This window comes from Limimaricola cinnabarinus (genome assembly GCF_002723615.1).
Lineage (GTDB): Bacteria > Pseudomonadota > Alphaproteobacteria > Rhodobacterales > Rhodobacteraceae > Limimaricola > Limimaricola cinnabarinus_B.
In genome coordinates this window covers 12,837-54,993 of sequence record NZ_KZ304970.1, presented here as the reverse complement: position 1 = coordinate 54,993, position 42,157 = coordinate 12,837, and the positions used below count along the sequence as shown (strand labels likewise).

The window sequence follows — 42,157 nt, the reverse complement described above, 5'->3', positions numbered from 1 at the left end:
GGGCACCGGGCCAATGCCGGTCATCACCTCGCGTTCCGGCAGGTGACCATGACGGACCAAGCGCGCCCGCCCATCCTCGAGCGTGTCCTTGGAAAACGCGGCCATGAGCGCAGCCAGCTCGGCCTGGATAGCTTGCTCGATCAGCTTGCGCGCGCCCTCACGGATGACATCGGTGAATGCGTCGGAGCCAAATCCCGATGGATCAGGCAGCTGTGCAATGGTATTCTCTCGCATGTGGCATATCCCTTTCTCGGCTGAGAACTGACGGCGTCTGAACACCGCCATGATATGCCGCCCCTCAGGGCATCACCAACTTTCGCGCGTTTCTCGTTGGTGACCTACACCAGCCCGTTCCTGCTGCTCTTCGTGGCGGGGATCGGTCTCGCGCTGGCTTGGCGGCGGTTCGACTTCGCGCCGCTGATCGGCTGCCTGCCGCTGGGCATCGTGCTGCTGGTGCTGGCGGCACTGAAGCTGGTGCCCGCGGGCTGGGTCGTGCCTCTGTTCTACGTCTCGGCCATTCTGACGGTGGTCGGCACGCTTGGGGCGGAGCGGCGGTTCGTGGGGCGTGGCCTGCCACTGTTCGGCCAGATCGGCGACGCCAGCTACTCGATCTACCTGTCGCACACGCTCGTGCTCATCCCCCTCGTGACGGTGCTGCGCAAGCTGTTGCTGCAGGGCTGGGCACAGTTCCTCGTGGCCTCAACGATCGCGGTCGTGGTCTGCGCGGTGATTGGCATATGGATCTACCGACTGGTCGAGAGGCCGATGCTGAAGGCGATGCGCCGCCGCTTCGACCGACCCGTGGCCAAAAGGCCCACGCCTGAGATCGCCACGGCGCAGAGCGGGGTGTGAAACCGAGGCGCGGGGGCGCCCCCGCGCTCCCCCGCGCTTTAGTTCCGCGCGTAGACATCCTCGTAGCGCACGATGTCGTCTTCGCCGACATAGGCGCCGGTCTGCACCTCGATCAGCACCATTGGCACCTTGCCGGGGTTCTCCATCCGGTGGACCGCGCCGAGCGGGACATAGACCGACTGGTTTTCGGTCACGAGCTTCACCTCGTCGTCGATGGTGACCCGGGCCGTGCCCTCGACCACGATCCAGTGCTCGGAGCGGTGGTGATGGCTTTGCAGCGACAGCGCGGCGCCGGGATGCACCATGATCCGCTTCACTTGGAAGCGGCCACCGATGACGAGGCTTTCGAACCAACCCCAGGGGCGGTGATCCTTGGGGAATGCGGTGGCCTGCGGGGACTGTTTGGCCTTGAGCGCCTCGACCGCCTTCTTCACGTCCTGCGCGCGGGACATGTCGGCCACCAGCACCGCGTCGTTCATGGCGATCGCCATGACGTTCTCGAGCCCGATGCCGACGATCTCCAACCGGTCGCTCTCGGAACGTAAGAGAGTGTCGCGGCAGTCGATCGCAGTGGCGCCTTGGGAGGTGACGACGCCGCTCTCGTCGGGGCCGCTCTCGCGCCAAACCGCGTCCCAGCCGCCCAGATCGGACCATTCGCCCGAGAAGGGCACGACCGAGAGGTTCGGCGCCTTTTCCATCACCGCGTAGTCGATCGAGATATCGGGCGCGGTCGCCCAAGAGGCCGGGTCGAGCCGCAAAAAGCCCAGATCGGTTTTCGCCTGCGCCAGCGCCGCTTCGACGGGCCCGAGGATCTCGGGCCCGTGCTCGCGGAACGCCGCGACCATGTCGGCGGCGCGGGCCATGAAGATACCAGCGTTCCACAGGAAGTTGCCCGAGGCCAGCATGTCCTCGGCGCGGCCCAGATCGGGCTTCTCGACGAAGCGGGTGAGCGGCTGCGGCGCGCCGTCGTCGACCGGGCCCTCGAGTTCGAGATAGCCGTAGCCAGTCTCGGCATGGGTCGGCGCGATGCCGAAGGTGACGAGGCGGCCTTCGCGCACCGGTCCGAGTCCCTGCGCCACGGCGGCGTAAAAGGACGCGGCGTCGGGGACCACGTGATCGGAGGGCGCGACCAGCATCACCGCCTCGGGATCGCTGGCCACGAGATAGGAGGCGGCCGCGAGGATGGCCGGCGCGGTGTTGCGCCCCTCGGGCTCGATCAGCACCGCGCGGGGATCGATGCCCGCAAGGCCCAGCTGCTCGGTGACGATGAAGCGGAAATCGGCATTGGTCAGAACGAGCGGCGAGGCGAAGCCCAGGTCGCCATCCGGCCCGAGCCCCCGCCCGTGCAGCCGCCGCGCCGAGGCCTGAAACAGCGTCTCCTCGCCCATCAACGGCACGAACTGCTTGGGATAGCTCTTGCGCGAAAGCGGCCACAGACGGGTGCCCGAACCACCGCAGAGAAGGACGGGGGTGATGGTGGTCATGGGATACTCCATTCAAACGCGAACAACGGGGAACCGGCGATCGGACAATTGCAATCCTTCGCCTCCAGCATCACCCATAACCACGAATAAATGGAAGGCCCCGTAACGGGAAAAATGAAACGGCTGCGGCCCCGGGCCGACGCCGATACCTTATGGTTCGCTCGGCCCCGCAGGGGCTTGGCGGAAGAAGGCGTGGCTCCCCCGGAGCGGCGTTGGACATTGGCCGATCAAGGTCGCATCAAGCGGATGTCCGGGGAGAAGACAACGCCATCGTCAATGCCAACAAGCTCGACACCATGGCGCAGGTCTGGCGCAGGCGGTTCCTTACATGGGGCATCCTGATCGCGGTGGTCGGGATACGGATCGTGTTCCCGCTGGCGGTGGTAATCATTGCCGCCGGGATCGGACCGTGGGATGCGATCCGCTTCGCCGCGGCCACGCCTGAGGACTACGCGCGCATCATGGAGGCGGCGCATCTGTCGATCACCGCTTTCGGAGGCACCTTCCTGATAATGGTGGCGCGGGGGTCTTTCATCGACGAGGAAAAGGAGGTCGTGTGGATCGGCGCCTGCGCCGCGCGGCCGGGGTGCAAGGGCTGCAGGTCGGTCTGGTGCTGGTGAGCTTCGGTGTTCGACCCACTCGACACCGGCACCTTCCTGTTCCCGGCGCTGCTGGGGCTTTTGAACTGTCTCGCGCTCGACATGCTGAGCAATTAGCTCGATGCCGATCAAAAGGCTGCGGGCGCCGCGCGGACCGGTGAGCCTAGCGCGTTTCTCTCCCTCGAAGTGCTCGACGCGAGCTTTTCCTTCGACGGGGTGATCGGCACCTTCACGGTGACCAAGAACCTGTTCCTGATTGCCATCGGTCCCGGCATCGGCGCGGTGTATATGCGCTCCATGGCGATCACGCTGATCGAAAAGCGCACGCTGACCGAGTCTCGCTACCCCGAACACGGAGCCTTCTATTCGATCCTCGTGCTGTCGGTGCTGATGCTCGCGCAGGCGATGGTGCATGTGCCCGAGGCGATCGCCGGCTGATCGGCGTGGCGCTGTGGTCGTCGGCCCGGCACAACCGGCTTCGGATGCACCATAGCGCATGGACGTGACTCGGCGGATATAAAAACGGGCTCCCTCATGGGAGCCCGTTTCTCATTCGGTTGCCATGAATTCAGTCGCGGCGCTTGGGGGCCTCGGTGCCGTCCTTGCGGGCCGGCTTGCCCGGACGCGGGCCAGGCTTGGCGCCGGGGGCCGAAGGCGGGGTGAAACGGCGCGAGGTGTCGGCGGCGCCGCGCGATTTCGGCGCGCCCTCGGGCTTGCCCGGCTTGGCGAAAGGCTTCGCGCCCGGCTTGCCACCGGATTTCGGACCGGGCTTCGATCCGGGCTTGGCGAAGGGCTTCGTCCCCGGCTTTCCGGCGGGCTTGCCGCCCCGCTCGGAGACGGCGCCGTCGCGGCTGCGGTCGAAGGGCTTGGCGTCTTTCTTCTTCCAAGGCTTGGCATCGCCCTTATCGGTCGCGCCGTCGTGCTTCTTCCATGGCTTGTCGCCTGCCGGCTTGTCGGCGCGCGGTTTGCGCGGCGGCCGGTCGTCGGAGGGCGCGTGCTCGGGGCGCGGGCCGCGTTCGGGTCGGGGGCCGCGCGACAGGTCGGGCGCCGCGTCGAGCGCGGTCATCTTCAGCCCTTCCTCGGGCGACATGTCGGGGCCGATGGCGCGCAAAAAGCCCGGCACGGCGGCCTCGGCGATCTCGACGAAGGTCTCGGTGTCCTGGATGCGGATCGCGCCGATCGCATCCTTGGAGATGTCGCCGGCGCGGCACAGGAGCGGCAAAAGCCAGCGCGCCTCGGCCCGCTTGTTGCGGCCCGCCGACAGCGAGAACCACTTGCTCGGGCCGAAGCTCTCGGTGGCGCGCTTTTGCGGCTTGGCGTCGGGGGCCTGCAACTCTTCGGGCGCCGAGCGGCGCGAGCGGTAGAGCGCCAGATAGGCCGCGGCGATGGTCTCGGGGGCGTGGCGCTGCAAGAGCTTGGCGGCGAAGACCTTCGCATCCTCGGAGATTTCGGCGTTCCAGACCGGATCGTCGAGCAGTCGCGCCTCGTCGGCGGCGAGGATGTCCTCGGCCGAGGGCGGCACGGTCCAGTCGGCCGAAAGCTTGGCAAAGCCCAGCAGGCGCTCGGCCTTCTTGCGCAGCTTCATCGGCACGATCAGGGCGCTCACGCCCTTGCGGCCCGCGCGGCCGGTCCGGCCTGAGCGGTGCAGCAGCGTCTCGGCGTTCGAGGGCAGCTCGGCATGGATGACCAGCTCCAGATCGGGCAGGTCGATGCCGCGCGCGGCCACATCCGTCGCCACGCAGATCCGGGCGCGACCGTCGCGCATCGCCTGCAGCGCGTGGGTGCGCTCGTTCTGCGTGAGCTCGCCCGAGAGCGAGACGACCGAGAAGCCGCGGTTCGACAGCCGCGCGGTGAGGCGGGCGACGGTGGCGCGGGTGTTGGCGAAGACGATGGCGTTGGTGGCGTCCTGATGGCGCAGCGTGTTGATGATCGCCGCCTCCTCGTCGCCCTGGGCGACCTGCAGCGCCTTGTAGGAGATGTCGGCGTGCTGGCCGCCCTTGGTGGCGACGACGACACGCTCGGCATCCGTCTGGAAATCCTTGGCGAGCTTGGCGATGGCGGGCGGCACCGTGGCCGAGAACAAGAGCGTGCGCCGCGCCTCGGGGCAGGCCGAAAGGATGAATTCGAGGTCCTCGCGGAAGCCTAAGTCGAGCATCTCGTCGGCCTCGTCGAGGACGACGGCGCGGATGTCGCTGAGGTCGATCGCGCCGCGGCGGACGTAATCGGCAAGCCGGCCCGGCGTGGCCACGACGAAATGCGCGCCGCGGTCGAGCGCGCGGCGCTCGTCGCGGATCTCCATGCCGCCGATGGCGGTGGCGAGCCGCGCGCCCGCGCCGCGGTAGAGCCAGTCGAGCTCGCGCATCACCTGTGAGGCCAGCTCGCGCGTCGGCGCGATGGCGAGCGCGAGCGGTGCTGCGGCGCGGGGCAGCTGCCCGCTTTCGTCGAGGATGGTCGGGCCGATGGCGAGGCCGAAGCCCACGGTCTTGCCCGAGCCGGTCTGCGCCGAAACCAGCAGGTCGCGCTCGGCCAGTTCCGGGGCGGTCACCGCCTCCTGCACCGGGGTGAGCGTGTCGTAGCCGCGCGCGTCGAGCGCGTCCCTGAGGGTCTGCATCATATGTAAGAAAGGTCCGTCGATCTGGGGTCGGCCAAAGGCCGGGGGCCGCGCAGCTCGCGCGGTATCAAGCCTTCGGCCATAAACGCATCGCGCCCGACTGTATAGCGCCAATCGCCGCCGCATGCCGGCCATGCGCGGCAACCGGCCTTATCGAGAGACGAAGCAGTCTGCCGAGATGCCCGCGCAGGGCGACGGCTCGGCACGGGCCTGCGCGGCCGCGCCGAGGACTGTGGATTCAATGCTGGTTGCGACACGGGTTCAGGACCGATCGAGCTGGCGGAGTTCCTCGGCAAAGGCCTCGGCCGGTGTCCGGTAGCCGAGACAGCGCCTTGGTGTGACGTTCAGCTGCGCGCCGATCTCGGCCATCGCATGATCCGATGGAGCGACGATGGCCGTATCGCGCGGCAGGTAGCGCCGGGCACGCTTGTTCAGGTTCTCGACCGAGCCCTTCTGCCAAGGCGCTTGCGGAGCGCAAAACCACGCCTCGGTGTCCATCCCCGTTCTCAGGTCGCGCCATCGGTTGAACTCAAGCCCCCGGTCGAAGGTGATCGAGCGCCATGCGGACAAGGGCAGGGGCGACAGCAGGGTGATCAGACGGTTCATCAGCTGCTTCGAGCTACGGTCGTTGTTGCGGAACAGGGCCGCGTAGCGCGTCTTTCGTTCGACCAGTGAGGCCACGTTGGCCTTTCCCAACTCCATGGGCATTGTTGCAGAACACTGGCCCGAGACGCAGTTGCCCCTTTCCCCAATAACGTCATCCCACGCGAACGATTTCGGCGGTGCCGAGGGCTGAGAAGCGGTTCATGAGGGCGATGCGGATGTGGACTTCGGCGGTCTGGCGGTCGGGGTCTCTTGCGGCGATGCGCTCCCCGAACGCTTTGAAGCACCGCATCTTGGCCTCGATGCGGCTGCGGAGATGGTAGCCTGTCCACCGCTTCCAGAAGGCGCGTCCGAAGTGCCGTGTGGCCCGGAGGATGTCGTTGCGGGCCACAGCTGCCGGCCCATCCTCTTTCCATGGTCGTCCGTTCTTGCGGATCGGGATGATCGCCGTGGCTTGGCGCTCGATGATCGCAGTGTGACAGCGGCGCGTGTCGTAAGCGCCGTCGGCGGTCACGGTGCTGATCGGCTCGTCTTCAGGGATCTGATCGAGCAGGTCCGGCAGGACCGGACTGTCGCCGTCACGGCTGGGAGTGAACTCCACGGCGCGGATGTCGGACGTGGCCGTGTCCATGGCCAGGTGGACCTTCCGCCACTGACGACGGCCCTGTGGCCCATGCTTGCGGGCCTGCCATTCGCCATCGCCCAGGAACTTGATCCCGGTGCTGTCCACTAGCAGGTTCAGCGGGCCATCGGCCCGGCGATAGGGGATCTGGACGGCCAAAGTCTTCTGCCGGCGGCACAGCGTCGAGTAGTCCGGCACCGGCCAGTCCAGCCCTGCCATCCGCAGCAAGCTGGACACCATCCCAACCGTCTGCCTCAGCGGCAGCTTGAACAGCACTTTGATCGAGAGACAGAATTGTATCGCGCCTTCGGAGAAGACCGGGGGACGTCCCGGCCGTCCCTCATGTGGCGCGAGCCATGTCATCTCCCGGTCCAGCCAGATCAGCAGAGAGCCGCGCTTGCGCAGCGCGGCGTTATAGGCGGACCAGTTCGTCGTGCGGTAGCGGGCGGGCATGGGCTTCGTCATGTCGCCCATCTAAGCGGCTGATCCGCTGTGTGAACCGTCAGGCGGGGAGTTCTGCAACAACGCTCGTTGCGCTTCCCGTTCGACCGGTCGCTCCGTCATGCCGGTCACGCATGATAGGCCGACCCCTTCGAAGGCACCAACAGGATCGAGGCAGCGCATGAGCCAGACCAACGCCAGGTTGCATTTCTTTCGTCACCGCGATCTCGCGGAATGGTGCCACGTGATCGCGGCCGCGCCGAGCGGCCAGACCTGCGAGGCCCGGCACGCGGCGCTGATCGAGGCGCTCGACATGGCGGACATCACCGGCTCGCACGACATCGAGGCGCTGCGCCGCGCCGCCGATCTTCTGGGCCGCGCCCATACCCGCGGCGATGCCCCGGCGCTGGCGCTGCTGCGCGGCCTGCCGACCGCGCGCCGCCTCGCGCTTGCCGAGGCGGCGGAGACGCGGATCGGCTATCTCTACCTGCAGGAGCCGTCGCTCAACGATGCGCTGGCGGAGGACATGTCGCTGCTGCTGGGCTGCCTTGGCGACCGCATGGCGGGCTGAAGCGCCGCCTCAGTCCCCCCGGAACGACGAAACGGCGGCATCCTCGCGGATGCCGCCGTTTTATCGTCTTGCCCCGCGGGACGCCTTGGTCGGGCGCCGCCCGGGGGGCGGAATGTCTGGCGCTCAGGCGGCGCGGGCCGCGTCGCGGGCGATCTGGGTGATCGCCGAGCGGGAGATGCCCAGATCGGCGAGATCGCGATCGGTCAGCAGGCTCAGCTCGCGCTGCGTCTGGCGATAGACGCGGTTGCGCGCGATGGCGGCCTTGAGCCGGGCGGTGATCGCGATGAGGCCGTTGGCTTCGGTGTTGAAGGTGGTGCTCTGGTCGATGGTAGTGGCGGCCATGTCAGTTGTCCTTGTTTCGGGTCCGTGTCGGCCCAATCCCAGGGCCTGATCGGCGCGGCGCGTATTCGCCGCGTCGTTGACCCCTAACTGGTAGCGATAACGGCGAATGAAAACCCGTCGCCGCCGTAGACCCGCCATGCATGCGCTGCATGGGCTCCGCCGGGGCTCAGCGCCCGGCGGTCCAGTCGAGCACAACCTTGCCCGAGCCGCCGCCGCGCATCGCCTCGAAGCCCGCGACATAATCGTCCACAGGCATCCGGTGGGTGATGACGCCGCGGATATCGAGGCCGTTCTCAAGCATGGCAATCATTTTGTACCAGGTTTCGAAGATCTCGCGCCCGTAGACCCCCTTGATGGTGATCGCCTTGAAGACGATGCGGCTCCAGTCGACCGGGCTCTTGCCCGGCGGGATGCCCAGCATGGCGATCCGCCCGCCCATCACTAGTCGCTCGACCATCTGGTCGAGCGCGCGCTGATTGCCCGACATCTCCAGCCCAATGTCGAAGCCCTGCTTCATGCCGAGGCGCGGCACCACCTCGGCGAGGTCCTCCTCGGCCACGTTGACCGGCACCACGTCGGCGACCTTTGCGGCGAGCGCGAGGCGGTCGGGGTTGATGTCGGTGATGACGACATGGCGCGCGCCGACATGGCGCGCGACGGCCGCCGCCATGATGCCGATCGGCCCCGCGCCGGTGATCAGCACGTCCTCGCCCACGAGGTCGAACGACAGCGCGGTATGCACCGCGTTGCCCAATGGGTCGAGGATCGCGCCGATCTCGTCGTCGATCGCGTCGGGCAGCGGCACCACGTTGAAGGCCGGAAGCCGGAGATATTCGGCAAAGGCGCCCGGCTCGTTGACGCCGATGCCGCGCGTCTCGGGGTCGAGGTGGAACTTGCCCGACCGGCTCTGGCGCGACTGCTTGCCGATCAGGTGCCCCTCGCCCGAACAGCGCTGGCCGATCGAAAGATCGGTCACGTTGCGCCCCAGCTCGACGATCTCGCCCGCGAATTCATGGCCCGTCACCAGCGGCACCGGCACCGCGCCTTGCGCCCACTCGTCCCAGTTCCAGATATGCACGTCGGTGCCGCAGATGCCGGTCTTGTTGACCCGGATCAGCACGTCGTCGGGGCCGATCTCGGGCACCGGCACGGTCTGGCGCCACAGCCCCTCTTCGGGCTTGGCCTTCACGAGCGCGGTCATGCCGTTGGGGCGGCTCATTCGATCACGCCCAGTTCGCGGCCCGCCTTGGCGAAGGCGTCGAGCGCCGCGTCGAGATCCTCTCGGCTGAGCGCCGCGTTCATCTGCGTGCGGATGCGCGCCTTGCCCTTGGGCACGACCGGAAAGAAGAAGGCGGTGACATAGACGCCGAGCTCGTCGAGCCGTGCGGCCATCTTCTGCGCCAGCTTGGCGTCGTGCAGCATGACGGGGATGATCGGGTGCTCGCCGGCCAAGATCTCGAAGCCCAGATCGGTCAGACCCTTGCGCCAGTACTCGGAATTCTCGAAGAGCCGCGCGCGCAGATCGTCGCTCTGCTCGATCAGGTGCAGCGCCTCGAGCCCCGCGGCGCAGACCATCGGCGGCAGCGCGTTGGAAAAGAGATAGGGCCGCGCCCGCTGGCGCAAAAGGTCGATGACGGGCTGCGGCCCGGCGATATAGCCGCCGATCGCGCCGCCAAGCGCCTTGCCCAGCGTGCCGGTCAGCAGGTCGGCCTTGACGCCGAAATGCGCAGGCGTGCCCGCCCCCTTGGGCCCCATGAAGCCGGTGGCGTGGCAGTCATCCACCATCATCAGCGCCTCGTACTTGTCCGCGAGCGCGCGGATCTCGTCGAGCCGGGCGAGGTAGCCATCCATCGAAAACACGCCGTCGGTGGCGATCATCACATGCCGCGCCCCGGCCTCGCGGGCCTCCCGGAGCTTGGCCTCCAGATCCTCCATGTCGGAATTGGCAAAGCGGTAGCGCCTGGCCTTGCACAGGCGGATGCCGTCGATGATCGAGGCGTGGTTGAGCGCGTCCGAGATCACCGCGTCCTCCGGCCCGAGAAGCGGCTCGAACAGCGCGCCATTGGCGTCGAAGCAGGCGGCGAAGAGGATCGTGTCGTCATGGCCGAGATATTCGGCGAGGCGCGTCTCCAGTTTGCGATGCAGGTCCTGCGTGCCGCAGATGAAGCGCACCGAGGCCATGCCGTAGCCGTGCCGGTCGAGCGATGCCTTGGCGGCATGGATCAGGTCGGGGTGATCGGCGAGGCCGAGATAGTTGTTGGCGCACAGGTTGATGACCTCGCGGCCCGACAGGTCCACCCGCCCGCCCTGCGGCGAAGTGATCTCGCGCTCGGTCTTCCACAGCCCCTCCTCGCGGATCTCCGAAAGGCGGCTTTCGATGTCTTGCAGGAAACGGGTCATGGGAGGTCCTTTCGGGGGGGGGCGCGGGCAAGCTCCGAGTCTATGCTCGATGCGGCATCTTGCAAGCTCTGCCGCCACGGCAGGGGTGTTGGGGGGCTTACCGGACGTGTTGCAGGTCGGGCTGCGCCGACATGTCTGCAATGACCGCTCCGGGCCCATATCGTCTGGTCAACGGCGGTTGGGACAAATCATTTGCATGGCCTATTCGGTTCTGCGCAACCTCGTTGATCTGAAGTCAGCCCAAAGGTCCAGAGCCATGGCAAGAGTGAGCAGCGAAAGATTGGCGGCCCATATTGAAGGTGACTTTGTAGTCTTTCTGATAGGCATACGGATCAATAAGCCGTGGAAACTTCATAAATGGTTGCCAGCTATCACCGGCATGCCAAAGATGTTGAAAGAGCTTGATGCCCTCCCTTCGAACGAGACTGGCTTTTTGGGACATACCGGCCTGAGTATGGGCGTGATCGTCCAGTATTGGCGCAGTTTCGATCATCTCGAAGCCTATGCCCGCTCCAGGGAGCATGCGCATTTTCCTGCGTGGAGCGCCTTCAACAACCGCATGAAGAACAGCCGGGACGACGTCGGGATTTGGCACGAGACCTATCAAGTGAAGGCCGGACAATACGAGGCCGTATATTCCGGGATGCCGCCCTTCGGTTTGGGAAAGGCATCCGAGCTTGTTCCTGCTACGGGACGTCGGAGTGAAGCGCGCATGCGCTTGAAAGGGTGACGCGGTCTCGCTGCTCAAACGGCAGCTTCGTCCGCACAGCCGACCATCGAGACAACGCCCTCGAGGAATTGCCCGGCAACTCTCTGACTGCCCCACGCAGCCCCCCTCACCTCTCCCCCTCGAACCGGTAAATCGCCAACCCCCGCTCGCTCTCGTCGATCTCCAGCCTGCGATTGACCGGCGCGTGGGCGCGGCTGGCGCAGTGGGGGCGTTCGCACAGATAGCAGTTGATGCCGATGCCGGTCGGGGTGATCCGGTCGAGGTCGAGCCCCTCGGCATGGGCCAGCCGCGGCGCATAGGCGACGTCGCAGCCCAGCCCGATGGCCAGCCGCGTCGCGGTCTGGCCCAGCGTGCCGCCGTGCCGCGTCACGGTGCGGGCGATGGAGAGATACCACGCGCCGTCGGGCATGGAGATCACTTGCGTCTGCACCCGGTCGGGCGCCTCGAAGGCGGCGTGGATGTTCCACAAGGGGCAGGTGCCGCCGAAGGAGGAAAAGGGAAAGCGTCCGGCGCTGAACCGCTTGGAGATGTTGCCCGCCTGATCGACCCGCACGAAGAAGAAGGGGATGCCGCGCGCGCCCTCGCGCTGCAAGGTGGTCAGCCGGTGCGCCACCTGCTCGTAGCTGGTGCCGAAGCGGTGGCTGAGAAGCTCCACGTCGTAGCGCGCGCTTTCGCAGGCGGCGAGAAAGCGCCCGTAAGGCATCAGCAGCGCCGCGGCGAAGTAGTTGGCCAGCGTCACCCGCGCCAGCGCCAGCGCCGAAGGATCGCTCAGCCCCGAAGCCGCGAGCTCGTCGGCGATCTCCTGCCCGCGCTCCAGCCGCGCCAGCAGCACCGCCATCTGGAAGCGGCGGCTCGATTGGCCCAGGAGCTCCGACAGGCGCAGCTCGCCGCGATGCGCGACATGCTGGCGCAAGCGCCCCGCCATCACCTCGGAGGGCAGGATGCGCACCCGGATGCCATGATCGTGCAGCCGCTCGGTCAGCGCGGTGTGCGGCTCGCTCCGGTGCAGCTTCATCTCCTCGGCCATGGTCTCGGCGGCGCGGTCGAGCGCATCGACATGGTTGCGCCGCTCGAACAGCCAGGCCCGCACCGCCTGCACCGCCCGGCTGCCCTCCTCCAGCACCTCGACCTTGTCGCGATCCGCCAGCGGGTTGCTGTCGGACTGGCGCGACAGGACGAGCTGGCGGTAGCGGTCGTGCAGCCGCACCAGCGCCGCGGCGACGTTCGGCGCGGCCAAAAGCGCCTGTTCGAGCTCGACCCGGCCGATGCTGGCCTCCAGCGCGGGGTCCTTCAGCGCGGCGGCGAGATCGGCGGCGAGCTGCGCGTCGGTCTCGGGCGCAAGTTCGCTCACATTGATGTCGAAGGCCTCGGCCAGCCGCATCAGGAGCTTGGCCGAGGCCGGGCGCTGGTTGCCCTCCATCAGGGTCACGTAGCTCGATGAGACCCCGAGCCGCCCGGCCATCTGCGCCTGCGTCAGGCCGAGTGAGACCCGCAGCGCCTTGAGCCGGGGGCCGATCAGCAGCTTCTCACCGCGGTCGCCCATATCATACCTAACAAAGTTTCAAAGTTATGGCTTACATAACTTACATGATTACCCACTCGCAACAAAATTATGCTGCAACTGCGATATGACCATACTAACCTTACAGACAGAACAGGCGCCACACTCTCCCACCGGCGTCGCCAACAGGAAGGTCACGCAGATGTCTCTCGATCTCGTCCCCGCCCCCGCAGCCCCGAAGCCGGTCCTGCTGCGCGACGTGCCCGGCGCTTCCCGCGTCCTGACCGACGACGCGCTGGCGCTGGCCGCCGAACTTCAGACCCGCTTCGGCCCCAAGATGCAGGCGCTTTCCGTCGCCCGCGAACGGCGTCAGGAGTGCGCCGATGCGGGCCGCATGCCCGACTACCTCGAAGACACGGCCCATATCCGCAAGGGCATGTGGAGCTGCGCCCCCGCGCCCGAAGGCCTGCGCGACCGGCGCGTCGGCCTTGCCACCGCCGCCGAGGCCGGGGCGCTGGCCATGGCCCGCGACAGCGGCGCCACGACGCTGCTCGTCGATCTCGACGAGACCACGGCACCCGGCTTTGCCAATCTCGTCGCCGGCATCGCCGCGCTGACCGAGATGCAGGACGAGGCCACGCCAATGCTGATCCGTCCGCGCCCGCTGGAGCGCGACGAGCCGGCGCTCCTGATCGGCGGGCACCCGGTTTCGGCGGGGCTGTTCGACATGGCGCTCATCGCCACCCATCTCGCCGCACCGCTCGCGGAGCGCGGCATGGGGCCATGGCTGCAACTCGGCGGCATCGACAGCCACCGCGAGGCGCGGCTCTGGGCCGAGATCCTGCGGCTCGTCGAAGAGCGCACGGGGCTCGACACCGGCACGATCCGCGCCGAGGCCTCGATCGAAAGCGTCAATGCGGGCTTCGAGATGGACGAGATCCTGTCGGAGCTGCAGGACCGCGCGCTCGGGCTGACGCTGCGCCGCGCGCCGCTCACCGCCTCCTACCTGCGGCTGATGCGCGCCCATGCCGAGGCGGTCCTGCCCGCAAGGCTCGACCCCGAGGCCGCCTTCCTGGGCACCTGCGCCGCGCGCATGGTCAAGGTCGCGCATCGCCGGGGCACCCATGCCATCGCCGAAGCGCCCGACAGCGCCGATCCGGGCGATCTGCGCCGCCCGCTCGACGAGGGCTGCGACGGGCTCTGGCTCACCGCGCCTGAGCGGATCGACCCCGCCCGCGAGGCCGTCAGCCGCGCCCTGCCGGGGTCCCACCAGATCGGCCGCCCGCGCCAGTATTTCCGCATCAGCCCGGAGATGCTGCTGAAGCCCCATACCGGCCCCGTCACCGAGGCCGGGCTGCGCGGCACGGTCCATGTCGCCATCGGCGCGCTCGCCGCATGGATCGCCGGGCGCGGGCCGGTGCGGATCGACGATGCGCTGCACGGCCTCGCCTCCGCCGATCTGGCCCGCGCGCGGCTCGGCCAATGGCTGGCGCATGGCGCGATGGTCAAGATGGAGGCGGGCGACAGCCGCCGCATGACCGCCGACTGGCTGGCCGAGCTGATCCACGAGGAGATCGTGGCGCTGGTCGAATGGCTCGGCCCGCACAGCTTCCACCGCGGCCGCTACGCCTCTGCCGCGCGGATCGTGCAGGAGGCCGCCTGCGCCACCCCGCAGCCCGACCATGTCGCCCGGCTCGCCGCCCCGCTGCTCGACACGCTCGACTGACCCATGGCGCGGGGGGCGAAAGGCCCCCCGCGCCCCTCCTTCGAACCCCCACCAAGGACCAACACCATGACCGACATGACCCCTCCCGCCCGCAAGAGCTATGCCGAGCGCCGCGCCGCGCTGCAGTCGCGCTTTCCCGACGGCGCCGCCGCGGGCGGCATCGGCATAGACGACATCCTGCAGCTTCAGATGCAGAACACCTACAACACCCATCTCGACATCGCCCGCGACATGGCGAAGGTCATGCGCGCCGACATGGCCGCCTATGACGTCGACCCCGAGCATTTCACCCAGTCCCTGGGCTGCTGGTCGGGCTTTCACGCCCAGCAGATGATCCGCTCGGTCAAGCGCCTGCGCGGCACCACCAAGGGGGCTTACGTCTATCTCTCGGGCTGGATGGTCGCGGGTCTGCGCAACCGCTGGGGCCACCTGCCCGACCAGTCGATGCACGAAAAGACCGCCGTCGCTGATCTCATCGAGGAGATCTACGTCTCGCTGAGGCAGGCCGACGAGGTCGAGCTCAACGACCTGTTCCGCGCGCTCGACAAGGCGCGCGAGGCAGGCGACGCCGAGGCCGAGCGCGAGGCCGTCACCGCGATCGACAGCTTTGAAAGCCATGTCGTCCCGATCGTCGCCGATATCGATGCGGGCTTCGGCAACGAGCACGCGACCTACCTGCTCGCCAAGGAGCTGATCAAGGCGGGCGCCTGCTGCCTGCAGATCGAGAACCAGGTCTCGGATGCCAAGCAATGCGGCCACCAGGACGGCAAGGTCACCGTCCCGCGCGAGGATTTCATCGAAAAGCTGCGCGCCTGCCGCATGGCCTTCGAGGAGCTGGGCGTCACCGAAGGCGTGATCGTCGCGCGCACCGACAGCCTCGGCGCGGGGCTGACCCAGAAGCTCCCGGTGAGCCAGGCCCCCGGCGACCATGCCGCCGAATACCTCAAGTGGATCGAGACCGAGAGCTTCGACGGGCAGCCGACCGAAGGCGAGATCGCCATGTGGCGCGACGGCGGCTGGGCCAAGCCCGCGCGGCTTCCCAACGGTCTCGTGCGCTTCAAGGAGGGCACCGGCCGGGCGCGGGTGATCGAGGATTGCGTGGCCTCGCTCAATGATGGCGGCGCGGACCTGATCTGGATCGAGACCGATACCCCCAACGTCGCCGAGATCGCGGGCATGGTCGAGGAGATCCGCCAAAAGGCGCCCCACGCCAAGCTGGTCTACAACAACTCGCCCTCCTTCAACTGGACGCTGAACCTGCGCAAGCAGGTCCGGGCCGACTGGATCGAGGCCGGCAAGATCGCCGAAGCCGATTACCCGGATGGCACCCAGCTCATGAAGGCCGAGTTCGACGAGACCGATCTGGGCCGCGAGGCCGATGCCCGGCTCAAGCGGTTCCAATACGACATCTCGACCAAGGCGGGCGTGTTCCACAACCTGATCACCCTGCCGACCTTCCACCTTACCGCCAAATCGGTGGACGAGCTGTCGCGCGGCTATTTCGGCGAGGACCGGATGCTGGCCTATGTCGCCACCGTGCAGCGCGAGGAAATCCGCCGCGGCATCTCGGCGGTGAAGCACCAGCACGAGGTCGGCTCGGATCTGGGCGACAGCTTCAAGGTCATGGTCGGCGGCGATCGCGCGCTCAAGGCGGGCGGCCACGCCAACACGATGAACCAGTTCGCGGCCGAATGAGAGCATCCGCCGGTCGGGCCTGACCGGCGGGGCAAGGAGAACCGGGCCGGGGTGCTGCACCCCGGCCCGGTTTTCGTCAGGCGGCGGTGTCGGTGCCCGCCCTGGCCGAACTCTCGGCCAGGGCCGGGGCGGCGGCGCTGGCCTCGTAGGCGGCCCCGGCCCGCGTGGCGCTTTGCAGCGCGATCGGCGCAAGGCCGCCCCCCTCGGAGGCGGCACCGATCGCGGTGACGAGGCTTTGCTGGCGGCTCGTCTCCTGCAACCGGATCGCCGCGGCGCGCGCGGCGGCGACATCCGACATCTCGGCCTCTTCGGGCGCGGTGTCTTCGGCGGTCTTCGGGGCTTGTGTCGCGGCATCGGGCGCGTCTTGCTTCGTGGCCTGCGGCGCGTCTGCGTCGGCCTTGGCAGCCCCCGCTTCGGCCCCTTGCACGGCAGCGGCGGTCGTCCCGGTCACGGCCATGTCCGCGCTGGCGGTCACCGTCTCGGCGCCTTTCACGGCGGCATCGGTCGCCTCGGCCACGGCCGCGCCCGCCTTGGCGGCGACCGCATCGGCGCTTGGAGGGACGGCGGCGGGGTCTGTGGCTGCCTTGGCCGTGGCAAGAACCGCCTTCGCGGCCTCCGGCGCGGCGCTTTTTCGCGCCGCCTCGGAGATCTCGATGCGGATGGCCGGTTCGGCCCTGGATGCCGTTTCGGGCGCCTTGTTCCGATCCGGCGCCGGTTGCTCAGCGCCTTTTCCGGCCTTGGCCTTGTGCGCCTCCATCAGCGCGGAGAACGCGGCCTTCCAGTCGATGCGGGAGCCGGCGGTATTGAAAGAGAGTGGCATGTCGAACCTCTTGTGGGTGCGTGTCCGCTCAAATGAGGCTCGGATTGCGGCAGAATTTCTGCCGCAATGTGCCTATACCAAAGCACTAGTCCTTTTGTTCAGGTCGGAGGGCGCCATGCCCTCCCCAAAAGCCGCGCCGCCGCGGGGCTAGCCGACCCGTTCGAGCAGGCTGACATAGCTCGTCACCGCCGCGCCGCCCATGTTGAACACCCCGGCGAGCCGGGCGTCGGGCACCTGCATGCCGCCCGCCTCGCCCATCAGCTGCATCGCCGCCATCACATGCATCGACACGCCCGTCGCCCCGATCGGGTGGCCCTTGGATTTCAGCCCGCCGGAGGGGTTCACCGGCAGCCGCCCGCCCTTGAGCGTCACGCCCTCCTCGATCACCCGGTGCCCCTGACCGGGGGCGGCAAGGCCCATCGCCTCGTATTCCAGAAGCTCGGCGATGGTGAAGCAGTCATGCGTCTCCACCAGCGACAGGTCGTCGAGCGTCACGCCGCCCTGTTCCAGAGCCTTGGCCCAAGCGCGCTTCGGCCCCTCGAAGGCCAGCACGTCGCGGCGGCTCATGGCGAGGATGTCGTTCACATGCGCCCGCGCCCGCACCGCGATGGCGCGGCGCATCGACTTCGCGGTCTCCTCATCGGCCAGCACCAGCGCCGCCGCCCCGTCGGAGACGAGCGAGCAATCGGTGCGCCGCAAGGGGGCCGCGACATAAGGGTTGCGGTCGGTCACCGCGTTGCAGGCCTCGAAGCCGAGATCCTTGCGCAGATGCGCATAGGGGTTCTCGACGCCGTTGGCGTGGTTCTTGGCGGCGATCCGGGCCAGCGCCTCGGAGCGGTCACCGTACTTCTGGAAATAGCCCTGCGCGATCCGCCCGAAGATGCCCGCGAAGCCGCCCGGCGTGTCGCCCTCCTCGGCGCGCCAGGAGCAGCCCAAGAGGATGTCGCCCACCTCCGCCCCCGGCGTCGCGGTCATCTTTTCGGCCCCGACGACAAGCGCGATGCGCCCCCGCCCCGCGGCGATGAAATCCATCGCACCGTTGAGCGCGGCCGAGCCGGTGGCGCAGGCGTTCTCGTAGCGCGTGGCGGGCGCGTGGCGCAGCCCGTCATGGCCCATCGCCACCAGCGAAGCCTGGAAATCCTGGTCGGAAAAGCCGTTGTTGAACACACCGACAAAGACCCCGTCGACCTCCTCGGCGCCTATGCCCGCATGCTCCAGCGCAGGCCCCGTCACCTCCGCCATCAGCGCCGCGGTATCCGCCGCCGCGCTCTTTCCGAAGACGCTATGCGCCCAGCCCACGATCTGCGCCTCGGCCATGTCATCCCTCCTGCTCGACCCGCCGCGGCTGCGGCTGCCCGCATGCTCGATCACGGCGCAGCGTTTGGCAAGGCTTGCGCGCCGGGGCCGACCAGGCAGGGGGCGGAGCAGCGGTCAGACGAATTCGAGCGCGGAATCGACGATGGCGAGCTTGGTGTTGCGAATGGTCGCGACAGGCACGTCGTCCTGATACAGCTCGACCGACCGGCCGTCGCGCACCAAGCGCACCTCGTCCTCGTCGAAACCGATGAGCTGCACGCCGTCGTTCCGGCGAAGGTCGAAAACCGTATCGTCCTCGCCTTCGACGGCGTAGCGCGTGTCGAAGACGGAGACATCCACCCCCTCCCCGCCATGCAACCTGTCGCGCCCCGTCTCGCCCTCGAGGCGGCCCGTGCCAGACCGAAGAACAACCATCGGGATGGTTTCTCCGGCCGCATCATTGCGGGTCCCGCGACGTCATTTCTTCCGGTGGAGTGGGACAGTTGGCGCCAAACCGACCCGGCGCGATGCCGCTGCGGACGTGTCATGCGCCGTGCCGCGCCGGCGGCCCGCGCGCGCAGCGCGGCGCCCGTGGCGGGGTTCGCAGCAGGAACCACGCGTCATGCGGCGCCCTCCCCCCTATCTGCGACGCATCCCATGCTCCAGTATCGGGCATAAGCCGCACAGGAGTGACCGATGACCGACGCCCCCGCCCCCTCCAAGCTCGCCATGGTGCCCTTCGTCTCCGTCGCGCAGATGATGGAAATGGTGAACACCATCGGGCCCAGACAGATGATGGCCGAGCTGGCCGAGTACATCGAGACCGATTTCCGCCGCTGGGAGCTGTTCGACAAGACGCCGCGCGTGGCGAGCCATTCGCCCGAGGGGGTGATCGAGCTGATGCCGACCTCGGATGGCGAGACCTACGGCTTCAAATACGTCAACGGCCACCCCTCGAACCTGCGCCGCGGGTTCCAGACCGTCACCGCCTTCGGCGTTCTGGCCCGCGTCGACAATGGCTACCCGATTCTCCTGTCGGAAATGACGGTGCTGACCGCGCTGCGCACCGCCGCCACCTCCGCCGTCGCGGCGCGCCATCTCGCGCCCGAGGGAGCGAAGACCCTCGCCCTGATCGGCGCCGGCGCGCAATGCGAATTCCAGGCGCTGGCCTTCCAGGAAATGATCGGCATCGAAAAGGTGCGGATCTACGACATCGACCCGGCGGCGACGCAGAAGGCGGTGGCCAACCTCGCCGATAGCGGACTAGATGTGACCGCCTGCGACAGCGGCGAAGAGGCGGTCGCGGGGGCCGAGATCATCACCACCTGCACCGCCGACAAGCAGTATGCCACGATCCTGACCGACAACATGGTCGGGCGCGGTGTCCACATCAACGCCATCGGCGGCGACTGCCCCGGCAAGACCGAGCTGCATCGCGACATCCTGCTGCGCTCGGACATCTTCGTCGAATACCCCGAGCAGACCCGCATCGAGGGCGAAATCCAGCAGCTCGACCCCGATCATCCCGTGACCGAGCTGTGGGAGGTCATCACCGGCAGGAAAGAGGGCCGGCGCGGCGCCGACCAGATCACCCTGTTCGACAGCGTCGGCTTCGCGACCGAGGATTTCTCGGCGCTGCGCTACGTGCGCGATCAGCTCGACCGCACCGGGCATTATTCGATGCTCGACCTCCTCGCCGACCCGGACGACACGCGCGACCTGTTCGGCATGGTGCGCCGCGCCAAGGGCTAGAACAGATCGAGGAGCGTCACGCCGGTCGGCTCGAAATCGGAAATGTTGCCGGTCACCACCGTCGCCCCGCGCGCCAGCGCGGTGGCGGCGATCATCAGGTCGGCGCCGCCATGGCCGATCCCGGCCGAAAGCCGCCCCCAGATCCGCGCCTCCTCGGCTCCGAAGGGCAGGATGCGGTCGGCGAAGAGCCGCGTGGTCCGGTCGAGCCAGCCGCGCAGATCGGCGGCGAAGCCCGGGTCGCGGCCCTCCTGCCGGGCGATGCCGCGCTCGATCTCGCCCAGCGTGACGGTGCTGAGGAACAGCGCCTCCTCGGGCTGGGCGCGCAGCCATGCCGCCACGGAGGGCGCACGGCCCGCGCGCCGCACCGCCGAGATCACGCTGGTGTCGAGGATATAGATCAAAACGCGACGTCGCGGGGCCGCGCCTGCAGCCGGTCCTCGCCCGCCTCCATGCCGGGAAAATCCAGCAGGTGATCGGCGAAGCTGCCCCGCTCGGCGCCCGCCGCCGCTACCAGCCGCGCGTATTCCGCAGCGGAAAGGACCACGACCGCGGGCTTGCCGCGCCGGGTCACCTCCTGCGGCGCGCCGGCGAGCGCGGCGTCGACCACCGCGCTGAACCGGTTCTTGGCATCCTGAAGACTCCACATGGCCGCCACTCCTGTCTAGATACCTGTCTAGATAGGAGCGACGGGGGCCGCGATCAAGCCCCCTGCCCCCCCCCGGTACCAGCGCACCAGAGCACGGCGGTCCTCATCCGAGATTTCGGTGATGTTGGCGGGCGGCATGGCGTGGCTCACCCCGGCCTGCAGGTAGATTGCGCGCGCGTTCTGGGCCACGTCCTGCGGCGTCTCCAGCACCACGCCCTTGGGCGCCCAGCGGATGCCGTCCCAAACGGGCTCGCGCGCGTGGCACATCGAGCAGCGGCCGATCACGATCTGCTCGGCCTCGTGAAAGCCCTGGGCCTCGGCGAAGCGCGTCTCATAGGCGGTCATGGGCCGCGCCTCGGCCTCCTCGTAGGAGCCCCACATCGGCGCGGTCGAGAGCCAGGCGAGGATCAGGAACAGGATGACCGTGACGCCCCAGGTCCAGTGCGGGCCCGTGCCGGTGGCGTGCATGGTGTTGAAGTAGTGCCGGATCGTCACGCCCATCAGGAACACCAGCGACGCGATGATCCACGAATACTCGGTCCCGAAGGCGAGCGGGTAGTGGTTCGACAGCATCAGGAACACGACCGGCAGCGTCAGGTAGTTGTTGTGGGTCGAGCGCAGCTTGGCGATCTTGCCGTATTTCGGATCGGGCTTGCGGCCCGCCTTGAGGTCGGCCACCACGATGCGCTGGTTGGGCATGATGATCAGGAACACGTTGGCCGTCATGATCGTCGCGGTGAAGGCACCGAGATGCAAAAGCGCGGCGCGCCCGGTGAAGATCTGGTTGTAGCCCCAGCTCATCGCCACCAGCAGCGCGAAGAGAAGCACCATCAGAAGCGTCGGCCGCTCGCCCAGACCCGATTTGCACAGCCGGTCATAGACCAGCCAGCCGATGGTCAGCGAGCCCGCCGAGATCAGGATGCCCTGCCAGACCGCGAGATCGGCCTTGGAGGGATCGATGAGATAAAGCTCCGCCCCGACCCAGTAGACGATCATCAACAGCGCCGCGCCCGAAAGCCATGTCGCGTAGCTCTCCCATTTGAACCATGTCAGATGCTCGGGCATGGCGTCGGGCGCCACGAGAAACTTGCGGATATGGTAGAAGCCGCCGCCATGCACCTGCCATTCCTCGCCATGCGCGCCGGGCGGCAGGTCGGGCGCCTTCCTGAGCCCGAGATCGAGCGCCACGAAATAGAAGCTCGACCCGATCCAGGCGATGGCGGTGATGACATGGAGCCAGCGCACGGCGAAGCCGGCCCAGTCCCACAGGATAGCAAAGTCGTGCATCTCGTCCCCTCGTTCTGCCGAAGGCCAGTCTAGCCAGTGCCGCGCCTCGCCGCCAAGCGGCCAGCGCGCCAAGCAGCTTCAAACGAAACCGGACAATCCTCGACCGGGCACCGATAGAAGGCGGATCAGATGCCGTAATGCGCGCGGTACCAGGCGACGAAGCGCGCCACGCCCTCGTCCAGCGGGGTCTTGGGCAGCGGCCCGATCAACGCCTCCTGCAGCCGCGTGTCGGCCCATGTCGCGGGCACGTCGCCGGGCTGCATCGGCAGCGCGTTGCGCCGCGCGCGGCGGCCCGTCGCCGCCTCGATCGCGGCGATGAAATCGCCGAGCCGCTGCGGCGCGCCGTGGCCGAGGTTGACCACCCGCCAGGGCGCGACCGGGCTCAGGCTGTCCTGGGCGACCGGTTCGCCGCGCGCGCCGGGCGGCGCGGGCGGCGCATCGGCGAGCCGCACCAGACCCTCGACCAGATCCTCGACGAAGGTGAAATCGCGCCGCATGTCGCCGTGATTGTAGACGTCGATCGGCGCGTCATCGAGGATCGCGGCGGTGAACTTGAACAGCGCCATGTCGGGCCGCCCCCATGGCCCGTAGACGGTGAAGAAGCGGAACATGGTCGAGGGGATGCCGTAGAGATGCGCATAGCTGTGCGCCATCGCCTCGCCCGCCTTCTTGGTGGCGGCATAGAACGACATCGGCGCATTGGCACCCATCGCCTCGGCGTAAGGCATCTGCGCCTCGGCGCCATAGACCGATGAGGAGGAGGCGAACATCAGGTGGCGGCAGGGGTGGCGGCGCAGCGCCTCCAGAAGCCTGAAGCTGCCGGTGATGTTGGCGTCGAGATAGGTCTCGGGCGCGTCGATCGAATGGCGCACCCCGGCCTGACCGGCCAGATGCACGACGATCTCGGGGCGCAGCCTTGCGACCAGATCCTCGATCAGCCCCGGCGTCTCGACCCGGCCCTCGGCCTCGGTGAAGCCCGGCCCCGCCAGCCGCGCATGGCGCGCGCGCTTGAGCGCCACGTCGTAGTAATCGGTGAAGGCGTCGAGCCCGGTGACCTGCGCGCCCTCGGCCAGCAGCCGCGCGCAGAAGTGATAGCCCACGAAGCCGGCCGATCCGGTGACGAGGATGCGCGGCGCGCGGGGCACGAAAGGGTCGGACATCTGCGGCGCTCCGGGGGGGGTCGATGGGGCATGTGACGGCGCGTGCGCAGGGCACGGACCCCGCGCCATTACCCCGGCCGGGCCGGGGGATGCAACGCGCGTATCGCTCAACTGTCCTTATGCCCTGCCGTGCCAGTCTCGCGCCGACCCAACCGCATGAGGACGCCATGCCGCAGATCTCGGCCATCCTGTCGCTGCCCTATATCCAGCCGGTCAGGCGCAGAAACACGTCACCCATAACGAGGCGCTCAAGCGGCTCGACGCGCTGGTGCAGCCGGTGGTGGCCGACCGCGACCGCACCGCCCCGCCCGCCGCACCCGGGCCGGGCGCGCGCCACCTCGTGGCGCCGGGCGCAAGCGGCGACTGGGCCGGCCATGCGGGCAAGATCGCGATCTGGGACGGCAACGCCTGGTACTTCGAGACCCCCCTGCCCGGCTGGCAGGTCCATTGCCTGGCCGAAGACGAGGATCTGCGCTTCGGTGCCTCGGGCTGGCACGCTGCCTCCGGGCGGGGGCGCGGGGCCGCGCATCTGGGCCTCAACGCCGAGGCCGACGCCACCGACCGGCTCAGCCTTTCGGCCCCCTCGACGCTGCTCAACCACGAGGGCGAAGGCCACCGGCTCAAGATCAACCGCGCGGGCGGCGGCGACACCGCCTCCTTGCTGTTCCAGACCGGGTTTTCCGGCGGGGCGGAGATGGGGCTCGCGGGCGAGGCGGATTTCTCGTTCAAGACCAGCGCCGACGGCGCGGGCTGGACTACGGCGCTGCGGCTTTCCGCCGAGGATGGCAGGGCCTCGGGCGCGGCGGTGCAGTCCGATCCGCTCGACGCGACACCGGGGCGGCTCCTGGCGGTGGGGGGCTTCGGCCTTGGTGCCATGGCGGCCCCGGTGGCTGCCGATGCCGATGCCGCGCTCACCGGCGGCAGCTTCGCCCGCCCCCGGCACGCCCGCGGGGGCCACGGGGGCGGGTCTGCTCACCGTCGCGGCGCAGGGCGCGGGCGAGGCCGTGCAGCGGCTCCATGAGACCGCGACGGGCCGGGTCTGGCGCCGCGCCCGCTCGGGCGGGATCTGGCAGGGCTGGCGGAGCGAGATCGGCCAGGCCGATCTCGTCGGGCCGGTCTCCTTTGCGGGCGGATTGCCGGATGGGGCGGTGTTCGAAAGCGCCGGGGCCACCGGGGGCCGCTACCTGCGCCTCGCCGACGGCACCCAGATCGCGCAAGCCGATGCGGCGCTGTTCGCCCGGATCTCGGCCGACCGGCTCGAACATGTCTGGAGCTTTCCCGTCCCCTTCGCCGAAAGCCCGCAGATCATCGCCACCCTGCCCGGCGCGGAGGGGGATTTCACCAGTCTGTCGCCGGGCGATCTCGCGCCGCTGATGCAGGAGGCGGGCACCGCCTCCGCCGCGCTGAAGCTGCCGCGCGCCGCGGGTGCGGCGGTGTTCGCGGCGGGCGCGCAGGTCGCCAATGTCAGGCTCGTCGCGCTCGGCCGCTGGAGCGCCTAGAAGCTCACGCCGACCCGGCTGGCGAGCCCGAGGCTGCTGCCCAGCAGGCCGAAGATCGTCTGCGCCGAGGTCACCGGGCTTTCGGTGGCATAGACCAGGTCGCCGGGGAGGATCTCGAACTCCCCGGCGCTGAACAGCCCGTCGGCCGAGGTCAGGTCGATGGTGAAGACGACGCGCTCGTGATCGGGCCCCTTCGCGCCGGGCGCCACCGCCTGCGGCGGATAGCGACGCAGCACGAGGATGCCGCCCGGATCGGCGCGGCTTTCGGCCACGCCGCCGATGATCGCCATCGCCTCCAGCGCGTCGAGCCGGTCCTGGTCGAAGTAATGCACGCTCTCGCTGCCCGCCGCGCCGAGCGAGAGGAACTTGCGGTCATCGGCCTCGATATGCACCTTGTCGCCGCCTTCGAGCGTGGTGTCGAGCCGCGGGTTCTCCAGCAGCCGCTCGACCGACGTGCCATAAAGCCGCCCGTCGCGGTTCAGCCGGATCTGCGGGTTGCGCAGCGAACTTGCGACACCGCCGCCCTCGGCGATCAGCCCCAGCACGGTGAAATCGCTGTCGGGCAGCGGGTAGCTGCCGGGCTGGGCCACGCCGGAGACGAGGCTCACGGTGTTCTGCCGCCCCTCGCTGAAGTCGAGCTGCACCTGCGCCGATGGCGTGACCTCGACATATTCCGCCTCGATCCGGTCGCGCGCCGTCTCGGGGCTCATGCCCGAGACCTTGATGGTGCCGACATAGGGCAGAAACACCGTGCCGCCCGCGCCGACCCGCTGCTGCGGCAGCGCCACGAAGCGCTGGCCCGGCGTGGTCAGCAGGCCGTTCTCCTCGGTGCTCCAGATCGTGATGTCGATGCTGTCGCCCGGCGCGATGATCCGCGTCTCGGGCTGGTCGACCCGGTCGATCCAGGAATGCCGGGTGCCGCCATGGCTGGGCCATGCGGCATAGACCGGCAGCAGCGCGCGGGTCACCGGTGCGACGGTGAAATCGCGCAGCGCCGGATCGTCGGCAACCTGCGTCTGCAGGATCTCGCTGCGCAGCGCCGCGCCCCGTGGCAGGTTGGAACACCCCGCGGCAAGGAAGATGAGCCCGACGAGAACGGGAATGCGCAGAGGTGCCATGAGGGATCCGGTGCCTGCCTTGTTTTGCGCCAACCTATCGCAGCGGCAGGCATATGGAAACACCGTCGCGCGCGGTCAGATCAGGTTCCAGCCCGATTGCGCGGCATAGAGCATCGTCCATGGCAGGATCACGAGATTTTCCAGCGGCCCGTTCACCTTGACGAGCCGCACCCCGGCCTTGCCGTCGCGCAGCGGCCAGAAAAGCGGCACGCCCGCGCCCCGGATCTTGAAGCGCGGCCCCTGCCCGAAGCTGATCGCGTCGGCGGCCAGGTGGGTGGCGATCCCGGCCCCGAGCGCAACGGCCACCGGCGGCGAGACCATCCAGACCGGCGCCATGGCCAACGCCGCGAAGAGCAGCGAATGCGTGCCGCCGCGATGGCCGAACACCGCGAAGACCAGCTTCGAGACCGGCCAGAACCGGCGGCCGAGCTTGCTGTAGGGCGTGTCGAGATCCGGCAGGATCGAGCCCAAGAGCGCCGCCGCCATGATCGGCAGGCCGAGCGCCGGGGTCGTCCCCGCCAGATGCACCCCCGCCACGGCCCCGAACGCCAGATGTGTCCGCCCCATCATCGCCGCCGATTCGCCTTTCGTTCCCGTTTCGCGCCCCCGATGGACGAGATGGGCCGCGAAGGCCAGAGACGGCCCGCCTCAGCGCGCGGCTTCGGGCAGGAACTCGTAATAGAAGACGTCGCTGTCGATGAAGCGGTAGAGCGCGTCGGCCCCGGCGGGGCGATGCACCGGAAAGTTGCGCCCGCGCTCGCGCGCCTCGCCGAGCAGCGCCTCGACCGCGGCCTTGCTGCCCGCGCCCCAGACGCCGTCGACCGGCCCGGTCAGCAGTCCCGCATCGCGCAGCCGCCCCTGAACGTTGCGCCGCCGGTAATCGGGCAGCCGCGCGAAACCCTCGGCGATGCCCTCGGCGCGCTCTTCGGCATGGCTGCCCTCATCCTCGTCCGTTTCGGCCGAGGGGGCCTGCTGCGCGGTCGCCGCCTCGCGCCCGAGGGCGGCGCGCAGATCCGACAGGACCTGCGTCTCGTCGCTGCCCGCGGCGGGCGGCGTCGCCGCGGCGCGGCTCTCGGCGCGAAAGATGCCGATGCTGGTGAGCAGCTGGCGCTCGATGCAGGCGGTGTCGCTGCCGCACTGCTCGCGGCGTTCGAGCTGGATGTCGGCGATGCGCCGCGCCTCGGTCTCGCCGACCGTCCGGGCCAGCTCCTCATAGACGCCGGCCATGCGCAGTTCGAGATCCGCAAGCCCCGGATTGGCGCAGATCGCCCGCTCGGTCGCGCTGCGCGCATCGCTGCAATCGAAGGAGGGCTGCGCCTGCGCCAGCCCGGAGGACAGGAGCATGGCCGGGGCCATCGCCGCGAGAAACAGGGGAAACCGTCTGGCTGTGGTCATGGTCGTGCTCCTTGCTGCATCCTTTGCTGCCACAAGCCCCGCCGCCCGCGCGCTGTTCCCGTCGGCCCTGATTGCTGCGCAGCGGCGCGGGTGGCATAGTCCTGCCAGCCCCATGACGAACAGGACGACAATGCCCCCCATATTCGGAACAAGCGGTCTGCGCGGTCTGGTGACCGAGCTGACCGACGATCTGGTCCATGCCCATATCCGGGCCTTTCTCGCCGCCTGCCCGCATGGCGGCACGGTGCATGTCGGGCGCGATCTGCGCGACAGCTCGCCGCGCATTGCCGCGACCGTGATCGACGCCATCCGCGGCGCGGGTCTGGCTGCGGTCGATTGCGGCGCGGTGCCGACCCCGGCGCTGGCGCTTTCGGCCATGGCGCGCGGCCATGCGGCGGTGATGGTCACCGGAAGCCACATCCCCGCCGACCGAAACGGGCTCAAATTCTACCTGTCCGGCGGGGAGATCGCCAAGAGCGACGAGACGGCGATCCTCGACGCCCTCCGCACAGGCGGCGCGCCCGACGCGGCCCAGGGCTCGCTCGAGCAGGACCCGGATTGCGCCGCGCGATATGTCGCGCGCTATGTCGACGGCTTCGGCGCCGAGGCGCTGTCGGGGCTCAGGATCGGGGTCTACGAGCACAGCAGCGTCGCGCGCGACACGCTGGGCGAGATCGTCGAGGGGCTCGGGGCCGAGGCGGTGCGCCTCGCGCGCTCCGACAGCTTCATCCCCGTCGACACCGAGGCCGTCGACCCCGACACGCGCGCCGCGCTGGCGGGCTGGGCCGATGAGCACGCGCTCGATGCGATCATCTCGACCGATGGAGATGCCGACCGACCCATGGTGGCGGATGCGCAGGGCGCGATGATCCCCGGCGACGTTCTGGGCCCGCTCACCGCCCGGCTCCTGGGCGCACGGATCGTGGTGACGCCGGTCTCCTCCAACACGCTGATCGACCGTGTGGACGGGATCGAGGTCCGGCGCACGCGGATCGGCTCGCCCTTCGTCATCGCGGGCATGGAGGCGGCATTGGCCGAGAACGCCTCGGCCGCCGTGGTTGGATACGAGGCCAATGGCGGGTTCCTGCTGGGCTTTGCCGCGCGCGGGCCGAACGGCGCGCTCGCCCCCCTGATGACCCGTGACGCGGTGTTGCCCATCGTGGCGCCGCTGGCGGCGGCGCGGGCCGAAGGCCGGGGGCTGGCGCAGTTGGCCGCGCGGCTGCCGCCGCGCTTCACCGCCGCCGACCGGCTGCAGGAGGTGCCGTCAGAGCGCTCCATGGCGCTGATCGAAACGCTGCGCCGGAACCCGGACGCCCGCGCCGCTTTCTTCGACACCGGCAGCGCCGAGGCCGGGATCGACGAGACCGACGGGCTGCGGGTGACCTTCGCCAATGGCGAGATCGTGCATCTGCGCCCCTCGGGCAACGCGCCCGAATGCAGGCTCTATACCGAGGCCGACAGCCCGGATCGGGCGCAGGCGCTGCTGGCGCATCACCTCGACCGGCTGGCCGCACGGCTGCGCGAGGCGGGCTGAGACCGCAGGCGGGGCCTTGCCCGGCCCCGCCTCCCCCGGCATTAGGCGGATCGCCCCCCCGCCCCCACATGCGGGTCATGACAGCAGGAGAGTCCCATGTCCGAAAAATCCATCTATGACGGCCTGACCATGCTCGGCGGCACTACCGTGCAGCCGCAATCGCCCGAGGAGGCGGTGCTCGAGCGTGTGCCCAACCCGCAATCCGACGTCGATTACGCCGTGCGCTTCACCGCGCCCGAATTCACCTCGCTCTGCCCGCTGACCGGCCAGCCCGATTTCGCGCATCTCGTGCTCGACTACGTGCCGGGCGACTGGCTGGTGGAAAGCAAATCGCTCAAGTTGTTCCTGACATCCTTCCGCAACCATGGCGCGTTTCACGAAGACTGCACCGTCTCGATCGCGCGGCGTCTGGTCGACACGCTTTCGCCCCGCTGGCTGCGCTTGGGCGGCTACTGGTATCCGCGCGGCGGCATTCCGATCGACGTGTTCTACCAGACCGGCGAGCCGCCCAAGGGCGTCTGGATTCCGGATGCGGGCGTGCCGGGCTATCGTGGCCGCGGTTGACAGCGATAGGTACGCTTGCGCACAGTGGTGACCCGGCGTAAGGCGCGCTCTGGAAATCGCCATGCTGTCGCGCGACGCTCGTTTTGCGGCTGCGGCATGACCGGTCCGGGGAACGGCGTGGCGACGCATGACAATTGAACGGCCGGGCCCCCGCCCGGGTCCGGCCGAGCGGCTCTGTGAAAGGGAGTACCAGATGGCAGACGATCGCGAAGAGCGGATCCGCAAGCGCGCCTACGAATTGTGGGAGCGCGACGGATCGCCCGAGGGCCAGAACGACGCGCATTGGCACGAGGCCGCGCGCGAGATCGACGCGCAGATGCAGGATGAGAGCCGCAGCGCCGGCGATGCCGGCCCCGAGCCCGAGGTCCACAAGAGCGACGAGGACAATTCCGGCCCCGGCACCCCCGAGCCGCCGAGCCGCGCCAAGACGCCGCGCAAGAAGGCGGCGAGCAAACCCGATGAGAGCGGCGAGGCCAAGCCTGTGCGCAAGACGGCGTCGAAGGCGGCGGCCAAGACGACCAAGGCCCCGGCCCGCGCCACCAAGCCGCGCAAACCGCGCGCCAAGAAGGGCGAGGCGCCGGACGGCACCGGCTGAGAGCCGCCAAGCCGCCCTAAGCATCAGGGCCGGTTCCCCGCGGGGAACCGGCCCTTTTTCATTCGCCGTCGAGCGCCTCGAAAAAAGCCTCGAAGGCGCGTTGCAGCCGCGCCCGGTCGAGCGCCGAGAAATCCCGCGCCAGCCGGAGCTCGACCCGCCCGTCGGAGGCGGCGATCCGCGCCTCGCCCTCGGGCTGCGGCAGCCGCAGCATCGTCTTGGAGACCGATTTGGGCCGCGGCTTCACGATCTTGGGCGCACGGTGGATGAAATCCTTGAGCACCGCGATCTCGGTCTCGGCATCGCGCTCGGGGGCGCGGTCGAGCATGGCGATCAGGTCGTCGCCGAGGAGCGGGTCGGCGTCGATGATCTTGAACAATTCCAGCCCCAGCGCCCGCGGCATCGCCTCGGGATAGCGGATCTTGCCCTTGGCGCGCTCAAGCACCCGGGTGAAGCTGCGGATATAGCTGCGCTTTTGCTTGAGCGCCGAAGCATAGAGCTCGGAGACGGCGTCATGCGGCTTGGTCCCGGTCTCCCTGGCATAGTTCAGCGCAAGCTGCGCCATCTCGCCGAACGAGATGTCCTTTCGCACCAGGTTCTCGTCAACCATCTTGCGATAGAGCTCGCGCACCGGTTCCCCGCGGGGAACCATCGCGGCGGGGATGCGGGCATAGCGCGAATCGCCGGTCTGCTCATAAAGCTCGCGAAAGGCGGAAAGGCGGCGGAAGCCCTGGATCAGCTCATAGCCGCCCAGCCCGTCCTGCTCGACCCGGATCGGGTTCGACAGGCCGATCTCCTGGATCGAAAGCTTCAGCTCTTCCAATTCGGGGTCGCGCGCCTTGGCGCGGTCGCGGACAAGCTTGGAGCATTTCACCGCGTCCGTGGCGACGAGATCGGTGATCAGGCCGAGCTTCTTCAGCCGCACATGCTCATGCGCCAGCTCGTCGTTTTCGGCCCGGATCGCGGCTTCGGCCTCGGCCCGGCCGCGCGCGGCATCCGCCGTCTCGGTGATCGCCGAGGCCATCGGGCCGCGCCGCGCCGGTGGCTGCGGCGCGGATGGCGGTGCCGGATCGGGCGCCGGGTTCCCCGCGGGGAACCGCTCGGATGCCTCCGGTTCGGGCTGGTCGGGGGTGAAGTCTATGTCGAAGACGCTGCGCTTCTTGGCCATCTCAGTCCTCCAGCTGGTCCCACGCCGCCACGAGGGTGGCGCGGAACTCGTCATAGGCGCGATCGAAGGAAGCGCGGGCGCGCCGCCATGTCTCGCGGGTCATGTTGCGATAGTCGATCTCGTAGACCGAGCTCAGGAACCGCCCCGACTGTTCGACCGCGCGGGTCATCTCGATCGGGTGCTCGGCCACTTGTGGACCGAAGACCTTGTGAAAGGCCTGCTGCATCGCGCGGTGCAGGTCGTTGTTCGGCTCGAACCGGGTGAGCAGGAAGCGGATGTCGGCGAAGTGCTTGTCGGGCTCGGTGCCCGGCGGCACCGCGCCGCGAAACCGGCCCAGATCCTCCAGCGCCTCGGCCAGCTGGCCGATGAAGGAGGTGGTGCTGTCATACTCCCAATAGCCGGGGCCGGAGGGGATATAGAGCACGTCGGCGGCGAAGACCGCGTTCATCGACTGGTAGCCGATGGCGGGCGGGCAGTCGAAGATGACGATGTCATAGGTGTCCTCGGGCAGCTGATCGAGGTAGCGATCGACCGCGGCGAAGAAGGACCATTCGGGGTTGAGGTGCCGGTACTGCGCGGAGGCGAATTCGACGAAGGCGGCATTGGCGCAGGAGGGCACGAGGTCGATCGTCGGCCAGGAGGTCGGCTTGATGAAATCGGTGACGCGCAGATCATCGAGCCCCATGCCGGTGACCGAAGCGGGCAGCTTGCGCTCGGGCAGGGCGGTGCCGCTTTCCGCGCCGCGCCCGGCGGCGTTCATTCGCGCGGTCTCGCGGATGAGGTCGCGCGCCATGATGCCCCAGACGGTGTATTCCTCGGCCACGTCCGACAGCCCCATCGAATGCGACAGCGTCGCCTGCGGATCGAAGTCGACGCAAAGCACGCGGTAGCCGTCGAGCGCCGCGGCATGGGCGAAGTGCAGCGCCACGGTCGACTTGCCGGCGCCACCCTTGAAGTTGGCGACGGCGGCGCGGATCGCCCGCTTGCCCTGCGGCCGGGGCGGCAGCAGCGGCTTGTTCTTGTGGCGCAGCCGGCGGCGCAGCTCGTTGATCTCGTCGAGGCTGTACCAGCGCTGCCGGCCATCCTCCTCGACATGGCCCTGCGGCAGCGACGGATCGGCGGCGAGCCGGCCGCGGAAGGTCGAGGGGTTGAGCCCGAGGATCAGCTCGGCCACCTCCCAGCTCGAAAAGCGGCGCAGCTTCTTCTCGTTCTCCGGCGAGAAGGTCTGCTGCCGGATGAAGCCCTGCATCTTGAGCGACTGCGCCTGCAGCCGGGCCAGGTCGGTGTGCGTGAACATGCGGTTTCTGCCCTCCGGTTCCCCGCGGGGAACCGTGTCGGCCCGACCGCAGGAACGCTAATTCTTGCAATAAGGCGATTTACGACGGTTTTGCAGATGAGCGAAAGTGAAATATCGTCAAACTCGGGATTTTCGAGAAAGCGGCGCATTGCCAACGCCACAAGGGGCGGAGCGATTCGCCACCCGCCCCGGACCGCCGCTGCCGCCGCCCGTCATCCCCGCCATCCTGACGTCCCGAATGGGGGGACAGGTTTCCTCCGCGGGGTGCGGAATAGGGGACAAAACTGGCGGAATAGGGGACACCCTGGATGTCCCCCAATACCAATATATACCGATTTCCAGATGGAAATAGGGCGGGCTGCCCGGCCCGGAACCGGACTCCGCTTGACAGAATCGTGCTTCAGGACGCAAATCGGGGTCAGTCGAGGAAAGGCGTTGGAATCACGCTGCCCCTCGTCGGGGGACCGGGGCGCTTGGGGCCTCGGACCGCGCAGGGATGCTATGAGGGCGCCAGGACGGGACGAGATGCTGAACACCAGACCCCTGGGCCGGGGAGCCGCCGCCCGCAAATACGACCTGCTCACCGCGATGGGGACGCATGCGCTGGGGCAGGGGCGCAGCGAGCAGGTGCTGGTGCTGCGGCTCATCACGCTGGTGACGGCGCGCTACAGCTGGGCCCGCGACGCGCTTTGCGTCGGCCAGCGCGAGATCGCGCGGCTCTGGTCGGTCGATGAGCGCACGGTCAAGCGCGAGATGGCCAAGCTGCGGGGCCGGGGCTGGCTGGAGCTGACCCGCGCGGGCGCGCGGGGGCGGGTGGCCGAATACCGGCTCGGGGTCGAACGCATCCTCGAGGACACGCGGCCGGGCTGGTCGCGCGTGGGCCCCGATTTCGAACATCGGCTCTCGGACGCACCCGATGACGGCAAGGTCGTTCCCCTGCCGCTGCGAGCAGCACAGGTGCCGCCGCCCGATCTTTCGGATGGCAGCGAATGGGCGCTGGCGCAGGCGATCCTGCATGCCGAGGCGCCCGGCCCCTATGCCTCGTGGCTGCGCGCGCTGCGCCGCGAGGGGCGGTCGGGCGGGCGGCTCATGCTCTGCGCGCCGTCGCGGTTTCACGCGGCCTATGTGCAGACGCATCTTTGCGCGCAGCTGCTGGCGGCCTGCCAGTCGGTCGATGCGGGGATCGACGAGGTGGTGGTGAGCGCCGGGGCCTAGGCTCAGACGATCAGCGCGATCACCGTCAGCACCACCGCGGCCCCCACCGTCACCGCGATGAGAATGGTGCGGTTGCTGGTCTGGCGCGGGGTGCGGGATGCCGCGGCGCTGACCGGGCGCGAGGGCTCGGCCCCCTTGGCAGCGTTGCCGCGTGTGCCGGTCGCGGTCTCCTCGGCCTGGGCGCGGGCGACCTCTTCCTCAGTGGCGAGGTTGCCCGAGGCTTCGGCATCGGTGCCCAGGGGCGAGGCGGCGGTGTCGGGAAAGCCCTTCTTGTCGCCGGCCTTGCCCTCGTCGATGTCGTGGCGCAAACGGTCGGTGGTGTGCGGTGTCTCGGCCATGTCGCGGCTCCTTGATCAGTGTCGCCATTCAACCGGAGCAGGGGGGAGAGGTTCCTGCAGCCGCAGACGCATCCCCGAGACCGGGGCGGCGGGCACGCGATCATGCGGGATGCCGAGATCCTGCGGCGGCGCTTCGGGGCGCGATGCGCGCAACAGCGCCGTCGCCTCGGCCACGAGCTTTGCGGTCAGCGCCTCGCCCGGGCAGCGATGCCCGCCCTCCATCGACCCCGCGCCCTGCGGCACGAAGGCGAAGGGATCGCGCGCCCGCTCGTGACGCATCGGGTCGAAGCGCAGCGGATCGGGCCAGGCGTCGGGGTCGGTATCGGTGCCGAAGAGATCGAGCAGCACCCAGTCGCCCGGCCCGAAGCCATGGCCGTCGAAGTCGAAGCCCGTCCGCACCCGCCCGCCGATCACCGGGAAGAAGGGGTAGAGGCGGCGCACCTCGTCGCCCCACCAGTCCAGCGCCTCGGGCGTGTCGGGCAGCGCGGCGAGCGCCTCCGGCCGAGTCACAATCGCATGGGCCGAAAACACGATGAACCGCCCAACCGCCACGATCGGGCGCAGCAGGTTCAAGAGCTCCACCGCCGCCACCGCGCGCGGCAGCGCGAGGCCCGAAGGGTCGCGGTGCTGCGCGACATGGGCAAGCGGGCTGTCGGCGGGGGCGGCGCCGGCCCGCGCCGCGCGGATCACCTCGCGCGCCCAGGCCTCGGAGCGCCGCCGCAGCATCCGCGCGCGCCAGTGCCGCGGCCCGACCAGCGCCGCGCCGCCGATCATCGCCTCGAACTCCTCGCAGCGCAGCCGGGGCGCCGCGTCGGCGGTCTCGATCCCGCACCAGCGCAGCGCGGTGCGGGTCAGGATCGGACCGATCTCCTCGGCCAGCACGATCTCGCGCCCGCCCATCCTTGCGGCCTGCCATTCCTCGCGCAGGATACGGGCCGCGCGCTCCAGCCGCTCGGGCGTCATCAGCCGCAGGAACAGCCCGCGCCGGTGTCTGTGCGCCGCGTCGTCGAGAAGCTGCACCGAGCCCTTGTCCTGCAACAGCGCCAGCACGCTGCCGGGCATCGCGCCGCGCCGGGTCATCCGGCCGGGCGCATAGAAGGCCTGCGCCGCGCGCGGCCCGCGCAGGCAGGCGACGGGGCGCAGCATCAGCCGGGTGCGAAAGCCGTCCGTCCCCAGCCTGTCGCAGCGCCGCGCGATGAAGTCATAGCCTTCGCGCAGCAGCGAAAGCGTGCTGTCGGGGGCCTTGAGAAGCGGGAGGGATGAGCCGGTCATGACCGCGAAACGGGTGCGGCGCGATCGGGTTCCCCGCCCATGCCGCCCATCCCGCCCGATGGCCGGAACCCGCCGCCCCGGGGCATCGTTTTGTCGCGGTGAGATGAAAGCAGGGCAGGGGAGCGAGCCTTCATGACCGATCGCAAGGAAACCGGGCAGCGCGAGGAGCTGCCGCATTACGACCACCCCTCCGGCGGCTGGGGCTCGCTCAAGAGCGTGGCCAAGCATATGGGCCAGGAGCGGCCCGATGCCGGCGTTCTGGAGACGCTGATGCGGCAGAACAAGCCGGGCGGCCACATGTGCACCTCCTGCGCCTGGACCAAGCCCCCCAACCCGCATGTCGCGGAGTTCTGCGAGAACGGCGCCAAGGCGACGATCTGGGACCTGACCCGCGACCGCTGCACGCCCGACTTCTTCGCCCGCCACACGGTGAGCGAGCTGCGCACATGGGCCGATCACGATCTGGAAATCCAGGGCCGGCTGACCCATCCGATGCGCTACGATCCGGCGACCGACAAATATGTCGAGACGACATGGGACGAGGCCTTCTCGGCGATCGGCACGAAGCTCAAGGCGCTCGATCCGAAATCGACGGTGTTCTACACCTCGGGCCGCGCCGCGCTCGAAACCTCCTACATGTTCCAGCTCTTTGCCCGGCTCTACGGGCACAACAACCTGCCCGACAGCTCTAACATGTGCCACGAGACCACGAGCGTCGGGCTCAAGAAGGTGACGGGCTCTCCGGTCGGCACCTGCGTGCTGTCGGATTTCGATCATTGCGACATGATCATCTTCATGGGGCAGAACACCGGCACCAATAGCCCGCGTTTCCTGCACCCGCTGCGCGCCGCCAAGAAGCGCGGCTGCAAGATCGTCACCTTCAACCCGGTGCGCGAGGCCGGTCTCGTCACCTTTCGCGATCCGCAGAACCCGGTCGAAATGCTGGGCGGCAAGGAGACGGTGATCTCGGACCGCTACCTGCAGCTCAAGCCCGGCTCGGATGTCGCCGCGCTGGCAGGCCTGTGCAAGCGCGTGTTCGAGATCGACGACGAGCAGGGCGGCGGCGTGATCGACCGGCAGTTCGTCGCGCAGCACACCTCCGGCTGGCCCGAATTCGAGGCGGCGATCCGCGCGATGGAATGGTCCGAGATCGAGCGCGTCTCGGGGCTGCGCCATGCCGATCTCGCCGAGGTGGGCGAGATGTATGCCAATTCCGAGAAGGTGATCGGCATCTACGGCATGGGGCTGACGCAGCACGTTCATGGCAGTCTCAACATCGCGATGTATGTGAACCTTTTGCTGATGCGCGGCAATATCGGCCGCGAGGGCGCGGGCATCTCGCCGGTGCGCGGCCATTCCAACGTGCAGGGCCAGCGCACGGTCGGCATTTCCGAAAAGCCCGAGCTGGTGCCGCTCGACAAGCTCGAAGAGATGTTCGGTTTCACCGCCCCGCGCGAGGAGGGCACCACCACGGTCGAGGCGGTGCGGGGCATTCTCGACGGCTCGATCAAGGGCTTCGTCTCTCTGGGCGGCAACTTCGCCCGCGCCATCCCCGACCAGGGCCGCACCGACGAGGCCTGGAAGGATCTGGAGATCAACGTCCAGATCGCGACCAAGCTCAACCGCTCCCACACGCTGGTGGGCCGCGAGGCGTGGCTGCTGCCCTGTCTCGTGCGCTCGGAGCTCGACTTGCAGGCCACCGGGCCGCAGGCGGTCTCGATGGAGGACAGCCTGTCGATGATCCATGGCAGCCAGGGAAGGCGCGAGCCGGCCTCGAAGATGCTGCGCTCGGAGCCCTTCATCGTGGCGGGGCTGGCCAAGGCGACGCTGGAGCCGAACCCGAAGGTGAAATGGGACGACTGGATCGGCGATTACGCCCTCGTGCGCGACCTGATCGAGGAAAGCTATCCCGACAAGTTCGAGCGCTTCAACGCGCGGCTGTTCGAGCCGGGCGGCTTTCACAAGGGCAACGCGGCGCGCGAGCGGACGTGGAAGACCGAGACTGGCAAGGCGATCTTCACCGCGCCCGAGACGCTTTCGGCGCTGGGGCAGGCGACGAAAGAGGGCAGCTATACCCTCGTCACCGTGCGCTCGAACGACCAGTTCAACACCACGATCTATGGTTTCAACGACCGGCTGCGCGGGCTCGAGACCGACCGGCAGGTGGTGATGATGAACCCCGAAACGATCGCGAAGACCGGTCTCGCGGAGGGGCAGCGGGTGACGCTCTCTTGCGCGATCGAGGATGGCGAGACGCGCGAGGTGGGCGGGCTCAGGATCGTGGCCTATGATCTGCCCGACGACACGGTGCTGGCCTATTACCCCGAGACCAACCCGCTGGTGCCGCTCGACTACCACGACGAGCTGTCGAAGACCCCGGCCTACAAGGGGGTACCGGTGCGGATTCGCGCCTGAGGCGCGGATCAGCCTTTGGTCACGAACTCCACCGTCCCGGCGCCGATCCGCGCGGCGCTGAGACGGCCGGTGAACCAGGCGCCGGTGTCGATCGCGATCCGTCCTGGGCGGCACAGCGGTTCGGGTTGCACGACATGGCCATGCACCACCCAGAGCCCGTCGCGGCGAGGCCTGTGGCCGAAGCGCGGATGCCCCCAGATCAGGTGGGCATCCTGCTGCGCGTCCCAGGGACACTCGGGATCGAGCCCGGCATGCACGGCCAACACATTTCCGCTGCGCCAGATCAAGGGCAACTCGTGCAGCCAAGGCAGCAACGGCCCGAGCCGGGCGCGTAGCTCGGCCGCCCAGCGATCCGTCGATCTCGGGGTCGGGCAACCCGATGCCGAAGCTTTCCAGCGTCTCGAACCCGCCGTTGCGAAACCAGTGCCCCCCGCAGCGCTCGGGCGCGTCGAGAAAATCGAGCAGCATCTGCTCGTGGTTTCCGCGCAGGCAGATCACCCCGGCGGTCCGCAGGCCGTGCAAAAGCTTCAGCACGCCGGCACTGTCGGGGCCGCGGTCGATCATGTCGCCCAGCACGACGACCGGAGCATGGGCGCATGCCCGGAGCACCCTGCCGAGCAGCGCCTCCAGCAGGTCGGCTCGGCCATGCACATCCCCGATTGCCATGAAGGGATCGGCCGGGGCCGGGGCCGGGGGCGCCCCGCGAAAGCGGCGCCCCGCGAGGGCAAGGAGCTGTTTCATACCTTCGGCTTAGCGCCCGGCGAAGGCAGATGCCAGCCACGATGCCGCGACTATGGCTCCGCGGGGGTCAACCGTCGCGCGAGACCAGCTTGTTGAAGCGGCTCGCAGAGCCGTCCTTGGCGCTGTCCTGGTGCAGGAAGGCAAGCTTGCTGCTTTCGAAGGTCTCGAACCAGTCGTCCCATGAAATCCGCTCGAGCCCCTCGGCCTGCGGTTCGAAATCGATCCTGAGAAGGCCGCCGCCATCGCCGCTGGCGGTGTCGCGCACCCGCGCCGGGTGACCGCCGCGCGCCTCGCACCATTGGCGGATCTCGTCGTGATCGGTCGTCGTCCTGCTGTCGCTCATCGCGTGCTCCTATCGGAAACCTCTGTGCCCCAACGCGGCCCCGCGGCGCGGGTTTCGTGTCTGCGATGTCGCCAAACCGTGCCGGAGCGGCGCGCGCGTGCTGGCATTGCCGGGCAGGGCGGGCGAGAAACGGCGGCAAGACAGCACGGGACACGCCATGACCACCCATATCCTCACCCTCACCTGCCGCAACCGCCCCGGCATCGTCGCCGCCGTCGCCACCGCGCTGGCCGAGACCGGCGGCGACATCACCGAGGCGCGGCAGTTCGACGACACGCAGACCGGCACCTTCTTCATGCGCGTGGCCTTCCGCCTGCCGCAGGAGCTTGGCGGCGACGGCGCCTTCCGCGCCAAGATGGACGGCATCGGCACCGCCTTCGGCATGAGCTGGACGCTCAGCCCGCAGGACTACCGCCAGAAGGTGCTGATCCTGGTGTCGAAGTTCGACCATTGCCTCGCGGACCTGCTCTACCGCCAGCGGATCGGCGAGATGCCGATGGATCTCGTCGCGGTGGCGGGCAACCATCCGGCCAGCGCGCTTTCGGTGACGCTGCCCGAGGACGTGCCCTATCACCACTTGCCGATCACCCGCGAGACCAAGCCGAAGCAGGAGGCCGAGATCCGGGCGCTGGTCGAGGAGACGGGGGCCGAGCTGGTCGTGCTGGCGCGCTACATGCAGATCCTGTCCGACGAGATGTCGGCCTGGCTTTCGGGGCGCTGCATCAACATCCACCATTCCTTCCTGCCGGGCTTCAAGGGGGCCAAGCCCTATCACCAGGCCCATGCGCGCGGCGTGAAGATGATCGGCGCCACGGCGCATTACGTCACCGAGGATCTCGACGAGGGGCCGATCATCTCCCAGGACGTCGAACACGTCACCCATGCCGACACGCCCGAGGACCTCGTCGCCAAGGGGCGCGACATCGAGCGGCGCGTTCTGGCCCGGGCGGTGGCGCTGCATCTCGATCGCCGCGTGCTTGTCAATGACAGCCGCACGGTGGTGTTCGGCAAGTGAGGCTTCAGCAGTCCGGCACGTCGGTCTTGCCCGGCGCGCCAAGCTGCTCCTCGAGCCCGTCGTAATCGGTCTCGTCCGACAGGCCGAGCGCGACCCAGCGCAGCCCCGGCACATGGGCGCAGGCGACCATCACCACCATGGTGATCGGCACCGCGAGGATCGCGCCCGCGACCCCCCAGATCCAGCCCCAGAACAGCAGCGCACAGAGGATCACCAGCGCCGAGATCGACAGGTGCCGCCCCTGCACGCGCGGATCGACGTAATTGCCCATCACCTGCTCGATGAAGACGATCCCGGCGCCGATCAGCGTCGCGGTCCAGGGGTCCTTGGTGAAGTAGGCATAGAGCACCGGCAGCAGCCCCGAGATCAGCGAGCCGATATTGGGCACGAAGTTGAGCACGAAGGTCAGCAGCGCCCAGACCAGCAGGAGGTCGAGCCCGAAGAGCCAGAGCCAGCCGGTGTAGAGCAGGGCGGTGACGATGCCGAGCACGAAGCGCACCGCGAGGTAGCGCCGGGTCTTGGAGGCGACCAGCGCCACCGCGCCCGTCACCTCCTCGCGCTTTTCGGGGCGCAGCATCGCGCCGAGCTTGGAATGCCAGCGCGGTGCCTCGGACAGCATCAGCAGCGTCAGGAAGAAGATCAACACCAGCGCCAGGGCGATGCCCGAGATGGTCGAGACGACGGTGGTGGCGAGCCCCGAGGCGCGCTCCATCAGCGTGCCGCCGAGCCCGCCGCCGCCCGCGAGGCCGCGGATCTGCTCGACCAGCCCCTCGCCCGCGCCGCCTTCGCCCTGCGCGGGGTCGGGCGCGTCGTCGGGGTTGAGCCCCGCGCCCGGCGTGCTCTGGATCGCGCTTTCGACGGCAGCGCCGGTCGCGCCCGCCGCGGCCTCGTCGGCGGCGCTTTCGGCGGCAGTGCCGGTTTCGGTCTGCGCCGGCGTCGCCTCGGCGTCATCATCGCCCGACAGCTGCTCGACCGCCTCGCTGGCCTGCTCGGCCGGAAAGCGGACGAGGAATTGCTGCGCCGAGATCCACAGCACGCCGACGAAGCCCGCCAGCGCCAGCGCAAGCAGCAGCATCGCAGCGAGATGGCCGACCCAGGCCCGCCCGCCCGCGAGGCGCGCGGCCCAGGCGTCGACCGGGCTCAGCAGGAGCGCGAGGAAGACGGCGAAGGTGATCGGCAGGAAGACCGGCTGCATGACATGCAACGCCCAGCCCACCAGCACCAGCGCCACCATACCAAGGAGGCCTAGGGCGGGATGGGCGATGCGTTGCGGGGCCGCGATCGGGGCTTCGGGATCAGGCGCCTTGTCCGACATTCAGCGAAAGCCCCCCGTCGATGGTGAAGGTCTGGCCGGTGACGTAATCGGCCTCGGGCGAGGCGAGGTAGACCGCGAGATGCGCCACCTCCTCGGGCTGCCCGGCGCGGCGCCAGGGGATGTTGCGCACCTGCCGCTCGCGCGCTTCGGGGTCGTCCTGCGCCTCCTGGTTCATCGCCGTCATGATCATCCCCGGCGCGATGTTGTTGACCGCGATCCGGTCGGGGGCCAGCTCGAGGCACAGGGTGCGGGTGAGATTGCGCAGGCCCCCCTTGGCCGCATCATAGGCGGCCGAGCCGGTGCGGGCGACCTCCTCGTGCACCGAGGAGATGTTGACGATTCGCCCGCCGCCGCCCGCGGCGCGGCGCGCGCGGATGAAGGCGCGGCAGCACAGGAAGGGGCCGAAGAGATCGACCTTCAGCATTTTCTCCCAGGTTTCCTCCGTCATCTGTGCCACCTCGTCGCCCGGCGCGTCGAGACCGGCTGAGTTGAGCAGGATGTCGGGCGGGCCGAAAGCGTCCTGCGTGGCGGAGAAGAGCCGTTCCACGTCCTCCGGGCGGGTGTGGTCGCATTGCACGGTCACCGCGGCGCGGCCTGTGTCGCGCACCGCTTGCGCGGTGGCGTCGGCGGCCTCGGCATCGTTCAGATAGGCCAACATTAGATCCGCCCCCTCGTGTGCGATGGCGATGGCGGTGGCGCGGCCTATGCCCGATTCCGCACCGGTGACGATCGCGATCCTGTCATGCAGCCTGCCGTCCACGTGTCTCTCCCCGTCCGAAGGCCCCTCAGGGGCCGATCAGGGAGGCAACCCGCGTCCGGGGACGTGGTTCCTGAGCTGTCGGAGATGGCGCGCCGGGCGGATCTCGTTAGCGGTCGTGCCACTCCGGGATCTGCTCGCTGTATGGTCCCGAGGTCAAGTGACACGGCTCTCGATGGAATAGGTCGGGATTGGCCTGCCATTCTCGCCAGATGAATTGCGTCAGCGTTAGCCCCTTGGTAAGCACCCGGTGAGTGCCGCGGTCAGGCTGCCTTGACCAGGGAGGTTGCAGCATTCCATTCCCAAGGCAGCAACTCGTGCAGGCGCGAGACCGGCATATCGGAGATGCGGGCAATGACGTCGGCCAGCCAGGCTTGCGGATCGATGTCGTTCAGCTTTGCGGTGCCTATCAGGGAATACATGAAGGCGGCGCGCTGGCCG

42 protein-coding genes and 3 pseudogenes are annotated in these 42,157 nt (G+C 68.8%); 16 read left to right on the top strand and 29 right to left on the bottom strand.

Going from position 1 to position 42,157, the window contains the following annotated elements; genetic code table 11:
• Positions 1–234: pseudogene (locus tag CJ301_RS15190) on the bottom strand (IS256 family transposase); the annotation flags it as partial.
• Between the two features lie 54 nt (positions 235–288).
• Between CJ301_RS15190 and CJ301_RS15185 the strand changes: the two are divergent.
• Positions 289–852 (top strand): acyltransferase family protein, encoded by a 564-nt coding sequence (locus CJ301_RS15185; RefSeq protein WP_110522086.1) that lies wholly within the window; start codon positions 289–291, stop codon positions 850–852.
• 38 nt (positions 853–890) lie between these two features.
• Here CJ301_RS15185 and CJ301_RS15180 read toward each other — a convergent pair whose 3' ends face one another.
• The gene (locus CJ301_RS15180; protein ID WP_099278218.1) at positions 891–2,336 is read right to left on the bottom strand and encodes a mannose-1-phosphate guanylyltransferase/mannose-6-phosphate isomerase; all 1,446 of its coding nucleotides are present in this window, start codon (positions 2,334–2,336) and stop codon (positions 891–893) included.
• A 296-nt stretch (positions 2,337–2,632) separates the two neighbouring features.
• On the opposite strand from CJ301_RS15180, the gene CJ301_RS15175 reads away from it, so the two are divergent.
• Complete coding sequence (locus CJ301_RS15175) at positions 2,633–2,956, top strand: DUF475 domain-containing protein (protein WP_162620561.1); 324 nt, start codon at positions 2,633–2,635, stop codon at positions 2,954–2,956.
• Between the two features lie 165 nt (positions 2,957–3,121).
• A complete protein-coding gene (locus CJ301_RS15170) occupies positions 3,122–3,373 on the top strand; it encodes a DUF475 domain-containing protein (protein ID WP_099278216.1) in 252 nt (83 codons plus the stop codon).
• Between the two features lie 130 nt (positions 3,374–3,503).
• Here the strand turns inward: CJ301_RS15170 and CJ301_RS15165 are convergent, their stop codons facing one another.
• The 3 genes and pseudogenes from CJ301_RS15165 to CJ301_RS15155 all read right to left on the bottom strand — a co-directional run bounded on the left by CJ301_RS15165 (position 3,504) and on the right by CJ301_RS15155 (position 7,236).
• The gene (locus tag CJ301_RS15165) at positions 3,504–5,549 is read right to left on the bottom strand and encodes a DEAD/DEAH box helicase (RefSeq protein WP_099278215.1); all 2,046 of its coding nucleotides are present in this window, start codon (positions 5,547–5,549) and stop codon (positions 3,504–3,506) included.
• Between the two features lie 258 nt (positions 5,550–5,807).
• Positions 5,808–6,239, bottom strand: a pseudogene (locus CJ301_RS15160) (IS30 family transposase); the annotation flags it as partial.
• 64 nt (positions 6,240–6,303) lie between these two features.
• Positions 6,304–7,236: an IS5 family transposase gene (locus CJ301_RS15155; protein ID WP_099278221.1), complete on the bottom strand. Its 933-nt coding sequence runs from the start codon at positions 7,234–7,236 to the stop codon at positions 6,304–6,306.
• Positions 7,237–7,393: 157 nt separating this feature from the next.
• Between CJ301_RS15155 and CJ301_RS15150 the strand changes: the two genes are divergently transcribed.
• A complete protein-coding gene (locus CJ301_RS15150; protein ID WP_099278213.1) occupies positions 7,394–7,783 on the top strand; it encodes a hypothetical protein in 390 nt (129 codons plus the stop codon).
• 123 nt (positions 7,784–7,906) lie between these two features.
• On the opposite strand, the gene CJ301_RS15145 is transcribed toward CJ301_RS15150, so the two are convergent.
• The 3 genes from CJ301_RS15145 to CJ301_RS15135 form a co-directional block, all read right to left on the bottom strand.
• The gene (locus CJ301_RS15145; RefSeq protein WP_099278212.1) at positions 7,907–8,125 is read right to left on the bottom strand and encodes a DUF1127 domain-containing protein; all 219 of its coding nucleotides are present in this window, start codon (positions 8,123–8,125) and stop codon (positions 7,907–7,909) included.
• Between the two features lie 166 nt (positions 8,126–8,291).
• Complete coding sequence (tdh, locus tag CJ301_RS15140) at positions 8,292–9,344, bottom strand: L-threonine 3-dehydrogenase (protein WP_099278211.1); 1,053 nt, start codon at positions 9,342–9,344, stop codon at positions 8,292–8,294.
• Positions 9,341–10,525 (bottom strand): glycine C-acetyltransferase, encoded by a 1,185-nt coding sequence (locus CJ301_RS15135; protein WP_099278210.1) that lies wholly within the window; start codon positions 10,523–10,525, stop codon positions 9,341–9,343. Before CJ301_RS15135 ends, tdh begins: the two co-directional genes overlap by 4 nt.
• 196 nt (positions 10,526–10,721) lie before the next feature.
• On the opposite strand from CJ301_RS15135, the gene CJ301_RS15130 reads away from it, so the two are divergent.
• Positions 10,722–11,255 carry a DUF4188 domain-containing protein gene (locus CJ301_RS15130; RefSeq protein ID WP_216823306.1) on the top strand — a complete coding sequence of 178 codons (534 nt, stop codon included), beginning with the start codon at positions 10,722–10,724 and terminating at the stop codon, positions 11,253–11,255.
• Positions 11,256–11,361: 106 nt separating this feature from the next.
• Here the strand turns inward: CJ301_RS15130 and CJ301_RS15125 are convergent, their stop codons facing one another.
• A complete protein-coding gene (locus CJ301_RS15125; RefSeq protein ID WP_099278208.1) occupies positions 11,362–12,798 on the bottom strand; it encodes a helix-turn-helix domain-containing protein in 1,437 nt (478 codons plus the stop codon).
• 160 nt (positions 12,799–12,958) lie between these two features.
• Between CJ301_RS15125 and CJ301_RS15120 the strand changes: the two genes are divergently transcribed.
• Complete coding sequence (locus CJ301_RS15120; protein WP_162620559.1) at positions 12,959–14,482, top strand: malate synthase A; 1,524 nt, start codon at positions 12,959–12,961, stop codon at positions 14,480–14,482.
• A 66-nt stretch (positions 14,483–14,548) separates the two neighbouring features.
• On the top strand, positions 14,549–16,177 hold the full coding sequence (locus tag CJ301_RS15115) for an isocitrate lyase (RefSeq protein ID WP_437438423.1): 1,629 nt from the start codon (positions 14,549–14,551) through the stop codon (positions 16,175–16,177).
• Between the two features lie 76 nt (positions 16,178–16,253).
• Here the strand turns inward: CJ301_RS15115 and CJ301_RS15110 are convergent, their stop codons facing one another.
• From CJ301_RS15110 to CJ301_RS15100, 3 genes are all read right to left on the bottom strand, one after another.
• A complete protein-coding gene (locus CJ301_RS15110) occupies positions 16,254–16,997 on the bottom strand; it encodes a hypothetical protein (protein WP_099278206.1) in 744 nt (247 codons plus the stop codon).
• Positions 16,998–17,144: 147 nt separating this feature from the next.
• Positions 17,145–18,314, bottom strand: a complete 1,170-nt coding sequence (locus CJ301_RS15105; RefSeq protein ID WP_099278205.1) for an acetyl-CoA acetyltransferase — start codon at positions 18,312–18,314, stop codon at positions 17,145–17,147.
• 114 nt (positions 18,315–18,428) lie between these two features.
• A complete protein-coding gene (locus tag CJ301_RS15100; protein WP_099278204.1) occupies positions 18,429–18,728 on the bottom strand; it encodes a hypothetical protein in 300 nt (99 codons plus the stop codon).
• A 261-nt stretch (positions 18,729–18,989) separates the two neighbouring features.
• On the opposite strand from CJ301_RS15100, the gene CJ301_RS15095 reads away from it, so the two are divergent.
• On the top strand, positions 18,990–20,045 hold the full coding sequence (locus CJ301_RS15095) for an ornithine cyclodeaminase (RefSeq protein WP_099278203.1): 1,056 nt from the start codon (positions 18,990–18,992) through the stop codon (positions 20,043–20,045).
• Here CJ301_RS15095 and CJ301_RS15090 read toward each other — a convergent pair.
• The 4 genes from CJ301_RS15090 to CJ301_RS15075 all read right to left on the bottom strand — a co-directional run bounded on the left by CJ301_RS15090 (position 20,042) and on the right by CJ301_RS15075 (position 23,138).
• Entirely contained in the window at positions 20,042–20,446 is a 405-nt protein-coding gene (locus CJ301_RS15090; protein ID WP_099278202.1) for a type II toxin-antitoxin system VapC family toxin, read from the bottom strand. The genes CJ301_RS15095 and CJ301_RS15090 overlap by 4 nt on opposite strands.
• Positions 20,443–20,691 carry a type II toxin-antitoxin system Phd/YefM family antitoxin gene (locus CJ301_RS15085; RefSeq protein ID WP_099278201.1) on the bottom strand — a complete coding sequence of 83 codons (249 nt, stop codon included), beginning with the start codon at positions 20,689–20,691 and terminating at the stop codon, positions 20,443–20,445. Before CJ301_RS15085 ends, CJ301_RS15090 begins: the two co-directional genes overlap by 4 nt.
• A 27-nt stretch (positions 20,692–20,718) precedes the next feature.
• Positions 20,719–21,978: a urate hydroxylase PuuD gene (locus tag CJ301_RS15080; RefSeq protein ID WP_099278200.1), complete on the bottom strand. Its 1,260-nt coding sequence runs from the start codon at positions 21,976–21,978 to the stop codon at positions 20,719–20,721.
• 125 nt (positions 21,979–22,103) lie between these two features.
• The gene (locus CJ301_RS15075) at positions 22,104–23,138 is read right to left on the bottom strand and encodes an NAD-dependent epimerase/dehydratase family protein (protein WP_099278199.1); all 1,035 of its coding nucleotides are present in this window, start codon (positions 23,136–23,138) and stop codon (positions 22,104–22,106) included.
• 268 nt (positions 23,139–23,406) lie between these two features.
• On the opposite strand from CJ301_RS15075, the gene CJ301_RS15070 reads away from it, so the two are divergent.
• Together CJ301_RS15070 and CJ301_RS15065 are read left to right on the top strand one after the other, a co-directional pair.
• Positions 23,407–24,159, top strand: a complete 753-nt coding sequence (locus CJ301_RS15070; protein ID WP_162620558.1) for a DUF2793 domain-containing protein — start codon at positions 23,407–23,409, stop codon at positions 24,157–24,159.
• Positions 24,143–24,637 carry a pyocin knob domain-containing protein gene (locus CJ301_RS15065; RefSeq protein ID WP_099278197.1) on the top strand — a complete coding sequence of 165 codons (495 nt, stop codon included), beginning with the start codon at positions 24,143–24,145 and terminating at the stop codon, positions 24,635–24,637. The genes CJ301_RS15070 and CJ301_RS15065 overlap by 17 nt, the downstream gene beginning before the upstream one ends.
• Here the strand turns inward: CJ301_RS15065 and CJ301_RS15060 are convergent.
• The 3 genes from CJ301_RS15060 to CJ301_RS15050 form a co-directional block, all read right to left on the bottom strand.
• Positions 24,634–25,755, bottom strand: coding sequence for a polysaccharide biosynthesis/export family protein (locus tag CJ301_RS15060; RefSeq protein WP_099278196.1), 1,122 nt, complete (start codon positions 25,753–25,755; stop codon positions 24,634–24,636). The genes CJ301_RS15065 and CJ301_RS15060 overlap by 4 nt on opposite strands.
• A 75-nt stretch (positions 25,756–25,830) precedes the next feature.
• Positions 25,831–26,322 (bottom strand): metal-dependent hydrolase, encoded by a 492-nt coding sequence (locus tag CJ301_RS15055; RefSeq protein WP_162620557.1) that lies wholly within the window; start codon positions 26,320–26,322, stop codon positions 25,831–25,833.
• 81 nt (positions 26,323–26,403) lie between these two features.
• The gene (locus tag CJ301_RS15050) at positions 26,404–27,150 is read right to left on the bottom strand and encodes a hypothetical protein (RefSeq protein WP_099278194.1); all 747 of its coding nucleotides are present in this window, start codon (positions 27,148–27,150) and stop codon (positions 26,404–26,406) included.
• Between the two features lie 130 nt (positions 27,151–27,280).
• On the opposite strand from CJ301_RS15050, the gene CJ301_RS15045 reads away from it, so the two are divergent.
• The 3 genes from CJ301_RS15045 (at position 27,281) to CJ301_RS15035 (ending at position 29,843) form a co-directional block, all read left to right on the top strand.
• Positions 27,281–28,684, top strand: coding sequence for a phosphomannomutase (locus CJ301_RS15045; protein WP_099278193.1), 1,404 nt, complete (start codon positions 27,281–27,283; stop codon positions 28,682–28,684).
• A gap of 96 nt (positions 28,685–28,780) precedes the next feature.
• Positions 28,781–29,248, top strand: coding sequence for a preQ(1) synthase (gene queF, locus CJ301_RS15040; protein WP_099278192.1), 468 nt, complete (start codon positions 28,781–28,783; stop codon positions 29,246–29,248).
• A 193-nt stretch (positions 29,249–29,441) separates the two neighbouring features.
• Positions 29,442–29,843 carry a DUF2934 domain-containing protein gene (locus tag CJ301_RS15035; protein ID WP_099278191.1) on the top strand — a complete coding sequence of 134 codons (402 nt, stop codon included), beginning with the start codon at positions 29,442–29,444 and terminating at the stop codon, positions 29,841–29,843.
• Positions 29,844–29,901: 58 nt separating this feature from the next.
• Here CJ301_RS15035 and CJ301_RS15030 read toward each other — a convergent pair whose 3' ends face one another.
• Together CJ301_RS15030 and CJ301_RS15025 are read right to left on the bottom strand one after the other, a co-directional pair.
• Complete coding sequence (locus tag CJ301_RS15030) at positions 29,902–31,008, bottom strand: ParB/RepB/Spo0J family partition protein (RefSeq protein ID WP_099278190.1); 1,107 nt, start codon at positions 31,006–31,008, stop codon at positions 29,902–29,904.
• Between the two features lies 1 nt (position 31,009).
• The gene (locus tag CJ301_RS15025) at positions 31,010–32,305 is read right to left on the bottom strand and encodes an AAA family ATPase (RefSeq protein ID WP_099278189.1); all 1,296 of its coding nucleotides are present in this window, start codon (positions 32,303–32,305) and stop codon (positions 31,010–31,012) included.
• 525 nt (positions 32,306–32,830) lie between these two features.
• Between CJ301_RS15025 and CJ301_RS15020 the strand changes: the two genes are divergently transcribed.
• Entirely contained in the window at positions 32,831–33,520 is a 690-nt protein-coding gene (locus tag CJ301_RS15020) for a hypothetical protein (protein ID WP_099278188.1), read from the top strand.
• Positions 33,521–33,522: 2 nt separating this feature from the next.
• Here CJ301_RS15020 and CJ301_RS15015 read toward each other — a convergent pair whose 3' ends face one another.
• A complete protein-coding gene (locus CJ301_RS15015) occupies positions 33,523–33,858 on the bottom strand; it encodes a hypothetical protein (RefSeq protein WP_099278187.1) in 336 nt (111 codons plus the stop codon).
• Positions 33,859–33,873: 15 nt separating this feature from the next.
• The gene (locus CJ301_RS15010) at positions 33,874–35,130 is read right to left on the bottom strand and encodes a cytochrome P450 (protein ID WP_099278186.1); all 1,257 of its coding nucleotides are present in this window, start codon (positions 35,128–35,130) and stop codon (positions 33,874–33,876) included.
• Positions 35,131–35,262: 132 nt separating this feature from the next.
• On the opposite strand from CJ301_RS15010, the gene CJ301_RS15005 reads away from it, so the two are divergent.
• A complete protein-coding gene (locus tag CJ301_RS15005; RefSeq protein WP_099278185.1) occupies positions 35,263–37,545 on the top strand; it encodes an FdhF/YdeP family oxidoreductase in 2,283 nt (760 codons plus the stop codon).
• 8 nt (positions 37,546–37,553) lie between these two features.
• Here CJ301_RS15005 and CJ301_RS19150 read toward each other — a convergent pair whose 3' ends face one another.
• The 3 genes and pseudogenes from CJ301_RS19150 to CJ301_RS14995 all read right to left on the bottom strand — a co-directional run bounded on the left by CJ301_RS19150 (position 37,554) and on the right by CJ301_RS14995 (position 38,629).
• Positions 37,554–37,832 (bottom strand): hypothetical protein, encoded by a 279-nt coding sequence (locus tag CJ301_RS19150; RefSeq protein WP_254050175.1) that lies wholly within the window; start codon positions 37,830–37,832, stop codon positions 37,554–37,556.
• Positions 37,833–38,058: 226 nt separating this feature from the next.
• A pseudogene (locus tag CJ301_RS19145) lies at positions 38,059–38,211 on the bottom strand (metallophosphoesterase); the annotation flags it as partial.
• 142 nt (positions 38,212–38,353) lie between these two features.
• Positions 38,354–38,629: a hypothetical protein gene (locus CJ301_RS14995; protein ID WP_099278184.1), complete on the bottom strand. Its 276-nt coding sequence runs from the start codon at positions 38,627–38,629 to the stop codon at positions 38,354–38,356.
• Positions 38,630–38,786: 157 nt separating this feature from the next.
• Between CJ301_RS14995 and purU the strand changes: the two genes are divergently transcribed.
• Positions 38,787–39,644, top strand: a complete 858-nt coding sequence (purU, locus tag CJ301_RS14990) for a formyltetrahydrofolate deformylase (protein ID WP_099278183.1) — start codon at positions 38,787–38,789, stop codon at positions 39,642–39,644.
• A 4-nt stretch (positions 39,645–39,648) separates the two neighbouring features.
• Here the strand turns inward: purU and CJ301_RS14985 are convergent, their stop codons facing one another.
• The 3 genes from CJ301_RS14985 to CJ301_RS14975 form a co-directional block, all read right to left on the bottom strand.
• Positions 39,649–40,959, bottom strand: a complete 1,311-nt coding sequence (locus tag CJ301_RS14985) for an AI-2E family transporter (RefSeq protein WP_162620556.1) — start codon at positions 40,957–40,959, stop codon at positions 39,649–39,651.
• Entirely contained in the window at positions 40,940–41,719 is a 780-nt protein-coding gene (locus CJ301_RS14980) for an SDR family NAD(P)-dependent oxidoreductase (RefSeq protein WP_099278181.1), read from the bottom strand. The genes CJ301_RS14985 and CJ301_RS14980 overlap by 20 nt, the downstream gene beginning before the upstream one ends.
• Before the next feature lie 260 nt (positions 41,720–41,979).
• The coding region (locus tag CJ301_RS14975; protein WP_162620555.1) for a transposase domain-containing protein at positions 41,980–42,157 on the bottom strand (178 nt) is incomplete at its 5' end.

What these genes read in the sequence shown, in the direction of transcription:
- CJ301_RS15025 (WP_099278189.1), bottom strand. Translation starts at nt 32,305, where the DNA reads ATGTTCACGCACACCGACCTGGCCCGGCTGCAGGCGCAGTCGCTCAAG.
- CJ301_RS15115 (WP_437438423.1), top strand. Translation starts at nt 14,549, where the DNA reads ATGACCGACATGACCCCTCCCGCCCGCAAGAGCTATGCCGAGCGCCGC.
- CJ301_RS15045 (WP_099278193.1), top strand. Translation starts at nt 27,281, where the DNA reads ATGCCCCCCATATTCGGAACAAGCGGTCTGCGCGGTCTGGTGACCGAG.
- queF (WP_099278192.1), top strand. Translation starts at nt 28,781, where the DNA reads ATGTCCGAAAAATCCATCTATGACGGCCTGACCATGCTCGGCGGCACT.
- CJ301_RS15150 (WP_099278213.1), top strand. Translation starts at nt 7,394, where the DNA reads ATGAGCCAGACCAACGCCAGGTTGCATTTCTTTCGTCACCGCGATCTC.
- CJ301_RS15005 (WP_099278185.1), top strand. Translation starts at nt 35,263, where the DNA reads ATGACCGATCGCAAGGAAACCGGGCAGCGCGAGGAGCTGCCGCATTAC.
- CJ301_RS15035 (WP_099278191.1), top strand. Translation starts at nt 29,442, where the DNA reads ATGGCAGACGATCGCGAAGAGCGGATCCGCAAGCGCGCCTACGAATTG.
- CJ301_RS14985 (WP_162620556.1), bottom strand. Translation starts at nt 40,959, where the DNA reads ATGTCGGACAAGGCGCCTGATCCCGAAGCCCCGATCGCGGCCCCGCAA.
- CJ301_RS15085 (WP_099278201.1), bottom strand. Translation starts at nt 20,691, where the DNA reads ATGTGGAGTCTTCAGGATGCCAAGAACCGGTTCAGCGCGGTGGTCGAC.
- CJ301_RS15015 (WP_099278187.1), bottom strand. Translation starts at nt 33,858, where the DNA reads ATGGCCGAGACACCGCACACCACCGACCGTTTGCGCCACGACATCGAC.
- CJ301_RS15030 (WP_099278190.1), bottom strand. Translation starts at nt 31,008, where the DNA reads ATGGCCAAGAAGCGCAGCGTCTTCGACATAGACTTCACCCCCGACCAG.
- tdh (WP_099278211.1), bottom strand. Translation starts at nt 9,344, where the DNA reads ATGAGCCGCCCCAACGGCATGACCGCGCTCGTGAAGGCCAAGCCCGAA.
- CJ301_RS15010 (WP_099278186.1), bottom strand. Translation starts at nt 35,130, where the DNA reads ATGACCGGCTCATCCCTCCCGCTTCTCAAGGCCCCCGACAGCACGCTT.
- CJ301_RS15165 (WP_099278215.1), bottom strand. Translation starts at nt 5,549, where the DNA reads ATGATGCAGACCCTCAGGGACGCGCTCGACGCGCGCGGCTACGACACG.
- CJ301_RS15095 (WP_099278203.1), top strand. Translation starts at nt 18,990, where the DNA reads ATGACCGACGCCCCCGCCCCCTCCAAGCTCGCCATGGTGCCCTTCGTC.
- CJ301_RS15120 (WP_162620559.1), top strand. Translation starts at nt 12,959, where the DNA reads ATGTCTCTCGATCTCGTCCCCGCCCCCGCAGCCCCGAAGCCGGTCCTG.
- CJ301_RS15135 (WP_099278210.1), bottom strand. Translation starts at nt 10,525, where the DNA reads ATGACCCGTTTCCTGCAAGACATCGAAAGCCGCCTTTCGGAGATCCGC.
- CJ301_RS15125 (WP_099278208.1), bottom strand. Translation starts at nt 12,798, where the DNA reads ATGGGCGACCGCGGTGAGAAGCTGCTGATCGGCCCCCGGCTCAAGGCG.
- CJ301_RS15100 (WP_099278204.1), bottom strand. Translation starts at nt 18,728, where the DNA reads ATGGTTGTTCTTCGGTCTGGCACGGGCCGCCTCGAGGGCGAGACGGGG.
- CJ301_RS15130 (WP_216823306.1), top strand. Translation starts at nt 10,722, where the DNA reads ATGGCCTATTCGGTTCTGCGCAACCTCGTTGATCTGAAGTCAGCCCAA.
- CJ301_RS15055 (WP_162620557.1), bottom strand. Translation starts at nt 26,322, where the DNA reads ATGGGGCGGACACATCTGGCGTTCGGGGCCGTGGCGGGGGTGCATCTG.
- CJ301_RS15155 (WP_099278221.1), bottom strand. Translation starts at nt 7,236, where the DNA reads ATGACGAAGCCCATGCCCGCCCGCTACCGCACGACGAACTGGTCCGCC.
- CJ301_RS15105 (WP_099278205.1), bottom strand. Translation starts at nt 18,314, where the DNA reads ATGGCCGAGGCGCAGATCGTGGGCTGGGCGCATAGCGTCTTCGGAAAG.
- CJ301_RS15185 (WP_110522086.1), top strand. Translation starts at nt 289, where the DNA reads ATGCCGCCCCTCAGGGCATCACCAACTTTCGCGCGTTTCTCGTTGGTG.
- CJ301_RS15075 (WP_099278199.1), bottom strand. Translation starts at nt 23,138, where the DNA reads ATGTCCGACCCTTTCGTGCCCCGCGCGCCGCGCATCCTCGTCACCGGA.
- CJ301_RS15080 (WP_099278200.1), bottom strand. Translation starts at nt 21,978, where the DNA reads ATGCACGACTTTGCTATCCTGTGGGACTGGGCCGGCTTCGCCGTGCGC.
- CJ301_RS14995 (WP_099278184.1), bottom strand. Translation starts at nt 38,629, where the DNA reads ATGAGCGACAGCAGGACGACGACCGATCACGACGAGATCCGCCAATGG.
- CJ301_RS15180 (WP_099278218.1), bottom strand. Translation starts at nt 2,336, where the DNA reads ATGACCACCATCACCCCCGTCCTTCTCTGCGGTGGTTCGGGCACCCGT.
- CJ301_RS15110 (WP_099278206.1), bottom strand. Translation starts at nt 16,997, where the DNA reads ATGCCACTCTCTTTCAATACCGCCGGCTCCCGCATCGACTGGAAGGCC.
- CJ301_RS15020 (WP_099278188.1), top strand. Translation starts at nt 32,831, where the DNA reads ATGCTGAACACCAGACCCCTGGGCCGGGGAGCCGCCGCCCGCAAATAC.
- CJ301_RS15050 (WP_099278194.1), bottom strand. Translation starts at nt 27,150, where the DNA reads ATGACCACAGCCAGACGGTTTCCCCTGTTTCTCGCGGCGATGGCCCCG.
- CJ301_RS15145 (WP_099278212.1), bottom strand. Translation starts at nt 8,125, where the DNA reads ATGGCCGCCACTACCATCGACCAGAGCACCACCTTCAACACCGAAGCC.
- purU (WP_099278183.1), top strand. Translation starts at nt 38,787, where the DNA reads ATGACCACCCATATCCTCACCCTCACCTGCCGCAACCGCCCCGGCATC.
- CJ301_RS15175 (WP_162620561.1), top strand. Translation starts at nt 2,633, where the DNA reads ATGGCGCAGGTCTGGCGCAGGCGGTTCCTTACATGGGGCATCCTGATC.
- CJ301_RS15060 (WP_099278196.1), bottom strand. Translation starts at nt 25,755, where the DNA reads ATGGCACCTCTGCGCATTCCCGTTCTCGTCGGGCTCATCTTCCTTGCC.